Genomic DNA, 55,659 nt, shown 5'->3' on the forward strand with positions numbered 1-55,659 from the left:
TGATCCGTGAGGGTGAGGGTGTGGCGGCCCAGGTGCTGGTGAAGCTGGGTGCCGATCTGAACCGTGTGCGGCAGCAGGTCATCCAGTTGCTGCACGGTTACCAGGGCAAGGAGTCCGCTGCGCCGGGTGTTCCGTCGGAGGCGGCGCCGTCGACGTCCCTTGTGCTCGACCAGTTCGGGCGGAATCTGACGCAGGCCGCTCGTGAGGGCAAGCTGGATCCGGTGATCGGTCGGGACAAGGAGATCGAGCGGGTCATGCAGGTGCTGTCCCGCCGTACCAAGAACAACCCGGTCCTGGTCGGCGAGCCCGGTGTGGGCAAGACCGCCGTGGTCGAGGGGCTGGCGCAGAAGATCGTCAAGGGTGACATCCCCGAGACGCTCAAGGACAAGCACCTGTACACCCTGGATCTGGGTGCGCTGGTGGCGGGTTCGCGCTACCGGGGTGATTTCGAGGAGCGCCTGAAGAAGGTGCTCAAGGAGATCCGCACCCGGGGTGACATCATCCTGTTCATCGACGAGCTGCACACCCTCGTGGGCGCGGGCGCCGCCGAGGGCGCGATCGACGCGGCGTCGATCCTGAAGCCCCCTCTCGCGCGGGGCGAGCTGCAGACGATCGGTGCGACGACGCTGGACGAGTACCGCAAGTACCTGGAGAAGGACGCGGCGCTGGAGCGGCGGTTCCAGCCGATCCAGGTGGCCGAGCCGACGTTGTCGCACACCATCGAGATCCTCAAGGGTCTGCGCGACCGGTACGAGGCCCACCACCGGGTCTCCATCACCGATGGGGCGCTGGTCGCGGCGGCGCAGCTGGCCGACCGCTACATCTCCGACCGGTTCCTGCCGGACAAGGCGATCGACCTGATCGACGAGGCCGGGTCGCGGATGCGGATCCGGCGCATGACCGCGCCGCCGGACCTGCGCGAGTACGACGAGCGGATAGCGGGCGTCCGGCTGGAGAAGGAGTCCGCGATCGATGCCCAGGACTTCGAGACGGCGGCCTCGCTCCGGGACGGCGAGAAGCAGCTCCTGGCGCAGAAGGCGCAGCGGGAGAAGGAGTGGAAGGCCGGCGACATGGACGTCGTGGCCGAGGTGACCGAGGAGCTGATCGCCGAGGTCCTGGCCACCGCGACCGGCATCCCGGTCTTCAAGCTCACCGAGGAGGAGTCGTCGCGGCTCCTGCGCATGGAGGACGAGCTGCACAAGCGCGTCATCGGCCAGGAAGAGGCGATCAAGGCCCTGTCGCAGTCGATCCGGCGGACGCGGGCGGGGTTGAAGGATCCCAAGCGTCCGGGCGGTTCGTTCATCTTCGCGGGCCCGTCGGGTGTGGGTAAGACCGAGCTGTCCAAGACCCTTGCGGAGTTCCTGTTCGGGGACGAGGACGCGCTGATCCAGCTGGACATGTCGGAGTTCATGGAGAAGCACACCGTCTCGCGGCTGTTCGGCTCCCCGCCCGGCTACGTCGGGTACGAGGAGGGCGGTCAGCTGACCGAGAAGGTGCGGCGCAAGCCGTTCTCGGTGGTGCTGTTCGACGAGATCGAGAAGGCGCACTCCGACATCTTCAACTCGCTGCTGCAGATCCTGGAGGACGGTCGGCTGACCGACGCCCAGGGCCGGGTGGTGGACTTCAAGAACACCGTGATCATCATGACGACGAACCTGGGGACGCGGGACATCTCCAAGGGGCAGTCGCTGGGCTTCGCCCGCGCCAACGACGAGCAGGGCTCGTACGAGCGGATGAAGGCCAAGGTCAACGAGGAGCTCAAGCAGCACTTCAGGCCGGAGTTCCTGAACCGGGTGGACGACACGGTGGTGTTCCACCAGCTGACGCCGAAGGAGATCATCCAGATCGTGGATCTGATGATCGCCAAGGTGGACGAGCGGCTCAAGGACCGGGACATGGGGATCGAGCTGCGGCAGGAGGCCAAGGACCTGCTGGCCGAGCGCGGGTACGACCCGGTGCTGGGCGCGCGGCCGCTGCGCCGCACGATCCAGCGCGAGATCGAGGACCAGCTCTCGGAGAAGATCCTCTACAACGAGGTCAAGGCCGGCCAGATCGTCATCGTCGGCACCCGGGGCGAGGGCGAAGAGGCCGAGTTCACCTTCAAGGGCGTGCCCAGGCCGTCCACCGTCCCGGACGTCCCGCCCGCCGCCGGGATCACCTCGCTCTGACCCGCGGAGGACGGTCCGACATGGCCGGGCGACAGGCGTTCTGGATCGACGAGCGCTACGACCGGGAGCGCGCCCGCGGCGACGCGGGCCGCTACGTGGAGCGGCTCTGGGAGAGCATCGGGGAGTTCGACGGCGCCTGGGGCGACATCGCCCCGGTCGCGTTCTGCTGCGCCGCCTGGCGGGTGGCCACCCCGCCGATCATGGAGCCGGGGTTCGTGCGCTGGCACCGGCGGATCCTGTCGGCGACGTGCGTCCGCAACACCTGGGACGGCTCGCTGACCGCCAGGGTGACGCTGGTGTCGCCGCCGCCCGCGCCGCTCACCGCCGCGCGCGACTGGTGGCGCGACCGCGGCTGGCAGGGCTGGCCCGAGATCTTCGGCCAGTTCGTCGAGCCTGCCGAGCAGGACCTGGCCAAGGCGCCGCACCTGCGCGCGACCCTCCGGGTGGACGCCCCGCTGCCGCTCGACCGCCTCCCGGCCGCTCCAGAAGGGCCGGATCGGAAGGTGCCCGAGGCGGCGCACCGTGCCCTGGTGGTGATGGTCGGCGATCTGAACGAGCTGCTCATGCCGATCATCGCCCGACTGGAGGACGGTTCGTCCTGAGGGCCCGTCAGGGCGGGAGGGCTTCAGCGCGGAAAGCCGAGGAGCCCGGGGCGGGGAGATCGCGTCCGCCAGCGCGTTCAGGCCGCGGGCCACCTGGCGCAGCGCCGCGGCGGTCTGCTCGGGAGCCACCGGAAGAGCAGAGCAATCGATGGCGATCGCTTACCGATGGGCGCATCCGCGCCGCCGCTGGACGGTCCGGCCGCCCGTTGGACGACGCACCGGGCTCGCTGGCCGCAGGACGCCGCGGCAAGGGGTGACGCGGCGCCCCTTCCTGCGCGTAGATGGCAGGAGACAACGGCAGCGGCGGGAACCGTGCCACCCCCCAAGGAAGGGATCCCGACATGGCCGACCTGATGACCTTTCATCTTCCGGCGACCGTGCGCGGGACGCCGTCCGACCTGGATCTGGGCCGCGCCATGATCGCGGCCTGGCGGGCGGACGGGATCTTCCAGGTCGCCGCGGACGCCGTCCAGGCGCAGCGGATCGTGACCGCGATGGCGGCGGGGCGGCGGTTCTTCTCGCTGCCGCTGGAGTACAAGGCCCGGCACGTCAGCGACCTGTCCTACAGCGGGTACCTGGTGCGCGGCGGGGAGGGCGCCGCGGTCGAGGCCGACCGCTCCGAGAGCTTCACCGTGTGCAAGGACGTTCCGGCCGGGGACGCCCGGGTCCGCGAGGGGTGGCCCTGCCACGGGCCCGTGCCCTGGCCCGACCTCGAATACCGGCTGGCCATGCGGGCGTTCATGGACGTGGCCGGAGGCATCGGCGAGCGGCTGCTGCGGCTGGTCGCGCTCGGGCTCGGGCTGCCCGCGATGGACGGGCTGTCCCGGCTGACCCGCGACGGCTGGCACCACATGCGGGTGCTGCGCGTCCCCGCCCGGTCGGCGCACGCCCGGCGCGGCGTCGGCGCGCACACCGGCTACGGCCTGGTGGCCATCGCGGCCCAGGACGAGGCGGGCGGCCTCTACGTCCGTCCCCCCGTGCCAGGGGAGGCGCGGCCGCGCGACCTGCCGGAGGCCGAGGGCGGCGCGGTGATGGACGAGCACGAGCCCTGGGGCCTCGTGCGGCCCGCGCCGGGCGTCCTCACCGTGTTCCCCGGGGACATCATGCAGTTCCTGACCGGCGGGCGCCTGCGGTCGGCACCGCACAAGATCGCCCTGGCCGATCGCGAGCGGTACGCGCTGATCTACGTCCACGAGCCCGGGTTCGAGACGGTGCTGCGTCCCTTGGACGACCCCGCGGGCGACGCCGTCCACTACGGGACGTACTTCACCGACATGTTCACGCGCTGCTATCCGGACCGCGCCGCCACCCTGCGCATCCAGAAGGAGGGCGGGCAGGAGAGGCTGGAACGGCTCCGGCACGGAGCACTGCCGCGCTGACCTCCGGGCGGCGTAGCTTGACGGGATGGACGTGCTGCTCGCCGTGATCGGGACGCTGGTGCTCACCTGGGTGCCGGCCGTCCTGTGGTGGCGGTTCCGCGGGCGCGGCGGCGATCTGGGCGGGCCCGTGCGGCGCGCGACGTTCGAGACGCTGCACACCGCCTCGCGGGCCGCGCCCGCGCTGCGCGCCGGGCTGACCGAGCAGGGCGCGCAGAAGGCCGCCCGGCACCTGCGCGCGCTGCTCGGCTCCGCCGCGCTGGCGATCACCGACGGCGAGCGGCTGCTGGCCTGGGACGGCGCGCACGAGCACCATGCCGGCGAGGTGCTCGGGCACACCGAGTCCACCCTGGGAAACGGCCGCACGCACGTGCAGGACGTCGGGTGCGACCTGCTCGACTGCCCGATCCGCCGGGTCGTGGTGGTGCCGCTGACCACCGACGAGCGGGTCGTCGGCACCCTGGCGGCCTACGGCGACGAGGTCCCGGCCGGGCTGCTCCGCGCCGCCGAGGAGGTCGCCCAGTGGGTGGACGCGCAGCTCGAGCTGGCCGACCTCGACCGGTCCCGGACGCTGCTGATGGAGGCGGAGATGCGGGCGCTGCGGGCGCAGATCTCGCCGCACTTCATCTACAACTCGCTGACCACGATCGCCTCGTTCGTCCGCAGCGACCCGGAGCGGGCGCGCGAGCTGCTGCTGGAGTTCGCCGGGTTCACCCGCTACTCGTTCCGGCGGCACGGCGACTTCACGACGCTGGCCGAGGAACTGCGGTCCATCGACCGGTACCTGCTGCTGCAGCGGGCCCGGTTCGGCGAGCGGCTGCGGGTGACGCTGCGGATCGCGCCGGAGGTGCTGCCGGTCGCGGTGCCGTTCCTGTGCCTGCAACCGCTGGTGGAGAACGCCGTCCGGCACGGGCTCCAGGACCGCGCCGCGCCCGGCGTGATCACGATCGTGGCCGAGGACGCCGGGTCCGACTGCGTGATCAGCGTGGAGGACGACGGGATCGGCATGGACCCCGATGGCGTGCGGCGCCTGCTGGCGGGGGCGGACCGCGCGTCCGGCGAGGCCCCGCACAGTGGCGGGCACGGCGACGGGGAGGCGGCCGGAATCGGCCTGGCCAACGTCGACGACCGGCTCCGCCAGGTGTACGGCGACGAGTACGGGCTGGCCGTGGAGACCGGCCCCGGCGCGGGCACCAAGGTCACCCTCCGGGTGCCGAAGTACCGTCCGGGCGTCACAGCCTCATGAGGCCGCGGAGGCGGCTCGAAGGGCCGGGCGCTTGACTCGTGGGCGGCCATTGAATGGAATGTGGCGTGCGGCACAGGGAGGACGGTGTGGTGGGCCTGCGTGTCCTGGCGGTGGATGACGAGGCGCCCGCCCTGGACGACCTCGTCCATCTGCTGCGCGCCGACCCGCGGATCGGCGAGGTCGACACGGCCCGGGACGGCGCCGCGGCGCTGCGCCGGCTCGACCGCGCCCTGGCGGAGGGACGCCCGATCGCCGCGGTCTTCCTCGACATCCGGATGCCCGGCCTGGACGGCACCGTCCTCGGACGGGTGCTGGCGCAGTTCGCCAGGGCGCCGCACATCGTCTACGTCACCGCGTACGAGGGCCACGCCGTCGACGCGTTCGAGATCAAGGCGACCGACTACATCCTCAAGCCGGTCCGGCCCGAACGGCTGGCCGAGGCGATCCGGCGGGTCTCCGAAAGCGCCGACCTGGCCGGCCTTGGTGCCGGCATCGCGCCGGCCGGTGCCGGGAGCCGTCCCGCCGAGCCGGAGCCGATGCCGGTCGAGCTGGGCGGGGTCACCCGGTTCGTCGCCCCCGCCGAGGTCCTGTACGTCGAGGCGCAGGGCGACTACGCCCGCCTGCACACCCCCGGCGGCGGCAGCCACCTGGTCCGCATCCCGCTGGCCGCGCTGGAGGAGCGGTGGCGCGCGGCCGGCTTCGTCCGGGTGCACCGCAGCCACCTGGTCGCGCTGTCGGCGATCGAGGAGCTGCGGCTGGACTCGGGCCGCTGCACGATCCTGGTCGGCGGCGCCGAGCTGCCGGTCAGCCGGCGGCACGTGCGCGAACTGCGCGACCTGCTGGTGCGCACCGCGAGGCGGTCCCGATGAGCGGCGAGCCGCGGGACCCGCGCGCCGAAGCCCCGTCCGGCGGTCCGGCCGGCCCGGACGGTCCCGCGCCGGGCCGGGTCCTGGTGACCGGCCCGCGCACCCGCGCCGCCCGCCGCCCCCGCTACCCGGTCACCCGCGAGATCGACGAGCAGACCGGCCTCGGCGAGGCGTACATGCGCTCCCTCGTCCGCGCTCAGCTGCGCCTGGCGGTACGGCTCTGCCTGGTGCTGGCCGCCGTCGTGTTCGGACTGCCCGCGCTGTTCGCGCTGTTCCCCGACCTGCGCGTCCAGCGGCCGCTCGGGCTGCCGCTGGCCTGGGTGGTGCTGGCCGGGCTCGTCTACCCCTGGTTCGTCGTCTGCGGCTGGTGGTACGTCCGCCAGGCCGAGCGCAACGAACGGGACTTCGCCGAACTGGTCGACCGTGCGCCCGGCGAAGACCGCTGACCGCCGATGACCGCCGCGTACGGGCTCGCCGGGGTGGTACTGGTCGTCGCGGCCACCGTCCTCGTCGGCACCCTCGGGCTGCGCATCTCCCGCACCACCTCCGACTTCTACGTCGCCTCCCGCACCGTCACCCCGCTGCGCAACGCCTCGGCGATCGGCGGCGAGTACCTCTCGGCCGCCTCGTTCCTCGGCATCGCCGGGCTGATCCTGGCCTACGGCGCCGACATGCTGTGGCTCCCGGTCGGCTGGACCGGCGGCTACCTGGTCCTGCTGGTGCTGGTGTCGGCGCCGCTGCGCCGCTCCGGCGCCTACACGCTGCCCGACTTCGCCGAGGCGCGGCTGGAGTCGATGACCGTCCGCCGCGTCACCAGCGTGCTGGTCGTGCTGATCGGATGGCTGTACCTGCTGCCGCAGTTCCAGAGCGCCGGGCTGGTGCTGCGCACGGTCGTGGGCGCGCCGCTGTGGACGGGCGGCGTGCTGATCGCCGTGGTCGTCGCGGTCAACGTGCTGGTCGGCGGGATGCGCAGCATCACCATGGTCCAGGCGTTCCAGTACTGGCTGAAGCTCACCGCCCTGGCCGTCCCGCTGATCTTCCTGCTGCTGGCCTGGCGGTACGACGGGGCGCCCGGACTGTCGTCCCGCGACGCCCCGCCCCGCTTCGCCGACCGCACCGCCGTGTCCGTCGGCGCCGCCGTCACGGTCGAGGTCGTCATGCCCGTCCGGGTGACCGCGGACGGCCGGGTGGACGGCCGCGCCCACGACCGCGCCGCGCTCACCCTGACGCCCGGCCGGCACCGGGTGGAGAAGGACACGACGCTCACCTTCCCGGCCGGCGCCGACGTGCCGCACGTGACCGGGACGCCCAGCCGCACCGACCGGGAGTGGGCGATGCCGCTGGCCGGCCGCGACCACTCCCTCTACGCCACCTACTCGCTGATCCTCGCCACGTTCCTGGGCACGATGGGCCTCCCGCACGTCCTGGTGCGCTTCTACACCAACCCCGACGGCAGGGCCGCGCGCCGCACCACCGTCCTGGTGCTGTCGCTGCTCGGCGCGTTCTACCTGCTGCCCGCCTTGTACGGCTCGCTCGGCCGCCTCTACACGCCCGAGCTGCTGATGACCGGGCGCACCGACGCCGTCGTCCTCACCCTCCCCGGGCGGCTCGTCGGCGGGCTCGGCGGCGACCTGCTCGGCGCGCTGGTGACCGGCGGCGCGGTCGCGGCGTTCCTGTCCACCTCCTCGGGGATCACCGTCTCGGTCGCCGGGGTGCTCGCCCAGGACATCCTGCGCGGCGGGATCCGCTCGTTCCGGGCCGCGACGCTGCTGGCCCTGGCCGTGCCGCTGGGCTGGGCGATCGCGGCCCGCTCGCTGGCCGTCGCCGACGTGGTCGGGCTGGCGTTCGCGGTCGCGGCCTCCACCTTCTGCCCGCTGCTGGTGCTGGGGGTGTGGTGGCGGCGGCTGACCGTGCCGGGCGCGCTGGCCGGGCTGGTCACCGGCGGCGCGCTGGCGGGCGCGGCGGTGGCCGTCACCATCGCCGCCGGGCCGCCGGACGGGCTGCCGGGGGCGCTGCTGGCCCAGCCCGCCGCGTGGACCGTCCCGGTCGCGTTCGCCGTCATGATCGTCGTCTCCTGGTGCACGCCCGGCCGGGTGCCGCCGGGCGTGGGACGGATGATGGTGCGGCTGCACACCCCCGAGTCGCTGGACGTCGACCGGGGGACATGGCGCCCCAAACGGGTCTGAATCCCAGCAAACCGGTCGCCGTTCACCGCGCCAGGAGGACCGTTCGTCGACGCGACGAGCGGCCAGGCGCCGGTGAACGGCGCCTGGCCGCAGCCCGGCGCCGCGCCCCTCGCCCGTCCCGACCACGGCTCTTACGGTGGCGCGTGACCGGCGTCACAACCAAGGAGGGGTCGTGTCCGTCGAACACCGCACCCCCGGCACCGTCTACGAACGGTTCCAGGGCAGTACCGAGTTCCAGGAGCTGCGGCGCAGGTTCCGCCGCTTCGCGTTCCCGATGACCGCCGCGTTCCTCGCCTGGTACCTGCTGTACGTCGTCATGTCGGGCTGGGCGCGCGACTTCATGGGCACCCAGGTCGTCGGCTTCATCAACGTGGCGCTGGTCTTCGGGTTGCTGCAGTTCGTGTCGACCTTCCTCATCGCCTGGCTGTACGCGCGGCACGCCGAGCGCAGCCTGGACCCGCTCGCCGATGAGGTGCGCACCGCGATCGAGGCGGAGGACGCCCGATGAGCCACGAGACCCTGGCGATCGTCCTGTTCCTGGCGTTCGTTGCCGGCACCCTGGTCATCACCGTCTGGGCCAGCCGGAACACCAAGGACGCCACCGACTTCTACGCCGGCGGCCGCTCGTTCTCCGGCGTGCAGAACGGCCTGGCCATCGGCGGCGACTACATGTCCGCCGCCTCGTTCCTGGGCATCGCCGGGCTGATCGCGCTGTACGGCTACGACGGCTTCCTGTACTCGATCGGCTTCCTGGTCGCCTGGCTGGTGGCCCTGCTCCTGGTCGCCGAGCTGCTGCGGAACTCCGGCCGGTTCACGATGGCCGACGTGCTGGCGTTCCGGATGAGCCCGCGGCCCGTCCGCACCGCGGCCGGCGTCTCCACCATCGCCGTGTCGATCTTCTACCTGCTGGCCCAGATGGTCGGCGCCGGCGCCCTGGTCGCGCTGCTGTTCGGCTTCACCGGCGACTTCGCCAAGGCCGCCACCATCGTCCTGGTCGGCACCCTCATGATCATCTATGTGGTGGTCGGCGGGATGAAGGGCACCACCTGGGTGCAGATCGTCAAGGCCGTGCTGCTCATGGGCGGCGCGACCCTGGTGACCGTCCTGGTCCTGGGCGAGTTCGGGTTCAACCTCTCCACCCTGCTGCGCGACGCCGCCCAGCAGAGCGGCAAGTCCGGCGCGTTCCTGGAGCCCGGCCTCCGGTACGCCACCGAGGCGCAGGGCCTGACCGGCAAGCTCGACCTGATCAGCCTGGGCCTGGCGCTGGTGCTGGGCACGGCCGGGCTGCCGCACATCCTGATCCGCTTCTACACCGTCCCGACCGCCCGCGACGCCCGCAAGTCGGTGCTGTGGGGGATCGGCATCATCGGCGCGTTCTACCTGCTCACCCTGGTGCTGGGCTTCGGCGCCGCCGCGCTGGTCGGCACCAAGGACATCGCCGCCGCCAACCCGGCGGGCAACACCGCGGCACCGCAGCTCGCCCAGCGCATCGGGGAACTGGTCTTCGGCGAGGCGGGCGGCACCATCCTGCTGGCCGTCATCGCCGCCGTCGCCTTCGCCACCATCCTCGCGGTCGTGGCCGGGCTGACCCTGGCCTCCTCGTCGTCGTTCGCGCACGACCTGTACGCGCACGTGATCAAGAAGGGCAAGGCCACCGAGCGCGACGAGGTCCGCGTCGCCCGCATCTCCGCCCTGGTCATCGGCGCCGTCGCGATCGTCCTGGGCATCTACGCCCAGCGCCTGAACGTGGCCTTCCTGGTCGCCCTCGCCTTCGCGGTCGCCGCATCCGGGAACCTGCCCGCCATCCTCTACAGCCTGTTCTGGAGGCGGTTCAACACCGCCGGCGCGGTCGCCGCCATCTACGGCGGCCTCGGCTCGGCGATCCTCCTGGTGATCTTCTCTCCGGTCGTGTCCGGTTCGGAGAAGGCCCTGTTCACCGGCGCCGACTTCAGCTGGTTCCCGCTGGAGAACCCGGGCATCGTCTCCATCCCGTTCGGCTTCCTGTGCGGCTGGCTCGGCACCGTGCTGAGCAAGGAGTCCAACGCCGCCAAGTACGCCGAGATAGAGGTCCGCTCCCTCACCGGCGCGGGCGCGGAGGGAGCCGCCAAGCACTGAGCGAGACCCCGCGCGGGCAACCCCCCAGCGCCCGGTTCCCGCGCGGCCCGGCCCCGTCCCACCGCCCCGGGACGGGGCCGCCCCCGTCCTGTCGCGTCTGTCCGACGCGGCGAAGGAGACCCTGGAGCAGGGAGCGGTCGAGGGAGAGGTCCGGGGAGAGATCAAAGGCGAGATCAAACTCCTGCTCATGTGCCTGTCTCAGCGCGGGCTGGAGCTCTCGGAAGAGCAGCGGGAGCGGATCACCTCGTGTGAGGAGCCTGACCGAATAGAACGGTGGTTCCAGCGGGCGCTGGAGGCCGACAGCGTCGAGCAGGTCTTCGACTGACCCCAAGGCGGTGAGCTTGGCGACGTGACGTCGCCTCTGTTCGACGTGGCGAAGTAGATACTGGAGCAGATTATGGAGCCGGGCACCTGGTGGTCCGAGAGCGACTATGCGCGCCAGTACTACAAAGGCATGGTCAAGGGCGGAATCTCCTGCCTGCTCATTTACTTTTCGGAGTTCGGGCTGGAGCTCTCGGAGGAGCAGCGGGAGCGGATCACTTCGTGTGAGGATTATGACCAGCTGAAGCGGTGGTTTCAGCGGGCGCTGAAGGGCGATAGCGTCGAGCAGATCTTCGGCTGATCCCGGGGCGTCCGACCGTTTCGCGTGATCGGGGCGGGTTCAGTACGGTTTCGCCTTGTGACCCCCCAGCGTAAGCTTCGCAAAGGCCAGACGTTCACCAAGGCGCGCAACTTCGCCGGTTGCACGGCGGGGTTGCTGCGTTTCGCCACGCCCGGTGAGGTGGACGTGCTGCTCGGTCGTCTCCCCGAACAGTACGTTCGCCACGCCTTGTACAGCCACGGGATGCCCAACCGGGTGGTCATGGAGGCGGTGCTGCGGGGGCGCAAGTCCGGGCAGATCGACTGGCTGGTGAAGCAGGCGCTGTTGCGTGACGAACCGTCCGAACTGCTGGGACGGCTGCTCGACCTGGACGATCCGAAGGTCAACGAGGCGCTGCTGACCGCCGAGAGCAGGCGGACCCGCATCCCGCGCAACCTGCGGCGCCAGCTGGCCCACCAGACCTCGCGGCGGGACGGTGTCACGCCCCTGCCGTTGCCCGCGGAGCTGCGGGAGCTGCTGCTGGCCGGGCATCGGAGGCAGGAGCCGCTCGACCACGCGATGCTGCACGCGGCCGATCCCGATCTGGCGGGAAACGCGCTGCGGTTCCTCGGCGCGGGCGCCGACCCGCACGGGGCCGTGCGGGCCTGTCGGACGCTGCTGGACGCCGGGCGGGACGAGGAGGTCGCCGAGCTGGTGGAGCTGGGCCGGCTGCCCGCGCTCCGGTGGGGGCCGGGCGAGGCGGAGCCCAGCGTGCTCGCCTACGCGCAGGCCGCGATCACCAGCCCGGAGGGCGCACGGCGGCTGCGTGAACTGTCGGAACGGGTGCGGAGGCCGGAGTTCCTGCGCTCGGTCGACGAGATCGCCGACAGCGACGGCTGCGAGCCGTGGCGGAGTGAGCCGCTGGTCCCCACCGTCGTGAACCGCCGTCACGCCTCCGTTCCGCGGGTGGACTGGAACGCTGTGCTGGAGGAGCCGCGGCGGCCCTTCCCGTACCGGGTCGCGAGGTTCATGGCCCTTCGGACCGACGTCCCCCTGGAACTGCACCGGATGATGGTCGAGGACCATCCGGAGCTGGCGGCCCTCATCGCCGATCCCGCCCCCGAGTTGCTGGCCGACCTGTGCGCGCGGGGCGCGCGGCCGGGCGCGGAGGTCATGCTCAAGGTCGCCGGGAACGGGCTGGTCGCGGGCACGATCAGCGCCGGGTTCGTGGTCCAGACGGTGCCGGAGGAGGCGCTGGAGGTGATCGCCGAATCGCTGTGGCTGCCCGGGCTGCGGGGGACCGCGGAGATCAGGGCGCTGCTCGGACGGTCCGGGGACGTGCCCCTGTCCCCGGTGTTCGTGGAGGAGACCGGCCAGGGGCGGGTCCGGCGGCTGCGGAGGCCCGGGGTGCGGTCGCACTGGGACCCGGGCCTGGCATACGGTCCAGCGGTCGTCGAGCTGATGCGGCAGGGGCCGCTCACCGCAGACGACGTCCTGTCCAAGGTGGACGCCGACGCGGTCCTCGCACCCACGGACGGCGGGCTGCCCGATCCGCGGGTGCTGCGGCGGTTGGCCGAGCACGTCCACGAGAACCTGGGCGGCCGCCCGGAGGCGTGGACGGTGGCGCTGAAGCTGCTCGCGGACGGCTTCGTCGGCTCGCTGCGCAAGCTGATCGTGACCGCGGGTTCGGTCACCAGGGAGCGGCCCGGTAGTCCTTGAGCAGGCAGCCGTGCGGCGGGTCGCCGTCGCGTTCGCCGCGCACGATCGGGTCGTAGATCCGGGCCGCCGCGTCGACGACGTCCAGCGGCGGCCGGAACCCGGAGGCGGCCCGGCGCTCCCGGTCGGGCCCGGGCTGCTGGTCGGTGAACCAGCCCGGGTCGACGCTGGTGACGTGGACGCCGCGGGCGGCCAGCTCGGACGCGCTGGTGCGGGTCAGCATGTTGAGCGCGGCCTTGGCCATGTTGGTGTGCGGATGCTCGGGGCCCTTCCAGTGCCGGTCGAACTGGCCCTCGACGGCGGACACGTTCACCACGTACCGGCGGGGGTGCGGGGAGCGCTCCAGTAGCGGTCGCAGCCGTCCCAGCAGCAGGAACGGCGCGGTGACGTTGATGAGCTGCACTTCCAGGAGCTCGACCGGGTCGATCTCGTGCACCAGCCGGGTCCAGGAGTTGTCCGGGGACGGGTCGGGGAGGAGGCCGGCCACGTCCAGCGTTCCCGACCGGGTGGCGACCGGCGGCGGGCCGGCGGCCAGCGCGGGCGCGGCGGCGCCCTCGCCCGCCAGCAGCGCGGCGTACGACTCGGGCGGGTGCCGCAGGGTCTGCGCGGCGAGGTTGACCAGGATGTCGAGGGGCTCCCCGGCGGCGTTCAGCTCGTCGCACCAGCGGACGAGGCCGGGGATGTCGCGCAGGTCCATGCCGGTGAGGGTGAGCCGGTCCCACCACGCGTCGCGGTCGGGCACCTCGGCGAACCGGCGGCGCGCGTCCGCGGGGAAGCGGGTGACGGCGGTGACGGCGGCGCCGTCCCGCAGCATCTTCAGGACCAGCTCGAACCCGGCCTTCACCCGCCCGCCGGTGACGATCGCGCGGCGTCCGGCGAGGTCGGCGCGGGCGTTGCGGTGCTCGTGGTGCTCCTCGGCGCACGGCGGGCACAGCCGGTGGTAGAAGGCGTCGGCCTCGGCGAAGTGGGCCTTGCAGACGTAGCAGCTCCGCAGGCCGCCGAGCGGCGTGCGCGCTCGTTCGACCACGGCCGGGGGAGCGGCAGGGACGCCCTCTTCGCGGTCGGCGGCGCCGGTGGCGGTGGCGGCAAGGACGGCGGCGTCGGCGGCGGCGCGGCGGCGCCGTTCCAGGGCCCGGCTCCGCTCGCGGGTGCGCTTGGTGAACGCGGCGACCGCCTTCCGCACCCGTTCCAGGTCAGGGTCGCCGTCGGGCGCGGCGGCCAGCTCCTCCAGGACGCGCAGGCAGGTCCGCACATCGTCGTCGCGCATGGACGCCATTAAATCGGGTGGTCACCGGTGCGACAGCAGGAGCCGGTGGAGGGCGCCGGCGCACGCCTCGATGTTGGCGACCGAGCAGGTCTCGTCGGTGACGTGCGCCTGGTCGGGGTCGCCCGGGCCGTACACGACCACGGCCGGGCCGCCCAGCTTGGCCGTCAGGACGGAGGCGTCGGTGAAGTAGGTCGCGTACGCGGGCGGTTCCGCCGACGAGCCCGGCACCAGGGTCTCCAGCACCGCGCCGAGACCGGGAGCGGCGGGGTCGGTGGCGACGCCCGGCAGGTCCAGGACCCGCTCGATCTCGACGCCGGGCCCGCACAGCCGGGAGATCTCGGCGACCGCCTCGTCCGAGCCGAAGCCCGGGATCGTGCGGACGTCCAGGAGCATCTCGGCGCGGTCGGGCACCAGGTTGGGCTGGACGCCCGAGTGGAAGGTGCCCACGTTCACCGTGGCCCGGCCGTGCGCGGGGCTCTCCGGCCAGGCGTCGTGCCCGTGGACGCGCAGCGCGGCGGCCGCGAGCCCGGCGATCGCGTTGCGGCCAAGCTCGGGCCGCGAGCCGTGCGCCGACACGCCGCGCGCGGTCGCCCGCAGCCACAGCGCGCCCTTGTGGCCCAGCACGATCCGGTTGCCGGTCGGCTCCGCCACCAGCAGCAGCCCGGCCGGATCGAGCAGCGCCGGGTCGATCCGCGCGGCACCGTCGCAGCCGGTCTCCTCGCCGAAGGTGAAGACCAGCTGGAGGCCGTCGGGGCGTTCGCGTACGGCCGCCGCGACCTGGGCGGCCACCCCGGCCTTCATGTCGCTGCCGCCGCGTCCCAGCAGCCGCCCGTCGCGGATCTCGCCGCTCATCGGGTCGAACGACCACTCCGCTTCGTCTGCCGGGACGGTGTCCAGATGCCCGGTGAAGGTGATTCCGGGACGGCCGCGGCGCGCGACGAGGTTGGCGCGGCCCTCGACCGGCTCGTCCACCCGCACCTCGAACCCGGCGCCGTCCAGGATGTCGGCGAGCAGGTCGGCCGCGCGCCGTTCCCCGCCCCCGCGGGTGTCCAGCCGGACGAGCCGCTGCGCGAGCCCGACGGGGTCGACGTCGTTCATTCCGGACCTCCCGCCCGAGTGCTGTCCCTGACCACCAGCCGGGGCACCAGCGCGATGTGCGCGCGGGGGCCCGGTGCGGCATCGCCGGCCGCGGCGGCCAGCAGCCGGACCGCCTCGGCGGCGATCCGGTCGCGCGGCTGGTCGACCGTGGTCAGCGCGGGTTCGCCGAGCCGCGCGAACTCGATGTTGTCGAACCCGGTGACCTGGACCCGGCCCGGCACGTCGATGCGGTGGGCCCGGCAGGCCCGGGTGACGCCGAGCGCGATCAGGTCGTCGGCGCACACGATCGCGTCCGGCGGGCCGCCGGGTGCGGCGGCGAGCGCGGCCACGGCGGCCTCGCCCCATTCGACCGAGTAGTCGCCGAGCAGGATCCACTCGTCCCGGACGGCCATGCCGAGGTCGGCGGCGCGGCGGCGGAAGCCCTCCAGCCGCTGCTCGCTGGAGGAGTTGGTGAGCCGCGACCCGGCGAAGGCGGCCGAGCGGGCGCCGCCCGCGTGCAGATGGTCGATGACCTGGCGCATCGCGGCGATGTCGTCCACGCCCACCCAGTCGGTGTCGGTGCCGCCGACGAACCGGTCCAGCTGCACCAGCGGCAGCCGGTCGGCGGTCTCCTGGACGGCCGGCCCGCTCTCGGTGCCGTGGCTGGGGCTGACGATGATGCCGTCGACGTTGCGCGCCGCGAGCGAGGCCAGCCGCCGCGCCTCGACCCGGGGGTCGGACTGCGCGTCGCACAGGAACAGTTCTTTGCCGTCGCGGCCGAGCGCGTGCTCGACGCTCTCCACGAGGGAGGTGAAGAACGGGTTGGTGATGCTCGGGACGACCATGCCGACGGTGTCGGTGCGGCTGTTGCGCAGCGCTCGGGCGATGGAGTTCACCTGGTAGCCGAGGGCGTCGGCGGCGTGCTGGACGCGGCGCCGCATCTCCGCCGAGACCTGGCCCCGGCCGGACAGGACGCGCGACACCGTCGCGGTCGACACCCCGGCGCGCTCGGCGACCTCGGAGATCGTGACCCGTCCGCCGTTGCCCCCGCGACGCTGCTGCAATCGTTTACCTCTCTGAACCGGCGCGCACCGGGGACGCCGCCGCCCGACCTCGATTGGTGCCGAGTATAGACCTTGACGGCCTTGGGATATGTACCTACGGTTCATTCAAACTTCGACTGCAAACGATTACAGCAACAGGAGCAGCGAATGACCGAGACCCCGGGGAGCGGGCGCACGCTGGGCGTCTTCCCGCCCAAGCCGAACGCGATCAAGGAGCTGTTCGGCACGGGCAAGGCGGTCATCGGCGCCGTCCACCTGCCCCCGCTGCCGGGCAGCCCGCACTACGAGGGCGTCCCGCTGGACGAGATCTCCGCGTTCGCGGTCGAGGAGGCCCGCGGCTACCTCGGCAACGGCTGCCACGGCGTGATCGTGGAGAACCACTGGGACATCCCCTTCCTCAAGCCCGGCGAGCACGGCTACGAGACCGCCGCCGCGATGGCCGTGGTCACCGCCCGGGTCCGCGAGTCCGCGGCGTCCGGCCGCCCGGGCGGGGGAGTGGGCGTCAGCGTGCTGTCCAACGCCGCCGAGTGCTCGATCGCCTCCGCGTGGGCGGCCGGCGCCGGATTCGTCCGGGTCAACCAGTGGGCCAACGCCTACGTCGCCAACGAGGGCATCATCGAGGGCCAGGCGGCCAGGGCCACCCGCTATCGCAGCCGGATCGGCGCCAAGCCGGTCAAGGTGTTCGCCGACGTGCACGTCAAGCACGGCGCGCACGCCATCGTCGCCGACCGCTCGCTGGCCGAGCAGACCGAGGACGCCGAGTTCTTCGACGCCGACGTGCTGATCGCCACCGGCTCCCGCACCGGCGACGCCGCGGCCCTGGACGAGGTGGCGGGCATCGCGGCGGCCACCGTGCTGCCGGTGGTCATCGGCTCCGGGATCAGCGCCGCCAACATCGGCGGGCTGCTGCCCGCCTGCGCCGGGGTGATCGTGGCGTCCTCGGTCAAGGACAACGGCCGCTGGTGGGGACGGGTCGACCCGGCCAAGGTCCGCGAGCTGACCGCGGCCGCCCGCCGGGCCGGTGCGGAACTGCCGTGATCGTGTTCTGCGGTTACGCCAACAGCGACCTGACGGTCAGCGTCCCCGTGCTGCCCGGCGCCGGCGCCCGCGTCCAGGCCACCCGGCTGCACCGCGGCGACGGCGGCATGGGCGCCAACGCCGCCGCGGCCGCCGCCCGGGCCGGCGCCGAGGTCCGGTTCGCCGGGGTCGTGGGCGGCGACGCGCTGAGCGGGGCGTTCCTGGACGCCCTCGCCCGCGACGGCGTCGACGTCTCCTGGACGGCACGCACCGGCACCCTCACCACCTCGGTCATCCTGCTCACCCCCGACGGGGAACGTTCCATCATCAGCCAGGACGACGACCTCGGCACCGCGCACGTCGCCGGGACCGTCCGCGCCGCGGCCCGCGCGGGGGCCGGGCTGCTCTACCTGGACGGCTACCGCTTCCCCGACGCCGCCGCCGCGTTCACCGGCGGGGTCCCGTTCCCGGTGCTGGTAGACCTGGACGGAGCCGACACCGCCGCGGCGGCGCTGGCGGCGCTGCAGGTCGCCGACCACGTGATCGTCGGCCGCGCCCAGGCCGCCGGGCTGCTGGGCGACGACGCCGAGCTGGCCGCGGCGGCCGCCGCGAACGGCGTCCACCTGGTCGTCACCGACGGGCCGCGCGGCTGGACGCTGCTCACCCCGTCCGGCGGGCGGCACGACGGCCGGGCGCTCGCCGTCACCACCGTCGACGCCACCGGGGCCGGCGACTGCTTCGCCGGAAGCTACGCCGCCGAGCTCGACCGCGGCGCGCCCCCGGCGGAGGCGGCCCGGTTCGCCGCCGTCGCCGCCGGGCTGTCCTGCACCCGGCCCGGGGCACGGGACGGGCTGCCGTCCCGTACCGCCGTACTGAACACCCTCTCGAAGGAGGCCGGCCGATGAAACGAACGGTGGCGGTCCTGGTGGCGCTCGGCCTGGCGGCCTCGGCGACCGTGGGCTGCGACGTCCAGGCCCGCAAGGAGATCGCGGCGGAGAAGAAGGCGCGGCAGGCCGGGCCGCCCGGGCCGAAGCGGGTCGCCCAGGGCTGCAAGGTGCGGGGCCGGGCGCCCCGGATCGGGATCGTCCCGATCAACCTGCAGGCGCTGTTCTTCAACCAGATCAACTCCGGGGCCAAGACGGTGGCGGCCAAGGCCGGCGCGCAGGTCCAGATCGTCAACGGCAACGACGACTCCACCACCCAGGCCAACGCGATCGACGACCTGGTCGCCAACCGGTACGACGCGATCATCGTGGACGCGGTCGACACCGAGGGCATCAAGCCCGCCGTCCGGCGCGCGCACGCCGCCGGGATCCCGGTCGTCGCGGTGGACGCCACCGTGGCCGATCCCGCCGTCTCCACCCAGGTCGGCACCGCCAACGCCAAGGGCGGGCAGCAGCTCGGCGAGCACCTGGCGAAGCTGACCGGAGGCAAGGGCGGCATCGGCATCGTCGGCGCGCTCAACAGCACCATCCAGCTGGAGCGGCAGAAGGGCTTCACCGACACCGCCACCGCCCGCGGAATGAAGATCAAGACGGTGGTGGACGGCCGCAACATCCAGGAGAACGCCCAGACCGCGGCCGAGAACCTGCTCACCGGCAACCCCGACCTGCCCTACGCGTACGCGACCGGGGAGCCCGCGCTGGTCGGCCTGGCCGCCGCGGTCAGCTCCCAGCAGCGCACCGGGAACGTCAAGGTCGTGGGCTGGGACCTGTCCACGCAGGCGGTGGACGGGCTGCGGGCCGGCTGGATCGTGGGGGTCGTCCAGCAGAACACTTTCGAGTTCGGCTACGCGGCCATGAACTCGGCGATCGACCTGGCCTGCGGCCGCACCCCGCCCAAGGACGTGCCGGTGCCGACCCAGATCGTCACGCCGGACAACGTGCGGGACTACCTGTACTACCTGGAGAAGTGAGCCATGAGTGACACGCCGCTGGTGAGCCTGCGCGGCATCACCAAGTCGTTCGGCGCGGTGCAGTCCCTGCGCGGCGTCGACCTGACGCTGCACGAGGGCGAGGTGCTCGGCCTGGTCGGCGACAACGGGGCCGGGAAGTCGACCCTGATGAAGGTGCTGGCGGGCGCGCTGCGGCACGACGCCGGCACGATCGCCGTGGCCGGCCGCGAGGTCCGCTTCGGCAGCCCCGCCGACGCCCGGGCCGAGCGGATCGGGATCGTCTACCAGGACCTGGCGCTGTGCGACACCCTCGATGTCGGCAGCAACCTGTTCCTGGGCCGCGAGCCGCGGCGCGGGCCGTTCGTCGACCGCCGCGAGATGCACCGCAGGGCCGCCGAGATGCTGTCCGACCTGCACGTGCGGGTGCGCTCCACGCACCAGGAGATCGGGACCCTGTCGGGCGGGCAGCGGCAGGCGGTGGCGATCGCGCGGGCGGTGTCGTTCCAGCCCCGGGTGCTGATCCTGGACGAGCCCACCGCCGCGCTGGCGGTCGCCGAGGTCCGCCAGGTGCTGAGCATGATCCGCCGCGTGGCCGCGCAGGGCGTCGGAGTCATCCTGATCACCCACCGGCTGCAGGACCTGTTCGAGGTCTGCGACCGGATCACCGTGATGTACGAGGGCCGCAGCGTGGAGGACGAGGCGGTCGCCGACCTGGACATCGAGCGGCTGGTCGCCATGATCACCCGCGCGGGCACGGAAGCGGGCGAGGCCGCGTGAGCGCTGTGCGGACCGCTTCGGCCACGGGCGCGGTGACGGCGTCGAACCCGGGTCTGTGGGAACGCGCCAACAAGGCGACGGTGGCGATGGCCGCGGTCACGGTGGCGGTGTTCCTGGGCTTCGGCGCGGCCTCCGACAACTTCCTGACCTTCACCAACCTGTCCAACCTGGCCACCCAGGTCGCGATCACGCTGATCGTGGCGGTGGCGATGACGTTCGTGATCAGCACCGGGCAGATCGATCTGTCGGTCGGCTCCACCGTCGCGTTCGTGGCCGTGTCGACCGCCGAGCTGCTCCGCGCCGGCTGGGACTCCTCGCTGGTCATCGCGGCCGGTTTGGCGGCCGGGCTGTTCTGGGGCGCGGTGAACGGCTGGCTGTCGGCGTACCAGCGGATCCCGCCGTTCATCGTCACGCTGGCCACGATGTCGGTCATCCGGGGCATCGCGCAGCTGTGGACGCAGGGCTTCTCGGTGCCCATCGACAAGCGGCTGTACGTCGCGAAGATCGGCGAGGCCGCGTTCCTCGGCTTCTCCGTGCTGGCGTGGATCGCGCTGGCGGTGGTGCTGATCGGGGCGGTGCTGCTGGCGAAGACGCGGTTCGGCACCTACGTCAACGGCATCGGCTCCCAGGAGGAGTCGGTGCGCCGCGCGGGCGTGAACACCGACCGGATCAAGATGGTCACGCTGATGCTGACCGGGCTGGCGGCGGGCGCGGCGGGCCTCCTCACCGCGGCCCGGCTGGGCTCCGGCTCGGCCAACTCCGGCGAGGGCTTCGAGCTGACCGTGATCGCAGCGGTCGTGCTGGGCGGGACCAACCTGTTCGGCGGGCGCGGCACGGTGGTCGGCACCATCATCGGCGCGCTGATCACCGGGGTGATCGCCAACGGGCTGACGCTGCTGGGGGTGAGCCCGTTCCTCACCCCGATCGTCACCGGGCTGGTGCTGATCGCCGCGATCTGGATCAACCTGCGCGGCCGCACCTTCGCCGACCTGTTCCAGCATCTGTCGGCGAGACAGGGATCCGCACGCCGATGACGGTGGCGACCGTGACCGGCCCCGTCCCCCCTGCGGGGCTCGGTCTCACCCTGACCCACGAGCACCTCTGGAACGACGTGCGCGGCGCGGTCGTCCCGCCCGCCGACTCCGGGCTGGGGTTCCTGCGCGAGGCGAGGACCTCGCCGGGGCTGGCGTGGCTGCTGCGCGAGAACCCGTACGCGTGCCTGGACCACTGCGTCCTGGACGACACGGGCGCGATGCTGGAGGACCTGGTGGCGTTCGCGGCGTCCGGCGGGGGCACGATCGTGGACGTCACCCCGGCCGGTCTGGGCCGCAGCCCCCAGGTGCTCCGCTCCCTGGCGGAGGACAGCGGACTGCGCATCGTCATGGGCTCGGGCTGGTATCTGGAGCGCTTCCACCCGCCGCACCTGGCCGCGACGCCGGAGCACGACCTGGCCGCCGAACTGGTGGCAGAGTTCGAGCACGGCGTGGACGGCACGGGAATCGCCCCAGGGGTGATCGGGGAGATCGGCGTCTCTCCGGATTTCACGCCCGCCGAGCACCATTCCCTCCGGGCGGCGGCGCGCGCGCAGCGGGAGACCGGGGTTCCCCTCTACATCCACCTGCCGGGATGGCGGCGACGTGCGCATGAGGTCCTCGACATCGTCCTAGGGGAGTACGGGGTGTCCCCAGGCGCGGTCGTCCTCTGCCACATGGACCCCTCCGGTGACGACCCCGACTACCAGAACGCGGTGGCCGACCGCGGGGTCTGGCTGGAGTTCGACATGGTCGGCATGCCGTTCCTGTATCCCGGCGAGGGCCAGTCCCCGGCTCCCCACGAGACGGCCCGCGCCGTGTGCGGGCTCGTCGAACGGGGGCACGCGGGCCGGCTCCTGCTGAGCCACGACGTGTTCCTCAAGGGGATGCTCACCCGGTACGGCGGCAACGGCTTCCGCTATGTACCGACCCTGTTCCTGCAGCGGCTCGCTGCCCTGGGCATGGCCCGAGAGGTCGCCGAGGACCTGCTGCGGGGCAATCCCGCCCGGCTGTTCGAGTCCGCGGCCGCACACTGACAGCGACAAACCAGCACAAGAGCCAGAAGGAGTGCAGAACATATGAGCCGCGTCCTCATCGCAGGCGAGAGCTGGGTCACCCAGTCCACTCACATCAAGGGCGTGGACCACTTCACCACCAGCTCGTACGTCGTCGGCGTCGAACCGCTGCGCAAGGCGTTGCGGAGCCGCGGCCATGAGGTGACGCACCTGCCGGCGCACCTGGTCCCCGCCGAGTTCCCGGCCGACCCGTCCGAATACGACGTCGTGGTCCTGTCCGACATCGGCGCGAACTCCATCCAGCTCGCCCCGGAGGTGTTCGAGCAGGCACGCCCAGGGGCCGACCGTCTCGCCAACCTCCGGGACTGGGTCTCCAACGGGGGAGGGCTGCTCATGGTCGGCGGCTACCTCTCCTTCACCGGTTTCGAAGGCAAGGCGGCGTTCCGCAACACCGTCCTGCACGAGGCGCTTCCGGTGGAGCTGCTACCAGAGGACGACCGCGTGGAGCTTCCCGCCGGGGCGAACGCCACCGTGACCGAAGCGTCCCACCCCGCACTGGGCGGGGTATCAGGGGAGTGGCCGCCACTGCTCGGCTACAACCGTGTGCGGCCCCGTCCGGAGACGACGGTCCTCGCCACCCTCAACGACGACCCGCTCGTCGCCGTCGCGGGCTACGGGCAGGGCCGTTCCGCGGTCTTCACCTCCGACTGCTCCCCGCACTGGGCGCCCGCCTCCTTCTGCGAGGACTGGGACGGCTACGCGCGGGTCTTCGGCGGCCTCGTCGAATGGCTCGCCGGATGACGCGCGCCCAGCGGCTCCTGGAATCCTGCGCCGACCCTCTGGACCGGGCCCTGGACCTTCGCTTCATCAAGGAGGTCCATACGGGCGCCGTCGGCGACCGGACCTATGCCGGCTACCTCCAGATCGAGGAGGGTTTCGTCGAGACGGCGACGCGCCTGCACGGCCTGGCGGTCTGGGACGCCCCCGATCGGGACGCCCTCGAACGCAACGCGCGCGCCGTCCATGCCCTGACCACAGAGCAGACCGACTACTTCCGCGCCGCCCGCGCGGCCTGGCCCGTCCAGGCGGACCTGAGTGCCGCCGCGCTCGCGCAAGCCGGGCGCCTGTCGGAGTACGCGCTGGACGCCGCGCGCTCCGGCGGGTACGCGGCGGTGACGACGATCCTGTTCGCCGCCGAGACGCTCTACCTCACCTGGTGCACGCGGGCGCACGAGGCCGGGACGGTACCGCCCGGCCCGATCGCGGACTGGGTCGCGCTGCACGCCCGCGACCCGTTCCGGGAAGGGGTGGCGGCCCTGGCCGCGCAGGTGGACCGGCTCACCGAGCCCGACGCGGTGCTGGCCCGGTGGTTCACCGGGATGCTGGATGCCGAGATCGCCTTCCACGACGCGCTCTACCCCGTTACGGCCATCCCATAAAGGGGGGATGACCTGCGATTTAACGGATATCACGGACAGCTTCCCGTGTCGGTCGTCCTCTGATCACCATCCGGTCCGGCTCCCGACATGTGCGGCGGCGACGCTCCTGCCACGACACCGATCGCGGGAGCGTCCATGCTGCGCCACGGCCCCATCGTCCTCGCCGGAACCGTCCTGACCGCCTCCGTCCTGGCGGCCCCCGCCCAGGCCGCCGAGCCGCCGCCCTCGCCCTCTCCCTCGCCCACGCCGCCCGGGTTCGTGCCGCGTACCGACCCGCTCCCGAACGAGCTGCGCTCGGCCCTGGCCAAGCCGTCCGCCAAGGCCGGCGGTACGTCCAAGGGCCTGGTCATCGGAGGGGACCAGGGCGGTCACAGGGTGCTGGTCCTGGACGCCGCCAAGCTGTCCTGGACGACCGCCTCCGCCAAGTGGAAGTGGAAGCCCAGCGCCTCCAACGGCTTCTCCGATGTCGCGAACGCGTGGAGCCTGCCCTCGGACGTGCGGGTGCGCAAGCTCAAGGGCAAGACCTACGTGATCGCCGCCGATTCCAAGGGCTTCCTCGGCGCGGTCGAGTACCCCTCGGGCAAGCGCCTGTGGGCCACCGACGCCGGTGCTCCCAGCAACCCGCACGCCACGGAACTGCTCCCCAACGGCAACGTCGCCGCCGCCGCGAGCACGGGCGGGTGGATCCGCGTGTACGCGGCGTCGAAGGGACGTTCGGCCTCCTCCTACACGCAGTTCAACCTCAAGGGCGGGCACGGCGTCCTGTGGGACCCCGCGCGCAAGGTGCTGTGGGCCATCGGGGACGACCACCTAGTCAGCCTCAAGGTGGGCGGCACGGCGAGCAAGCCCACGCTCAAGCAGGCCAGCAAGGTGGCGCTTCCCAGCGACGGCGGCCACGACCTCGCTCCTGTCCACGGCGACCGCGACCGTCTTTGGATCACCACCAACTACGGCGTCTACCAGTACGTGAAGTCCAAGAAGAACTACACGACCACCTACAAGTACGCCGCGGACGTCAACAGGCCGATCGTGAAGGCCGTGGGGAACAACCCCTCGACCAAGCAGGTCGTGCTGACCCGTCCCAAGCAGGGCTGCGCCACGACCTGGTGCACCGACACCGCCGAGTTCTTCGGCAGCTCCAACGCCACCAGGAAGCTCTCGGGCGCCCAGTTCTACAAGGTCCGCTGGTTCGAGGCCGCCTACCAGTAGCGGCCTGCCGGCGGGTCACTCCTCGGTGTGGGGAGTCCCGCCGGCCAGGACCTCGGCGAGCAGGTCCTCCTCGGCGGCGCCGCGGCGCCAGTAGCCGGTGAAGCAGATCGCCCTGCGGTCGAGGCCGCGGTCGTTCACCAAGTGGCGGCGCAGCGTCCGGGTGGTCTTGGCCTCGCCCGCGAGCCAGGCGTACGGGGTCCCGGGCGGGAAGCTCGCGGCCGGCAGCGCCGTGGCCAGGCCGCCGCCCGCGTCCCGTACCAGCCAGGTCACCTCGGCGCCGGCGGGCAGGTCGTACCCGTCGGCGTCGGCCCGGCAGGGCACCTCGACCCAGGCCCGCGCGGGCAGGCCCGACGGCAGCGCCTCCAGGATGCCGCCGATCGCGGGCAGCGCGGTCTCGTCGCCCGCGATGAGCACCCAGTCGGCCGACGGCGGCGGCCGGAAGTCCACCCCGGCGTTGTCGGCCGCGGTCGGCCCGAGGACGGCGACCCGGTCGCCGGGACGGGCCGCGGCCGCCCAGCGCGTGGCCGGCCCGCCGTCACCGTGCAGCGCGAAGTCGACCTCAAGGAGCCCCGGCCGCTGCCGCCGCACCGTGTACGAGCGCATGATCCCGCGCTCGGCCGGGTCCATCTCCCGCCACGCGGCGAACCAGGAGTCGCCGGCCGCCGCCGGGACGCGCGGCGCGTCCTGGTGCGGGTGCGGCAGGAACAGCTTGACGCGCTGGTCGCGGCCGCCGGAGGCGAACCCCCGCATGCCCCCGCCGCCCAGGGTGACGCGCAGCATCGTGGGGGTGAGGCGTTCGGTCCCGATGACCTGGAGGTCGAAGAAGATGAAGGGGGCGGCGGCGCTCTCGGTGGTGCCCGTGCTCACGAGTCGTCTCTCCCTGGGGGCGGGTCAGCCGGCCTTCTTGGCGGACCGGATCGTCTTGGCGAGGTCCTCGAGGATCGGAGCGCATCCCGCGTAGGAGAACCGCGGCTCGGCCTGCCAGGGCACGACCTGGCCCGCCTTCACCGCGGGCAGGTCGCGCCAGGCCGGTTTGCCAGCCAGGTCCTTGGGCTGCAGGGCCTGGGTCCGGCTGTCCAGGATGATCACGTCGGCCGGGTACTTTCCGGCGTTCTCCCAGCTCAGCTCCTCGAAATAACCGTCCTTGCTGATCTTGTTCGGGACGATCAGCGGGACGCCCAGCTCCTTGAAGTAGATCAGGTCGGTGTTCTTGGCCGGATTGGAGGCGTAGAAGAGGTCGGGGCTGCCGGAGGCGGCCAGCACCTTGATCCCGCGTCCGGCGGCCTCCGTGGCGGCGGCGCGCAGCGTCTCAGCGGCCTTCTCGAACCGGGCCTTGGCCTGGACGGCCTTGGGCGCGTTCAGGTCGGCGCCGAGCGAGGCCGCAAGCGCGGCGTACCGCTCGACCGGCTTGGGCAGCGCGACCGCGCCGGTCGAGACGCCCAGCCCGGGCGCCAGCGCGAAGATCTTGTCCTTGCTCTCGGCCGGGACGTAGAACAGCTGCCCTGCCATGAACATGTTGTCGATCAGCAGCTCGGGCCGCAGCCCGGCGTACTTCTCGAGGTTGAACTCGCCGTAGGCGTTGCCGATGACCGTCCGGCCGGCCACCGGGAGGTCTCCGGCCTGCGGGTCGGGGCGGCCGTCCTTGAGTCTTGTGGGCCCGTAGACGCCGACGATCTGCCGGTCGACGCCGTAGTCGTACAGCGCGGCGGCGGCCCCGACGTAGGCGACGATCCGCCGCGGCCGCGCCTTGAGGGAGATCTTCTGGCCGCGGTCGTCGGTCCACGTCCAGCCGCCGGCGCCGCCGGACGGCTCCGATCCGCCGTCGCCGCCGCAGGCGCCGAGGAAGGTGCCGAGTGCGGCGGCACCGCCCGTGGCGAGCACGGCGCGGCGGGAGGGCCGGGGGATCTGGGGGTGCTGCATGGAGCGTTCCGTCCTGCTTGCGATGATGATCGGAATTTAGGTTAACCTAACCTAAGTCATTGTCCAGAGAGCAAGGTCACCCCCCATGGACGGATGGACGGGATGAGAACGACGCGAGCCGCCGGGCTGCTCGCCGCGCTCGCACTCCTGACGCTCGTGCTGCTGCTCAGCCTGGCCGCCGGCGCCCGGCCGCTGGCACCGGGGCAGGTCTGGAACGGCCTGTTCGACGCCGGTTCCGAGAGCCGCACCGTCGTCCACGGGATGCGGCTGCCGCGCACGCTGCTCGGCCTGCTGGCCGGCGCCGCGCTCGGCCTGGCCGGCACCGTGATGCAGGCGCTCACCCGCAACCCGCTCGCCGACCCCGGCATCCTCGGCATCAACGCGGGCGCGGCCGCGGCCGTGGTGTCGGCGATCTCCTTCCTCGGGATCGGATCCGTCACCGGGTACGTGTGGTTCGCGTTCGCCGGGGCCGGCGCGGTGGCGGTGCTGCTGTACGCGGTCGGCGGCGGCCGCACCGCGACCCCCGCCCGGCTCGCGCTGGCCGGCGCCGCCCTCAACGCCGCGCTCTACTCCTACGTCAACGCTGTGCAGCTGCTCGACACCGCGTCCCTGGACCGGATGCGGTTCTGGACGGTCGGCTCGCTGGCCGCCGCGCAGCCGGGCACCGTCGCCCGGGTCGCGCCGTTCATCGCCGCCGGGACGGTCCTCGCGCTCGCCCTGGCCCGGCCGCTGAACGCCCTGGCCATGGGCGAGGACACCGCCCGCGCGCTGGGCGCCGGGCCGGCCCGCGCCAGGGCCGCCGCGATCGTCGCGGTGACGCTGCTGTGCGGGGCCGCGACCGCCGCGTGCGGCCCGGTCGTGTTCGTCGGGCTGATGGTCCCGCACCTGGTCCGCGCCCTCACCGGGCCGGATCTGCGCTGGGTGCTGCCGTACTCGGCGGTGCTGGCGCCCGCCCTGATGCTCGCCGCCGACGTGCTCGGCCGGGTCGCCGCCCGCCCCGCGGAGATCCAGGTGGGCGTGGTCACGGTGGTCCTGGGCGGGCCGCTGTTCCTGTCGCTGGTCCGGAGGCGCCGGGTGGCCGCAGCATGAGCAGATACGGCATGAGCATGCCGACGGTCCGCGGCCCCGGCGGGCTCTCACTGCGGTTCGCGCCGCGCGCCGTGGCGGTCACCGCCGGCTGCGCGCTGGCGGCGCTCGCGGTGAGCGTGCTGCTCATCGGCTCCGGCGACTACCCGATGGGCCCCGGCGCGGTGCTGGCCGCGCTGCTGGGCGACGGCGACCCGGCGCAGCGGTTCATCGTGCACGAACTGCGGCTGCCCAGGGTGGCGACCGCGCTGGCCACCGGCGCCGCGCTGGGCCTGGCCGGAGCGATCTTCCAGTCGCTGGCGCGCAACCCGCTGGGCAGCCCCGACATCCTCGGTTTCACCCAGGGCGCCTCCACCGGCGTGCTCACCGCGATCGTGCTGTTCGGCGGGGGCGGCGCGGCGGTCGCCTCCGGCGCGGTCGCCGGCGGCGCGGCCACCGGGCTGGCGATCTACGCGCTGGCCGGACGGCACGGCGCGCACGGCGCCCGGCTGGTGCTGATCGGCATCGGCGTCGCCGCCATCCTCACCGGCGTGAACGGCTACCTGATCACGCAGGCGCGGATCACCGACGCGGCCCGCGCCGTGCTGTGGCTCACCGGCAGCCTGGACGGCCGCGACTGGGACGAGGCGGCCCCGCTGCTGGCGGTGCTGGCCGTGCTGGTCCCGGTGGTGCTGGCCGGGTGCGCCCGGCAGCTGCGGTTGCTGGAGATGGGCGACGACGCCGCGCACGCGCTGGGCGTCCCGATCACCCGGATCCGGCTGACGCTGCTGGCCGCCGCCGTGCTGCTGGCCGCGTTCGCCGCGGCGGCGGCCGGGCCGGTGGCGTTCGTCGCGCTGACCGCGCCGCGGCTGGCCCGGATCCTGACCCGCGCCCCGGGGCCCAACCTGGTGCCGTCGCTGTGCATGGGCGCGACGCTCATGGTCGCCGCCGACTTCACCGGGCAGCGGCTCTTCCCGGGCCACCAGCTCCCGGTCGGTGTGGTGACCGGCCTGCTCGGCGGCGCCTACCTGGTCTGGCTGCTGTCCGTAGAGCGCCGCACCGGCCGAATCTGACCCGGAGCGTCAGAACGGGCGGTGGCGGCGGCGCTGGGCGTCCATCCGGGCCCAGGCGGCGTCCCACATCTCGTCCCGGCGGCGGTCGCACTGGTAGCGGACCAGCAGGTAGGCGCCCAGGAACGGCAGCCCGGCGGCGATCGCCGCCGCGCCGCCGGCGTACACCGCGTCGGTCACCGTGCGGCTGTGCGGGCGGGGCCGCACCACCGGATCGCCGGTCCGGTCGACCCAGATCCGCTTCTTGGCCCCGACCTTGGCGTTCTTCCAGCTCGGCAGCGTCCCGGTCCGGGTGGCCTCGCGCCCGGTCGCCCCCGGACGCGGCCACGTCGCCCGCACGGTCTCGTGGACGTACCGGTCACCGGACGTGGTGAGCCCGCCGGTGCTCACCACCGTGGCGACCACCTGCCGCCGTTCGGCGCGCTCGGCCTGCTCGGCGCGGACCCCGGACGCGTTGGCCCAGCCCGCGCACCAGATCCCGACCGGCGGTGCGACCGCCAGCAGGAGGAGCAGCAGCCCGAGCGCGATCCAGCGCTGCCTGCGGTCGACCGGCCGGCGGAGCTCGTTGCGCTCCAGGCCCAGCAGGCTGCGCAGCCGGCGCCGGGAGCGGGGCATGCCGTGATCCCGCGGGCGGCCGGGCCCGCGCGGCGTGCCTCCGTCTCCGATACCAGGGTCGCCCATCGCGGTCACCTCCCCGGGGAGCGCGGTCCCGGTAAGAGGCCATAGCCATCTCTTTCCAGGATATTCCCCAGTCCGATGATCGGCACAGCCCGGACCGGGTTTCGGCGCCCATCGGTCCCAATTCGGACCCCCTATTCGGACATGGAACCGGCCCGCGCCGGCGACCGCAGTTCGTCGATCCCGCCCCGCACCCCCTTGGCGAGGATCTCCAGATCCGGCATCGCCTCGAAGTCGCCGGTGATCCCGAAGTGCAGCCGGCCGCAGTACGACACGATCGCGGTCGCCACCCGGATCCCGCCCGTCAGCGGCACGTACGGATGCACCGCCAGCACCCGGCGCCCCATCACGTACAGCGGGAACCCCGGCCCCGGCACGTTGGTCGTCACCGTCTGCACCAGGTCCTGGCGCAGCCGCACCGGGGCGCGGGCCACCAGCGACAGCAGCGCGGGCGCCGCCGCCGCGTCTGTCAGCCGGGTCAGCGTCCGCGTGCCCGCCGCCTGGTTGCTGCGCTTGACGTCGTCGGTCTGCTCGCGGATCAGCCGCAGCCGCTCCAGCGGATCGGCCACGCCCGCGGGCAGGTTCACGAACACCGCCGCGACCCGGTTGTTCAGCTCGCCGCGCTCGCCGTCCGCGCGCACCGACACCGGCACCGCCGACCGCACGACGGTGCCCTCGGTCAGCACGCCGCGGGCGTTCAGCAGATCGCGGTAGCCCGCGGTCACGGCGGCCAGCACCACGTCGTTCACCGTGCCGCCCGCGGACGCCCGGATCTCCTTGACCTCCTCCAGCGCCACTCGCTGCCAGCACCAGCGCCGGTGCGGCCCGATCGGGCCGTTCAACGACCCCGCGGACGGGCGGGTGAAGCGGGCGGTGGCCCGGGCCAGGCCGAGCGCGAACGTGCTGAGCTGCCGGGCGTTGCGCACCAGCCCCGCGCCGCGCGCGAGGCCGCCGAGCCGCTGGACGGGCCTGAACGTGCCCTGGCGCGCCGCGTCCAGCAGCAGGTCGGCGGACGACGGCGCCGGCTCGGGCTCCCAGTCGCGCCGCCGGCCGTCCCCGGGCCCGGCGGGCGCCTCGTACTCGGGGCCCAGGTCGAACATCACCGTCATCAGGTCCATGCCGGCGACCCCGTCCACCATGCAGTGGTGGACCTTGGCGATCAGCGCCCACCGGCCTCCGGCCAGCCCCTCGACCAGCCACACCTCCCACAGCGGCTTGCCCGGGTCCAGGCGCCGCGCCAGCACCCGCCCGGCCAGGTCGCGCAACTGCCGGTCGGTGCCGGGGGAGGGGAGCGCCGCGTGCCGCACATGGTGCCGGACGTCGAAGTGCGGATCGTCCACCCAGACGGGACGGCCCAGGTGCAGCGGCACGGAGCGGACCCGCTGGCGGTAGCGCGGCACGAGATCGAGCCTGCCGTCGAACTGCCGGATCACCTCCCCGTACGAAGGGGGCGGCCCCTCGAACACGATGAGCGAGGCCACGTGCAGGGGGGTGCTCTCGTTCTCCAAAAGGTAGAAGCTGGCGTCCAGTCCGCTCATCCGATGCACGGCCTCACCGTCTTTCTCCGCGGGGTCGGAGTGTTCAGCGAAACACCGCCGCGCCTACTCTGACAACACCCTTGACCAGCAGTTGACAAATGGATGAATTCGGTCAGAGTGGGAGCAATCAGCCGCCGACGGCCTCCCGTGCGGGCGCGGGAGGCGCGTCGTCCTCGTCACGGTCCCGCACGACCGCGGCCAGAGCCAGCACCGCGCCCACCGCGCACAGCCCCGCCGTGATCCAGAAGATCTCCCGGTACTCGGTCCGCAGCGCGTCCTCCACGGCCGCGCGGTAGACGGCCAGCCGCCGCGCGAACTCGTCCGCCGCCATCAGGAACGGCAGCGGCGGCCGCAGATCCGCCGTCAGCGCGTGGAAACGGTAGAAACCCCACGCGGACAGCGCCGAGATGCCCAGCAGCATCCCCAGCATCCGCGCCACCACCACCGCCGCGGACGCCACCCCGTGCCGCGCCGCCGGAACGGCGCCCAGCACCGCCGACGACACCGGCGCGATCACCAGCCCCAGACCCAGCCCGGCCACCGCCAGATCGACGTCCATCCGGGGCAGCGGACCGTACCCGGCCGCCTCCGGATCCGCCGGCCAGCCCGCGATCATCAGGTAGCCCGCCGCCGCGACCGCCATCCCCGCCGCCATCGGCCACCGCTCGCCCACCCGCCGCGCCAGCAGCCCGCCCAGCACCGCCGCGACCGGCAGCGCCACCAGGAACCGGGTCAGCAGCAGCGCGCCCTCAAGCGGATCCTTGCCCAGCAGCGTCTCCGCCACCAGCACCACGTCCACCAGCGTGACCATCAGCGCCGCACCCGACAGGAAGCTCACGCCCAGCGTCGCCAGCAGCGGGCCCCGCCGCACACCGGACAGATCGAACAGCCTCGTGCGCGCCCTGACCTCCCACAGCACGAACGCCACCAGCACAGCGCACCCGGCCGCCACCACCGGCGACCCCCACGGCGGCAGCGCCGACTCATCGGGCTCAGGGTTGTACAGACCGCCCACCAGCAGGCCGAGGCCGACCGCCAGCAGCAGCCCCCCGGCCACGTCCACCTTCGTACTGCCGCCCGCCGCAGGACGACCGGCCGGGACGGACACCTGCACCGCGACCATCGCCAGCGCCGTCAACGGCAGGTTCACCCAGAAGATCACCCGCCAGTCGTCCGTCAACGCCACCACACCGGCCCCGTACAGCGGCCCCAGCACCGCGCCCAACTCCTGCGCCCCGCCCACCGCGCCCAGCACCACCGCACGCCGCCGCTCGTCCCACAGATCCCCGGCCAGCGCCATCGTCACCGGCAGCAGCGCACCGCCCGCCACCCCCTGCACGACCCTGCCCGCCGCCAGCAACGGCACCCCGTCCGCCAGCGCCGTCACCACCGACCCCACCGCGAAGAACACCAGGCACCACTGCAGGAGCACCCGCCGGCCGAACCGGTCCGACAACTGCCCCAGCAACGGCATCGCCGCCACGTACCCCAGCAGGAACCCGGTCAGCACCGGAGTCACCCGCTCCAGCCGGTTGATCGGAATCCGCAGATCCTCGACCACCGACACCAGGACCGTGGACACGACATAGGCGTCCAGCGCGGCCAGCAGCACCACCGCGCCGCCCGCGCCGATCGCGACGCGGCGCCGGCTCACGCCGGAGCTTTGATCTTGTACGACGCGTTGAACTCGGTGAAGGTGATGACCACCGAGCCCTTGTCACCGCCCTCGGCCGCCGGCGGGATCTCCCCGCGCACCTTCAGCAGCCGGTGATCGGCCGCGCTCACCCACACCTGGCCGCGCACATCCGTCCCGATCCCCGGGATCAGCCCGCCGATCGCCGCGCTCGGCAGCACCACGCCCACCCGGTAGGCGTCCTTGCCCCCGACCTTCTCCGTGGCCTCCGCCGTCGGCCGCGTCACCGACGTCAGCATCTTCGCGATCCCCCGCTGCGGATCCAGCACCGCCGACGGATCGTACAAGGCCGCCGCCATCGTCTTCGGCACCTGCCGCCACCCGCCGGTGACCGCCTTGATGTAGAAGCTGTCGCCCACCGCGACCACCTGCATCTCCACCGACTGGCCCGACTGCTCGACCGTGATCGTCCCGTCGGCGTCACCGCTGCGCAGCAGCTTCAGATCACCGCCCCGCACCATGATCGGCGGCTTGCCCTCCGTCGTCAGCGTGAACGCGACGCTCTTCAGATCCGCCATCGCCGCCGACGACCGCTGGAGCGTCCCCGCCGCATCGAACCGCGGCTTCGCCGCGGCCCCACCGCCACCGTCGCCCTCGCAAGCGGCCAGGACGGTGCTCAACGCGAAGAGGCACAGCACCGGAAACAGCAGCACAAGTCGACCGCGCACACTGGACATAGGCGGGACCCTACAGACCCCCACAGGCCCCGTCACTCAGTACCGAGTATGATTCAGCGCCCGCCCGCTCCCACCTGCGGCCGACCCCATCCGGAACCGGCCACCCGCCGCATTTTCCAGTGGCCCCCGGGCGAACGGCGCCGCTAGGATGATGCCCGGCGCGCCACGGATCCTCCCATTGCGATCAACGGCCCGCACGCACGGGGCGGTAGCTCAGCTGGTTAGAGCAGGAGACTCATAATCTCTTGGCCGCGGGTTCGAGTCCCGCCCGCCCTACTCTTGATCATTGTGGAGGGGCTGTGTCTACCTGGGGGGCCACCCCCCAGACCCCCAGGCGGGGCGAACGGCCCCTTCCACCCGCTAGCGCTCCCTCCAGGGTCCGCCCACCCCGGCAGGGGACCAGCCCCCTGCAACCCCCGGCAGGGGCTCCGCCCCCACACCCCCTTGGGGCTCCGCCCCCACACCCCCTTGGGGCTCCGCCCCTTGCCCCGGATGGGGTGAACCCAGTGCCTCAGGCGGGCCAGTCGGGGGTTCGCTTCTCCAGGAAGGCGGCCATTCCCTCCTGGGCCTCCGGGGTCTGGCTGGAGGCGGCCATCACCTCGACGGCGTAGGTGTAGGCGTCCTGCTCGGGACGGTCGAGCTGGGCGTACAGGGCCTGCTTTCCCAGGGCCTTGCTGCGGGCGCTGCCGCGGGTCGCGCGTTCCAGCAAGCCGATCGTGGCCTTGTCCAGTTCCTCGTCCGGCACCGCGTAGTTGATCAGGCCCCATTCGGCGGCCGTGCGGGCGTCGACGACGTCACCGGTCAGCGCCATCTCCACGGCGCGCTTGCGGCCCACGTTGCGGGCGACCGGCACCATCGGGGTGTGGCAGAACCAGCCGCCCTTCCCGCCAGGGGCGGCGAAGCCCGCGCTCTCCGCGGCGACGGCCAGATCGCAGCTCGCCACCAGCTGGCATCCCGCCGCCGTGGCCAGCGCGTGCACCCGTGCCACCACCACCTGCGGGACCGTCTGGATCGTCCGCATGAGATCGGTGCAGGTCCGCAGCAGGGACCGGGCGTCGGCGTGCGAGGCCCCGGCCATGTCGGCGAAGTCGTGGCCGGCGGAGAACACCGGGCCGTTGGCCGCCAGGACGATCCCGCGGGCGTCGGACGCGCCCGCCTCGCGGAAGGCCTCGGCCAGCGCGAGGAGGAACTCCCGGGAGAGCGCGTTGCGGCGCCGCGGGCGGTTCATCGTGATCGTTGTGAAGGCGCCGTCGCGCTCGACGAGAACATCACTCATAATGTGACGCTACGTCAACATGGCTTCTCCCGCACTAGTGGTCCCGGGGTGCCTAGGCTGGGGGAACCGGGCATAGTCCGAGCATGACGGAAGGGCGTGTGACCGCACGTGGTGGAGTCCATGGCCGGCGGGAAGCTGCGCGGGGGCCGGCACGGCCTGCCGCGCTCCGTCGTACGGGGCAATCAGCGGCGCCGGATTCTCGGCGGGGTCGTGAGCGCCGCGGGGGAACTCGGCTACACACGGATGACGGTGGAGTCGGTCATCGCGCGCGCCCAGGTGTCCAGACGCACCTTCTACGAGCATTTCCGCAACAAGGAGGAGGCCTTCCTCGCCGCCTACGACCGCGTCATGGACGGGGTGCTGAAGCGGATGAGCGTCGCCTGCGAGGCGGCCTCGGCCGGGCGCTTCGAGGCGGGGCTGCGGGCCTTCCTGGAGTCCCTCGCGGCCGACCCGCGCGCCGCCCGGATGTGCGTGGTGGAGGTCCCGGCCGCCGGGCCGGAGGCCATGCGGCGGCAGGACGCGGTGCTGCGCGCGCTCACCGGGCTCCTCGCCGCGGAGATGCGCCGGTCCGCCGGGGCCAGGTCGCCCGACCTCGCCGCCGAGCTGACCGTCAACGCGCTCTACGGCGTGGTGCTCGCCCGGGTCGAGACGGGGCGGGCGGCCGAACTGCCGGACCTGGTGCCCGCGCTGGTTCCGGATCCGGCCGCCTCGCGGTGATGTCGGACCCGCGTCGTACGGTGCTCGTGGTCGATGGATGCGCAAGGGGGGAACGGCTTTGAAGCTGCTCACCGCCACCAACGCCACCCAGGGCTACCGCGGCAACGACTTCGCCTGGTGCGTCGAGGGCGAACTCGTGCACATCGGCGTGGTCTGCCCGCGGGACGAGGGCGACCCCGACGGCGGGTGCGGCTGCGGACGCTCCTTCGCGGGGCTCAACTCGCACCGGGCCACCACCACCGCGATGGTCCGCGAGATCCCCGGGTTCACCGACGACGACTACGTGCTGGCGATCCGCTCCAGCCTGGAGCAGCAGGGCTGCGACGCCTCGTTCGCCGAGCACGAGGCCGCGCTGCTGCGCATCCTGGTCCGCGACTGGCCGGTGGGGGCGATCGTCGAGCGGCGGCTGGATGAGATCGTGGTGCGGCAGGTCGTCCAGCCCTGAAAGAGGTGTGCGCTGTGCTCGTCGCGTTCTCGGTGACCCCGCTCGGCACGGGGGAAGAGGTCGGAGCGGCCGTCGCGGCGGCGGTGCGGGTGGTGCGGGCCAGCGGCCTGCCCAACCGCACCGACGCCATGTTCACCACGATCGAGGGGGAGTGGGACGAGGTGATGGCCGTGGTGAAGGCGGCCACCGAGGCGGTGTCGGCGGTCGCACCGCGGGTCAGCCTGGTGCTGAAGGCCGACCTGCGCCCCGGCGTCACCGACGCCCTGAACGGCAAGGTCGAGAGCGTCGAGCGGCACCTGGCCGGCGGGTAGGACCGGGTCAGGCACCGCCGCCGCGCGCGGCGGCGAAGCACGACTTCACGCCCCCGGTGCGGCCCTTGCTGAAGTTCTCGATGCGCTCGAACGCGTCCCCGTGGTCGCCGGGGTTCGTCCACGGGGTGTCGTCGCCCACGACCTTGAACCCGTCGATGAGCTCCTCGCGGTCGCCCGGCTCGATCCGCAGCGTCCGGTCCTTCTCCGCGGCGCCGTAGAGCGCGGCGCCCGCCAGGCAGTCGGCCTGCAGTTCCTTCTGCCGCGCGACCAGGGAGTTCTTCAGCCGGTTCTGGACGGCGTGCCCCCACTCGTGGGCGATGATCAGGTAGACCCAGGAGTCGCCCTTGGCGTAGCCGGCGCGCATCAGGTTCAGGTCCCAGGCGATGTAGTCCTGCGGGTTGCAGTAGAACGCGTTGTTCTTGGCGGCCGGGCGGCCCGCACAGGTCGGCCCGGAGTTTGGAACGTTCCCGTCGTACCCGCCGCGCACCAGCGGCGCGCGGTAGACGCCGGTGAAGTACTCCGACCAGTGCCGCCGCCAGAAGCCGTCCACGACCTGGCGGGCGATCTGGATGTCGCGCCGCATCGCGGCCTCGTCGACGGCGGGCGTCCGGGGCGCCGCGGGAGACGCGGGCGAGGCGGTCCGCCGGGCGGGGGCGGGGTCGTCGCCGGCGGCGCCGTCGAGCTTGATGGTGCAGGCGCCGCTCGTCAGCAGGGTCGCGCCGATGAGCATGGCGGCAAGGGGGGTGCGCATTGCTGTCGCCTCCGTCGAAGTGCGTTGGAACGGCACTCTGACGTGACAGGCGGCGATACGGTTGCGCGTCCGGCCGTGCACACGATGTGATCACCGCCATTCAGCGGCGCAGCCAGTCCGAGATCTCCTCGTCGGTGGGCGGCAGCAGGCACCACAGCGCCTCCTGCGCCGACGCGCACAGCGGCACCTCCTCGTCCATCCGCAGGATGCGGAACATCTTCTCCGCGAACGGGCGCATCCCCACCAGCGCGATGCCGGTGCCGCACTCCAGGCCGCGCCGGGCGGTCGCCGCCACGATCCGCAGCCCCTCGGCGTCGAAGAAGGAGACTCCGGAGACGTCGATCACGAGGGGCCGGACGGAGACCAGGTCTCGCAGGCGGTCCCGGACCGAGGGCGCCGACAGCAGGTCCATCTCGCCGGAGAGCAGCACGGCGGTGTGCCGTTCGCCCTCCACGACGACCATGTCGACGGCGGTGTCCTTCATCGAAATCCTCCCTGGAGACCCCCGCCTTCAGGCGGGGAGGAAACGGACTCCTGCGGAGCGGATCGTCGTCCGGCATGCATCTGCTCCAAAGGCCGAACCGGTGTGCTGAGCAGAACGATCAACCTGTGAGGATCCCCTGTTTCAACTGGGGGAGAAGTCAAGGTGTCCTCACTCGGGCTCAAGGTGACACAAGGGCATCGCACGAACGCGCCCGCGCGTTCTGGCGCGCGTCCCCTCCGCGTTCGCCCCTCAAGTGAAGCAGGACTTCCCGCCGCCGTCACCGCCGCGCGCGAACGACGCCGGCCCTTTCCCCATCGGGCTTCGCGCGTGATACGCGCGAACGCGGGCCAGCGGATCATCGCGGGCCCGTTCCCGATGCTGTAGGTGACGAATCGCTCACATAGCGCGCACGGTTCCGTTATGGTGACCGGGGAGAGCCGGACGCACCGCCGTCCCCTGCAAGGAGATCGCATGACCGAGCTCCCGCTCGCCGCCCGGGCGTACGTCTGCGGCGTGGTCGCCCTGGCGGCCGGACTGATCGCGACGGCGTCCTACGAGAGCCTGAACTGGACGACCCTCGTCGTGCTGGCCGTGCTGTTCCTGATCTGCGACTCGGCGCCCGCGCGGCTCACCGTCCCGCGGGCGCGGGTCTCGCTGAGCTTCGCGGCGAGCCTGGCGTCGGTGGTGCTGCTCGGCCCGGCGGGCGCGGCGCTGCTGGGGGTGTCCGCGATCGTCACCGGCCAGCGGCTTTCCGCCCCGGTGAAGCGGGTGTTCAACGGCGCCCAGTTCGCGCTGTGCGGTTACTTCGCCGGGGTCGTGTTCGCGCTGCTGGGCGGCGCGGGGGTCGGGCTCGGCCACACCGACTGGGTGGAGCACGTGATCGGGCCGTTCCTCGGCGCGCTGGTCACCTTCGTCTTCGTCAACCTCGCGCTCACCGCCGGCGTGCTGCTGCTGAGCAGGCAGGCCGCGCCGCGCGAACTGGTGCGCGAGAGCGGTCAGCTGGCGTTCGGGTGCCTGGGCTACGGCATGTTCGGCCTGTTGATCGCGGGGTTGTGGTCGCGGGTGGGGATCGGGCCGTTCGCGGCGGTGCTGGTGCTGATGCCGCTGTTCGTGGCGCGCTGGGCCTTCGAGCAGACACGGGCGCAGCAGGAGGCGCACGCGGCGACGCTGGCGGCGCTGTGCCAGGCGGTGGAGACCAAGGACTACTACACCCGCGGTCATTCGGAGCGGGTGTCGCGGGGTTCGGTGATGATCGCCCGGGAGATCGGGATGCGGCCCGACCGGGTGGAGGCGATCCGCTACGCCGGCATGCTGCACGACGTCGGCAAACTCGGCGTGCCCACCAAGGTGCTGCGGAAGTCGGGGTCGCTGACCGAGGAGGAGTTCGCGGCGATCCAGCTGCATCCGATGCGCGGGCTGGAGATCGTCCGGGACATCGGGTTCCTGGACGAGGCGCTGGCCGGGATCATGCACCACCACGAGAAGATCAACGGCCGCGGCTATCCGATGGGACTGGCCGGTGACGAGATCCCCGAGTTCGCCCGGGTGATCTCGGTGGCCGACGCGTTCGACTCGATGACCTCGGCGCGCTCCTACCGCGCCGCCCGCAGCGTGGAGGAGGCGGTCGAAGAGCTGCGCCGCTGTTCGGGCTCCGACTTCGACCCCCAGATGGTCGCGGCGTTCCTGCGCGCCCTCGACGCGCACGGCTGGGAACTGCCCGGCCCCGTCTCCGTTCCCGGCAACGGGGTCGCGGAGGTGGCGCAGCGGGATCATGACGACCCCACCGCACCCATCGAGGTCCGATGACCCTGGTCGACCGCATCGTCGCGGAGATCCCCTACCGGTGGGCGGCATGCCGGACGCTTGTCGTCCGCTGTGGGGCCGTATGAGCGCAAGACCACGGGTGCGTCGAGGGCGTCCTCGATCGCCGTCACCTGGTCGTCCGGTAGAGGCGCGTAGACGGGGCGGACGGTGAGGAGCCGCTCGGTGAGCGCCGCCTGGTGTTCCAAGTCGCCCGCCTGGCCGACGGGGATGCGCTCCATGCCGTCGTAGGCGACGCATAGGCGAAGGTCCCCGCGTGCTTGAGCGACGTCCAGGTGCGTTACCGCCAGCCCGTCGACTCCACCCGCGACCTCGAGCGCGTACCCCAGAGCCACCGCGTCCAGGTGCCCGACCCGAAAGGCGCCTTGCCATCGGCCCGCGCCGTTGTGACGATCCGGCAGATCCGCTGTCAGCACCGGGTCCTCTGTGACGAACGGGCCCGGACCATGGCGCGTGGCATACGACCGTGTCACGCCCAGGCGGAACGCCGACCCCACGCCCGCCTCTTCCAGAAGCGTTTCCGCATTCGCGAACGTGGTCGTGGACCAGGTCGTGTACGGGTGGAAGCCGTGCCACTCGTCCAGGAGCACCCCCTGTGCCCCTTCGAAGACCACGTTGCCCGTACGGAGAAGGTGGTGCAGGTGGTCTCCGTCCACGATGCGGACGTGTTCGGCGAACGCGGTGAAGGCGTCCACGCAGTCGTCAACGGGCGGAACCGCCTCACCGTTGGGAAACTCTTCGCGGTACCAATCGGACAACGCGGTGAGGGCGCGGCGCAGGCGTTCCGGGGAGAGGCAGTCGCCCGCGCGCGGAGCGTCCACATGTGAGAGCGAGTACGCCACGGTCTCGCCTATCCCCATGCCGCACGACCCGTGGCGGGCCGTGCCCCGGGCGGCCTCGCGCGCCCGGTTGGCGGCCCGGTGGTAGGGGGTCGTGAGAAGCGCGCCGCCGTCGACGGTGAGCCGGTCCAGCGCGTCGTCCACTCCGAGGGCCCGGAGGTGGCCGGCCTCGGCGGCCAGGGCCAGCGGGTCGACCAGCATGAACCGCGACAGGTGGGTCCGCACGCCCGGCGTGAACGTCCCGGACCCGAACTGCGCGAACGTGTGGTGCCTCCCGTCCGGCGCCACCACGTTGTGCGCCGCCTGCGCGCCGCCGTTGAAACGGACGACGGCGTGGACCGGCTCCGGCCCCCGAGCGCAGAGCCAGTCCACCACCGTGCCCTTGCCGGCGTCCCCGAACCCGAGGTCGACGACGATCAGGTGTCGCACGCCGCTCCCGCCCTCACAGCCGGGTCGTCGTGGCCGGCGCGGATCCGCCGAGCCCGGGCGGGCCGGGCGAGACCGCCACCGCCGAGCGGGCGGCGTCCAGCCGGGCCAGCGCCCGCGACACCGACGGCCCGGCGTCCGAACCGACCTCGTCCAGGTGGTCCAGCCCCTCATCGAGGTCGATGGCGTCCTCGGCCAGCCCGATCGTGAGCGCGATCGTCTCGCAGACCGCGTTGAGATCGTCCAGGTAGAGCACGTTCTGGCCGAGCAGGTCCTGCCAGAAGTCCCGCAGCCTGCTGCTGCCCGCGTGGTAGGCGCCCTCCGGGATGATGAAGTACACGTCGTAGCGGTGCCGGAGCTCGCGCATCAGCTCCCGCATGGGGATGTCGTCGGGGACCTCGTCGCCGATCACCTTGGCGATCTCGCGGCGCTTGGCGGCCGGGTAGGCCAGCTCATCCCCGATCATGAACAGGTAGCCGCGCTTGCCGCGCCGGTCGAAGCAGTCGATCGCGGTGTGCCGGGACATGAAGTACATCGCCAGCTCGTACGACTCGGTCATCTGGCCGCCGCCCCCGCCCTCCAGCAGGATCTTGCCGAGGTCGTCGTCCATCCGGTTGTCGGCCTCGAACTGGCCGATCTGCAGCGGCGCCCGGTCGCAGGTCGCGTCGCCGACCGCGCCGAACATGATGTGCGGGTGCTCCACGTACCCCTTGCGCAGCAGCAGCCCGAGCAGGTCGGGCAGCTTGCTCTGCAGCCCGCGCGGCACGTTGCGCATGGAGCCGGTGACATCGAACAGCACCGCGATGGCCAGCGACTCGGGGTGGTCGTCGGAGTCGCGGCTCTCCCGCACGGTCACCCCCATCGGGTCCAGGTCGGGGTGGGCTGTGGTGGCGCCGCCGTCGCTGTGGGCGAAGGCGCTGGCGCCGGTACTGGCGCGGTACGAACGCGCCGCGTCGTAGACGTCGGTGGACCAGTGTCCGCTTCCCATTGGGACGCTCCTATCTAGGGAGGGTGGGCATAGAGAACGGGCGGAAACGGCGGGGGCCGTACAGGCGTTGCAGGAGTTCGTCGAACTCGGCCAGCAGCCGCCAGGCGTCGTCAGGACGGCGTCGCTGCGAGCTGAGCAGGCAGCCTTGGGCGAACGACCGCATGGGCTTGGGCGCCTTGTCGCCCATCAGATGGGTCATGCATCGGGTGGCCATGTAGATGTCGGTGGCCGCGCTCGCCCGCTCCCTGGCCGGAACCTCCGGCGGGTACCAGTCGGCGTAGCGGTTCACCAGTGCGGGCACGCGCCCGCTGGGGTCGGTCGCGGCGTAGCAGCCGGGGACGGAGTAGCACCAGTCGACCAGCACCAGACCGTGGTCTCCGGGGTGGATGAGGACGTGTTCGGGCAGCACCGCCCCGTGCAGCACCCCGGCGCGGTGGGCGAAACCCAGGGCGACCAGAACGCGCCGCCACATCCACGCCGCGTCGCGCGGGTCCAGGCCGTCCGGGTAGGCGGCGCGGACCTCGGCGAGACTGTGGAAGCCGTCCAGGAGGGTGATCGCGTTGGCCCGCCGCTCCGTCCCGGTGTCGGCGTCCCGGTGCCGGAACGATTCGACGAGGTGCGGCACGTACGGCAGGAACCGCCGCTGCCCGTCCTTGGGGAGCTGGCGCAGCGCCACCGCCTCGCGTTCGAGCAGATCGCCGTCGCCGGGATTGCGCGGCAGCTTGATCAGCGCGCGGTGCGTCCGGGACGCGTCGCGCCGTGCCTCCATTCGATCGGAGTAGCCGGCGTCGTAGAGGTCGGCCAGGTCGCCGCCGGTCCGCTTGCCGGCCAGCCGGTAGGTCCGGTGCCGGGTGGTGATCGTGATCGGGCCGGTGTCCGGCCGGTTGTAGCCGCGCCACAGCGCGTTCAGCCGGACGAAGTCGTCGCCGGTCCGGCCGCCGGTGGCGTCTGGGTGGACGAGCCGGGCGAGGTGTCGGTAGGTCCGGGCGGCCTCCCCGGTGTCGGGACCGAACAGGTCGGCGGGAGTACGGGCGCGCCGCAACCGGGCCAGCGCCTCGTCCAGCGGGACGGTCATCTGATCTCCTCCTCCCGGCTCGGCCGGAGCAGCGCGGGGTGCAGCAGGCGCGCGTCCCCGGCGCGGTAGAGCTTGGGCCGGGGGCCGCCCTTGCGGCCGCCCCTGTCGGAGGTGGTGCCGGTGCTCTCCACGAACCCCGGGACCGACAGCACCTTCCGGTGGAAGTTGCCGGCGTGCAGCTCCTCGCCCCAGACGGCCTCGTACACGGCCCGCAGTTCGGGCACGGTGAACTCGGGAGCGCAGAAGGCCGTGGCCAGAGGCGTGTACTCGAGCTTTCCGCGAGCGCGCTCCAGGCCGTCGACGAGGATCTGCGCGTGGTCGAACGCGAGCCTGCGCGTGGTGCCCGGGGCCTGGTCGCCCCCGTCGGTGAGGCCGAGCCGGCCGACCGGCACCCAGGCCGCGTCGGCGGCGTCCCCGCCCGCCTTCGGGTCGGGCAGCTCGGGAGCGAAGGCCAGGTAGGCGACGGAGATGACGCGCATGCGCGGGTCGCGGCCGGGTGTGCCGTACGTGCCGAGCTGTTCGAGATGGATGCGTTCGAGCTGGCCCTGCTCGGCGTTGAGCCCGGTCTCCTCCGCCAGTTCCCGGACGGCCGCGTCGGGCAGGTCCTCGGCATCGCGCACGCCCCGGACGAAGCCGCCGGGCAGCGCCCACATCCCGGCGTAGGGCGGGTTGCCGCGCCGGACCAGCAGCACGTGCAGCGCGCCGTCCCGGATCGTGAGCGCGACGACGTCGACTGTGACCGAGACCGGGTCGTAGTCGCGGGGATCGTAGCCGGCCGGGCGCTCGCTCTCGCTCATCGTCGCTCTCCATCTGAGTAAGTCTCAGTATGAGTTCATCTCGTTATGAGAAGAACATAGGCGATGCCGGACGTGCCGTCCAGAGCTTTTCTCAGAAGGTGATGTTCGCCCGGTTCAGCGGCGGTGCCGACCGCCACCCGGGTAGGGCGGGTCCTGGCGCGGTGGTGGTTCGGGGCGCCCGTACCGCGGGGCTTGTGGACGCGGCCGGCCCTGCGGGCTCGGTTGCCGCGTCTGTACCGGCGGTTGAGCGGGCCATGGGGCCAGCCCCGCCAGGTCGGGCGGCGGCGCGGCCATCGGGGCGGCCACCGGGCGCCGCGGCGGCGGCCTGTCCAGCAGCCGCCGCATCTCGCTGCTGCGCCGCCCGTACAGCAGGTACAGCACCAGCCCGGCCACCATCCAGACCGTGAAGTAGCCCCAGGTCTGCACCTTGAGGTTGAGCATCAGCCACCCGGTCGCCAGGATCGCCAGCACCGCCGTCAGCGGCGCCGCCGGCATCCGGAACGGGCGGTGCAGGTCGGGCTGGTCGCGGCGCAGCGCCAGCACCGCCGCGCAGACGAACAGGAACGCGAACAGCGTCCCGATCACGACCATCTGCTCCAGCGTCAGCACGTCGATGGTCTGCGACATCGCCACCGCCGCACCGCCGGTCGCCAGCGTCGCCCGGGACGGCACCCGGTAGCGGCTCATCCCCGCCAGCCCGCGCGGCAGCAGCCCGTCCCGGGACATCGAGAACACCACCCGGGTCAGGCTGATCAGCACCACCAGGATCACCGTGGTCAGCGCGATCACCGCGCCGATGTCGATGATCGTGCCCATGGAGCCGGCGCCGACCATGGTGAACGGAGTGGTCAGCACCACCTTGTCCGGATCGAGCCGGCGGTACGACACCATCCCGACCATGGTCACCGCCACGCCCACGTACAGCACCACCGCCACGAGCAGGCTGGTCAGCATGCCGCGCGGCACCTTGCGGGGGGCGTCGTCGGTCTCCTCCGCGGCGGTGGCGATCAGGTCGAACCCGATGTAGGCGAACGCGATCGCGGGCGCGGCCGCGAGGATCCCCCAGACCCCGAACACCTGCGGGGAGCCGCCGGTGACCGCACCGGTCAGTGCGTCCAGCACGCTCTGGCCGCCGCCGTCCCCGGCGGGCCGGGCGGGCGGCACGAACGGTTCGAGGTTGCCCGGGTCGAAGTAGGCCAGCCCCACCCCGATGACCAGGCCGATCACGATCAGCTTGGCCATCACCATGAACCAGAGCGTGCGCAGCCCGAGCCGGCTCCCGGTCGCCAGCAGCACGACGAGGAGCAGCAGGATGCCCAGGGCGAACACGTCGAAGCCCTTGGGCTGCCCGATGACGCCGGCGAGCCAGTCCGGCACCGGGACGTGGAGGTCGGACAGGGCCTGCGCCGCGTACAGCGACCAGGCGCGAGCCACCACCGAGGCGGCCAGCAGCAGTTCCAGGATCAGCGACCAGCCGACCACCCACGCCCAGACCTCGCCGAAGGCCACGTAGCTGAAGGAGTAGGCGCTGCCCGCGACCGGGACGATCGACGACAGCTCGGCGTAGGCGAGCGCCGCCAGCAGGCAGACCCCGCCGGCGATGAGGAAGGACAGGATCACGGCGGGGCCGGCGTTGGTGGCGGCCTGCACCCCGGAGATCTTGAAGATCCCTGCGCCGATCATGACGCCGAGGCCGAGCACCACCAGGTCGCGGGTGCGGTAGACCACGCGCAGCCGGTGACGCCCCCCGTAGAGCTGCCCGGTCGCCTGCTCGACGGGCATTCTGCGGAACATGGTGTTGCGCATGCGGCCATCCCAGGTCATAGGTGCTCCCCAATGCCTGAACCCGCGCCGCTGTTCGCGAGACAGTGGATATGTCTAAGCCCCTAACACTTCACCATGTTTCGGTAAAACCGCAATCATTTGGTCTTGATCATTTCCCAGGTCGGGCTATGGATCATGGGGCGCGGAAGGAGGGAAGGGGGATCCGCGCGGGCGTCCAGGGGCGGCCGGGACGCTGGCGCCCCGGAGAGATCGATGAAACCTTGGTGCCGCTGAGCTCCTTGGGAGGTCCCGTGCCGTTGACCGCGCTCGCCACCGCCGCGTCCGTTCCCTCGCCCCGCCGCAGGCGCTCCGCCCTCCTGCTCGTGCCGGCGCTCGCGGCGACCCTGGCCGTTCCCGGCCACGCGTCCGCCGCCCCGGCGGGGCCGCCGGCGCCCGTGCCCGCGCCCGCACCGGCACCGGCGCCGGGCAAGCAGGCGGTGGCCACCGGGTACGGCGGCGCCGTCGCCACGGTCGACCGCGACGCCAGCCGCACCGCCATCGAGGTGCTCAAGAAGGGCGGCAACGCGATGGACGCGGCCGTCGCCGCCGGCGCCACCCTCGGCGTGACCGAGCCGTACGTCGCCGCCCTCGGCGGTGGCGGCTACATGACCTACTACGACGCCGAGCGCCGCAAGGTGCACACCGTCGACGGCCGCGAGACCGCGCCCAAGACCATGCGGGAGGACTCCTTCGTCGACCCGGCCACCGGCCGGGCCATCCCGTTCGACCAGGCGGTCACCAGCGGGCTGAGCGTCGGCGTCCCCGGCACCGTGGCCCAGTGGGACACCGCGCTGCGCCGCTTCGGCACCCGCGACCTCGGCACGCTGCTCAAACCCGCGATCCGGGTGGCCGAGCGCGGCTTCGTCGTCGACCAGGAGTTCCACGACCAGACCGCGACCAACGAGGCCCGCTTCCGCGACATCGTCCCGACCGGGCAGCTGTTCCTGCCCGGCGGCGAGCCGCCCGCCGTCGGATCCACGTTCCGCAACCCCGACCTGGCGCGCACCTACCGCGAGCTGGCCCGGCGCGGCCCCGGCTGGATGTACCACGGCGCGCTCGGCCGCGAGATCGTCCGCACCGTGCGGAAGCCGCCCGTCGACCCCGGGGCCACCCGCAACGTGCGTCCGGGCCTCATGCAGGACGGCGACCTCGGCGCGTTCCGGTCCCGGACGCCCGAGCCGACCCGCGCCTCGTACCGTGGCCTGGACGTCTACGGGATGCCGCCGTCCTCCTCGGGCGGCTCCACCGTCGGCGAGGCCCTCAACATCCTCAACAACTTCCGGCTGGACTCCAAGGACCCGGTCAAGGCCCTCCACTACTACCTGGAGGCGTCCAAGCTCGCCTACGCCGACCGCGGCCGGTACATCGGCGACCCCGACAAGGTGGACGTGCCCCTGAAGGAGTTGCTCTCCAAGGACTTCGCGCGCGAGCGGGCCTGCCTGATCAAGCCCGGCCAGGCCGCGACCGCCCCGGTCGCGCCCGGCTCGCCGGACGGCGACTACGCGCCGTGCGTCCCGCCGGGCGGCACCGCCCGCGCCCTCACCTACGAGGGGCCGCAGACCACGCACCTCGTCGTCGCCGACCGGTGGGGCAACGTCGTGGCCTACAACGTCACCATCGAGCAGTTCGGCGGCAGCGGGATCACCGTTCCGGGGCGCGGATTCCTCCTCAACAACGAACTGACCGACTTCACGCTCCAGCCGCCCGCGCCCGGGAGCCCGGCCGACCCGAACCTGCCCGGCCCCGGTAAGCGGCCCCGCAGCAGCATGGCTCCGACGATCGTCCTGGAGGACGGCCGGCCGCGGCTCGCCCTCGGCACCCCGGGCGGCTCCACGATCATCACCACCGTGCTGCAGATCCTGCTCAACCGGATCGACCTCGGCATGGACCTGCCCGCCGCCCTGGCCGCGCCGCGCGCCACCCAGCGCAACACCCCGCAGGTGTTCGCCGAGCAGGCGTTCATCGACCGGTACGGCGCGGCGCTGGCCGACCGGGGGCACCTGCTCGCGCCGTTCCCCGGCCCGCCGGCCGGCGTGATCGGCGCCGCGACCGGGCTGGAGTTCCTGCGCCCGGGGGTGGTGCAGGCGGTGGCCGAGCCGGTGCGGCGCGGCGGCGGCAGTGCCCTGGTCGTCCGTCCGGCGGAGTAGCCGCGGCGGCACGACTACGATCCGTTTCATGGGGGAAGGAGTCGTGCCATGGCCCCGGCGTACGTACAGGTGACGACGACGACCGATTCGCGCCCGGAGGCCGCCGAGCTGGCCCGGTCGGCCGTCGCCGAACGGCTCGCTGCCTGCGCCCAGCTGGTCGGGCCCATCGCCAGCACCTACTGGTGGGAGGGCGAGATCGAGTCCGCCGAGGAGTGGATGGTGGTGTTCAAGACCACCGGGGCCCGGTTCGACGAGCTGGCCAGCCTGATCATCGAGGGCCACTCCTACGACAGCCCTGAGATCATCGCGACCCCGGTGGTCGCGGGCAGCATGGACTACCTGGCCTGGGTCAGCGAGCAGACCGAGCCCGCCGAGGACGACGAGGACGACGAGGACGACGAGGACGAGGACGACGAGGCCGATCTCGGCGGCGACCTGGACGACGACTCCGTCCCGGTGGACTGAGCTGTGTTTATTGCAATCCCGGCCCAGGCTGCTCGCCTGGCGGCTCGCACCCTGATCGTGCTTGGTGCGAGCGCGACATCGCTTCGCGATCTGGCCGGTGAGGCTCGCCTCCGGCATCGCCCCACCGGCCAGCCAACGCGCTCGCGCGGTACCTGGGGTTGATTTTCGATTCAGGCCCTAGGTGTGCTGTGGTGCCTCCTCCTTCCGGCGTGCGGTGTGACCTGCCTCATATCCGGGCAAATAAGTCTTTGGTTACCTTTGGGTGGCGGGTCCCTGTCGAGGAGGTCGGACGAGGGTGCATGACGACGAGCGCGGTGACCACGGCCTGTTCGGGCCGGAATCGGTGACCTGGCGGGTCATGGGCGAGCCCGTCCTGATGATCGGCGGTATCCGCGCCCTGCTGCTGCAGGCGCTGCACCCGAAGTCGATGTGGGGCACCGCGCAGAACTCCGAGCTGATGGACCCCAACGCGGCCTGGGCCCGGCTCGGCCGCACGGTCGAGTTCGTCCGGGTCCGCACGTGGGGGAGCCTCGACGAGGTCGAGCGGGTGGGCCGCCGGGTCCGCAAGCTGCACTCCAAGCTGACCGGGCTCGACCTCCGCACCGGCGAGACGTTCCGGATCGACGAGCCGGAGAACCTGCTCTGGGTGCACATGGGCGAGGTCGACTCCTACCTCGACGTGGCGCGCCGGGCCGGGGTGCCGCTGAGCGACGCCGACGCCGACCGGTTCGTGGACGAGCAGCGCCGCGCCGCGGCCGTGGTCGGTCTCGACCCCGCCGACGTGCCCGCCTCCGTCGCCGAGATGAAGGCGTACTACAAGGAGATGCGCAATCACGTCTGGGCGTGCCGGGAGGCGCGCGAGGGCCTGCTGCGGATGTTCAACCCGAACGTGCCGCGGCAGCTGCTCCCGCTCAAGCTGGCCGCGCCCGGCATCGGCGTGCTGGTCGTCTCCACGCTGCCGCGCTGGGCGCGGCGGATGTACGGGCTACCCGGCCTGCCTACCTCCGACCTGGCGGCGACGCTCACGCTGAAGGGCCTCTACCGCACCACGCGGGTCATCCCGGAGCGGCTGCGCTACCAGCCGGACGCGCTGCGCGCCCGGGAGCTGATCCGGGAGCGGGAGGAGACCCCCAGGCCGCTGGTCGTCGCGTCCTGACGGCCGGAACACCCCGAACGGCCCGACGGCCCGACGGCCCGACCGCACCGGTCAGCCGCGGCGCATGAGCCGGCCGACGGCGGCCATCAGCTCGGTGGACATGACGTCGGACTTGCCCTCCTCGGCGCCCTCGGCCACGCAGTGCCGCACGTGCCCGTCGAGCAGGCCGAGCGCCACCTTGTCCAGGGCGGCCTGGATGGCGCTGATCTGGGTCAGCACGTCGATGCAGTAGCGGTCGTCGTCGACCATCCGCTCGATGCCCCGCACCTGGCCCTCGATCCGCCGCAGCCGGGTCTGGAGCTGGTCCTTGGTCGCGGTGTAGCCGCGCGTGGGCGTGTCGGTGCGTGCCGGGGCCTCTTCGCGTGCGGCTTCGCGCGTGGGGGTCTCGCTGGTGGTCATGGTCGTCCTCGCAATCGCTCCGGAGGGTGCCGTCCCTGGTGGTCCCGCCGGGGGATCAACCCCCTACGGGTAACGGTATACGCCCGCGGGGACGTTCCGCCCCTCGCGGTGAGCGGGGCGGTCACCGCGAGGGGCGGGCGCCGGGCGGCGGTCAGCCGGGGCCCGCGGCGTCCGGCGGCGGGACGTTCCAGGAGCTGATCACCGGCCGGTCGTGCTCGGTGCCGAGCGCCGAGAGCGTACCGGTCTCGAGCGCGAACAGCCGTCCGGCGGAGGGCTCCAGGCCGAGCCAGCGCGCGGTCAGCACGCGCAGCACGTGCCCGTGCGCGACCAGTGCCACATCGCCGCCCGCCAGCAGCGGCCGGATCCGCGCCAGCACGGCGTCGGCCCGCTCGCCGACCCGTCCGACCGTCTCGCCGGGATGGTCGGCGTCCCCGGGGATCACGCCGTCGTCCCACAGGAACCAGCCGGGCCGCTCCGCGCGGATCCGCGCGCTGGTGATCCCCTCGTACCCGCCGTAGTCCCACTCCCAGAGGTCGGGGTCGGTCTCGTCGACCGCCAGTCCGGCCAGTTCGGCGGTGCGGCGGGCGCGCGCGGCGGGGCTGGACAGCACCCGGGCGAAGGTCCGGGTGCCCGCCACCGGCTCCAGCGCCCGCGCCTGCTCCGTACCGCGCTCGGTCAGCGGAATGTCGGTGCGCCCGGTGTGCCGCCCGGCCCGGCTCCATTCGGTCTCGCCGTGCCGCAGAATGACCACTTCCCCCATGGGCCCACTGTACGGCCCGCCGCAGGTCGGGCCGCTCAGCGCAGGACGGACTCGGCGGGGACGTGGGGGAGGCCGTGCGCCTCGGCGACGTGGTCGTAGGTGAGCACGCCGTCGTGCGCGTTGAGGCCGTGGATCAGCGCCGGGTCGGCGCGCAGCGCGCCCCGCCAGCCCTTGTCGGCGATCTCCAGCGCGTACGGCAGTGTGACGTTGGTCAGCGCGTGCGTGGAGGTGTTGGGCACCGAGCCGGGCATGTTCGCCACGCAGTAGAAGATCGACCCGTGCACCTTGTAAGTGGGCGCGTCGTGCGTGGTGGGACGGGAGTCCTCGAAGCAGCCGCCCTGGTCGATCGCGATGTCGACCAGGACCGAGCCCGGCTTCATCGCGGCCACCAGCGCGTTCGGGACCAGGGTGGGGGCCTTGGCGCCGGGGATCAGCACCGCGCCGATCACCAGGTCGGCGGCGCGGACCTCCTGCTCGACGGTGTAGGCGTTGGACACCAGCGTCCGCAGCCGGCCCTGGTAGAGCTCGTCGATGTGGCGGAGCCGGTCGACGTTGACGTCCAGGACGGTGACCTCCGCGCCCATTCCGACCGCGATCTGCGCCGCGTTCAGGCCGGACACCCCGCCGCCGATCACCGTGACGCGGGCCGGTGCGGTGCCGGGCACGCCGCCGGGCAGCACTCCGCGGCCGCCGTTGGAGCGCATCAGCGCGTACGCGCCGACCTGCGGGGCGAGGCGCCCGGCCACTTCGGACATGGGGGCCAGCAGCGGGAGCGCGCCGCCGGGCAGCTGGACGGTCTCGTAGGCGATCGCGGTCACGCCGGACGACAGCAGCGCGTCGGTGCACTCCCGGGACGCGGCCAGGTGCAGGTAGGTGAACAGGGTCTGGCCGCGGCGGATCCGGTGGTACTCGGCGGCGACCGGCTCCTTGACCTTGAGGATCAGGTCGCCCTCGGCCCAGACCTCGTCGGCGCCCTCCAGGATCTTGGCGCCGGCGGCGGTGTAGTCGTCGTCGGGGATGGCCGAGCCCAGGCCCGCCCCGCGTTCGACGAACACCTCGTGCCCGCGGCGGGTGAACTCGTGCACCCCGGCAGGGGTGATCGCCACCCGGTATTCGTGGTTCTTGATCTCGCGCGGTACGCCGACCTTCATCGCTGCAGCCTCTCTGCACCTCGCCGCCGCGGACCGGCCGCGGACCGGCCTAGGCTTTCAGCGTGCGGGGTGCGGCACCCGACACGCCATTGGCAGCGTGTAAAGGAAGGTCGGGTTCTGCTGACAGCGTGTCAAGGCCGGGCGGGGCGGTGGCCTGGGGCTACGGCTTGCGGGCGATCCCGCCGTACATGAGCCGGTGCCCGACCGTCAGCTCCGCGGGGACCTCCTCCTCGGGGCGCCACAGCGGCAGCGGCACCACGCCCGGTTCCAGCAGCTCCAGCCCGTCGAAGTAGGCGGTGATCTCCTCGGGGGTGCGGAAGCGGCCGGTGCCCAGCAGCGCCAGGTACTGCTCCTCGGCGGCGCGGGCCTCCTCGCTGGAGGCGCAGAAGTGGGTGAGGAAGAGGTGGCTGCCCGAGGGCACCGCGTCCATCAGCGTCTCCACGATCCGCTGCGGGCCCTCCGAGTCGTGCAGGTGGTGCAGGATCCCGACCACCATCACCGCCACCGGCTCGGCGAAGTCGATCAGCCGCCGCACCGCGGGGTCGGCCAGGATGGCCTCCGGCTCCCGCACGTCGGCCGTGACGACCGTGGTCCGGTCGTTCTCGGCCAGCAGCGCCCGGCCGTGCGCCAGCACGATCGGATCGTTGTCGACGTAGACCACCCGTGCGTCGGCGGCCACCGACTGGGCGACCTGGTGGGTGTTCTGCACGGTCGGCAGGCCCGACCCCAGGTCGAGGAACTGGCGCAGGCCCACCGTCCCGGTCAGGAAGCGCACGCCGCGGCCGAGGATCTGCCGGTTGTAGGCGGCGACGTCGTACAGCTCCGGGACGATCTTGATGATCTCGTCGACGAAGGCGCGATCGACCTCGAAGTTGTCCTTGCCGTTCAGGACGACGTCGTAGGCCCGCGCGATGCTGGGCTTGGTGACGTCGATCCCGAGCGAGGCCCAGTCGTAATCCTGCTCCGCCATCAGCGTGCCTTCCGCCCCTGCCGACCCCATGCGCGCGACCACTGCCGCGGGTTCGCGCTCCGTCGCAAACGATCGTAAACGGGTGCGTATCGCGGCGCCCTCCAGTTGAGGATCTTTATCGCGACGAAAAGGAGCCGGTCACATCCGCGCGGGGCCCGCCGGACGGCCGCGGGGCAGCCACTCGTCGGCGATCGCGACGGTGAGCTGCTCCAGTAACGGGCCCGCCTGGCGCATGCAGCGCGCGGCGTCCGGCTCGATGTCGGTCAGCGCGTACACCGCCTGCAGGCGCGCCTTGCGGGCCTGCTCGCCGGTCAGCCCGCGGCGTCCCACGGCGGCGATCGCCGGCACTCCCGCGCGGGCCGCCGCCCGCGCCACCCCGATCGGCGCCCGGCCGCGCAGCGACTGGACGTCCAGGCAGCCCTCGCCGGTCACCACCAGGCGGGCGCCCTTGGCCTTGCCGACGAAACCGAGCAGGTCGAGCATGAGGCCGATGCCGGGCTCCACGGTCGCGCCCAGGAACGCCAGCGCGGCGAACCCGACCCCGCCCGCGGCCCCGGCGCCCGGACGGTCGCGCGCGGCGGTGCGGGACGCCGCCTCCGCCAGGTCGGCCCAGCGGCGCAGCCCGGCGTCCAGGACCCGGATCTCCTCGCGGCCCGCGCCGCGGCGGCGGGCCTGCCCGGCCGCCGAGCCGTTGCGGCCCAGCAGCGTTCCCTCCGGGTCGCCGGCGATGATGACCCGGACCCCCGAAAGGTCGGGCATTCCGCGCAGATCCAGCCGGTGCAGCGACCGCAGCGCCGCCCCGCCCGGCGGGAGGTCCTTGCCGAGCGCGTCCAGCAGCCGCCCGCCCAGGCCCTGCACCAGGCCGGCGCCGCCGTCGGTGCAGGCGGCGCCGCCCACGCCGAGCACGATCCTCCGCGCGCCCAGCCGCAGCGCGTGCGCGAGCATCTGGCCGGTGCCGAGGCTGGTCGCGTTGAGCGGGCTGGGCCGTCCGCCGGGCAGCCGGCGCAGCCCCGACGCCTCGGCCAGCTCCACCACCGCGCGCCGGCCGTCGACGGCCAGCGACGCGGTGACCGGACGGCCGGTGGGGCCGCGCACCTCCACCTCGACCCGGCGCCAGCCCGCCGCGATGACCGCCTCGGCGGTGCCGTCGCCGCCGTCGGCGACCGGCAGCTCGACGATCGGCGCGTGCGGCCGGGCGCGGCGCAGCCCGGCGGCGAGATGGCGGGCGACCTCCGGCGCGGTGAGCGAGCCCTTGAACTTGTCCGGCGCGAGCAGGACGTGACCGCCCGGGGGGTGGTCTGGGGGAGAGTCCGCGGACGACACAGCCACGCCTTTCGCGCCGGGGGTAGGCCCTACCTTCTGCTTACGCCATGAAGGCACTATTTGACACCCAGAAGGCCCGCCGCGCCGTCCAAACGTGGGGAGTGGCCCAGGGCCTCTCAGCTCCCGCGATACGTGGAGTAGCCGAACGGGCTCAGCAGCAGCGGAACGTGATGCCGCTCCCCGCTGTCGGCGATCGTGAAGATGATGCTCACCTCGGGGTAGAAGGTCGGGACGCCGAGCGCCGCGAAGTAGACGCCGGTTCCGAACCGCAGCCGGTAGGTCCCGTTGCCCGGCCGGGGGCCGTCCGCCGCGTCGCCCTCCGCCGGGGCCGTCCAGCGGCCGTCGGCGTCGGTCGCACCCTCCGCGAGGGGCCGCCAGGTGGTGCCGTCGTAGGCGTCGAGCCGTACCGGCACCTCGGCCGCGGGCCGCCCGCGCTGGGTGTCGAGGACATGGGTGGACACGTGGAGGGACGGGTGCCCGGCACCGTGATCGGTCGGGTCGGTCGAAGGGGTGGACGCGGTCATGCCGTAAGTACAGCAGCCCGTGAACTCTCCGCCGACTTCGGGGGAGCGCTGCGTGACCGACCAAGTCCGCTATAGCCTGCCTTGGTGCGAATGCGACAGTCTGTGGGTGCTCTCGGCGACCAAGCGGATGCGAAGGGTCGTCCGCGCGACCGGACGCCGGACCGTTCCAGACCGCCGGCCGACATAGGGGACGTCGACTCCTACGCGCTGCTGCTGGCCTCGGTCCCCGAGCAGACCCGCTGGTCGTTCCGCACCCGGCTGCTCGGGCCGCTGGAGGAGTACGACAGCGTCCGGCAGGCCGAGCTGCTGCACACCCTGGAGGTCTTCCTGTCCTGCTCGGGCTCGTGGAACCGCACGGCCACCCGGCTGCACGTCCACGTGAACACGCTTCGGTACCGGATCCGCCGAATCGAGGAGCTGACGGGTCGCGATCTGGGCACACTGGAAGATCGGGTCGACTTCTTCCTCGCGCTGCGGGCGATGCGGCGGTGAGGGGCCGGAGCGCGCGACCCGGTGCGGAACCTTGGAGCACAACCTCGTAGGCGGTGGTCACACGATGGATCGGGAGACACTGGGGCAGCGCATCAGAGCGCTGCGCATCCGGCAGGGTGTCAGCCAGGCGCAGCTCGCCTTCCCAGAGCTGTCCGACAGCTATATCTCGCTGATCGAGAGCGACAAGCGGGTGCCCGCGCCGAGCGTGATCGACCTGCTCGCGGCCAAGCTGAACTGCTCGCCCACCTACCTGGTGAGCGGGGTCAGCGAGGACGTGGTCGACCAGCTGCGGGTGACGCTCGACTATGCCGAGATCGCGCTGCAGAACGGCGCCGCCGAGGAGGCCCGGGCCCGGTTCGCCGAGGTGCTGGCCAACGCCGACGCGGTCGCGCTGCCGGACATGCTGCACCAGGCGCGCTGGGGGCACGCGATGGCGCTGGAGGCGGCCGGCGAGCTGGAGGAGGCGATCTCCGGGCTGCGCGCGCTCACCGCGGAGGCGTCCGCCGAGGCCGATCTGGACCACTGGGCCAAGGTGCACGTCGCGCTGAGCCGCTGCCTGCGCGAGCGCGGCGACATCAGCGCGGGGGTGGAGGTCGCCGAGGACGCGATGCGGCACCTGATCGCCACCGGCGCCGACTCCACCGACGCCGCGGTGCACCTGGGCGCGGCGCTGCTGGCCGCCTTCATCGAGCGCGGCGACCTGGTCCGGGCCCGGCAGCTGGCCGGCCAGCTGGTCGAGCGGGCCGAGCGGATCGGCAGCGCCAAGGCGCGGATGGCCGCGTACTGGGAGGCCGCCTACGTCGCCGAGATCCGCGGCGACTACGAGGAGGGCGTCGCGCTGGCCGAGCGCGCGCTGCTGCTGGCCGGCAAGGACGTCCCGGGCGGTGTCGCGCCCAGCGACGACCCGCGCGACCTGGCCCGGCTCCGGATCGTGTACGCCGGGCTGCTGCTGCGCGCCCGTCCGGGCGAGGCGGCCCGCGCCCGCGACCTGCTCAGCCAGGTCCGCGGCGAGATCAACGCCAGTTCGGCCGGGGAGATCGACGTGGCCTGGTGCCTGACCGAGCTGGCCCGGGCGGAGACCGCGCTGGGCCGTCCCGGCGAGGCGGTGACGCTGGCCGAGGAGGCGCTGGAGCTGCTGGGCGACGCGCCGCGCCGGGCCACCGCGTGGGCGCTGACCGTGCTCGGCGAGGCGTGCGCGCGGGTGGGCCGCCGGGAGCGGGCGATCGAGGTG

At 72.9% G+C, this 55,659-nt stretch carries 54 protein-coding genes, 1 tRNA gene and 1 pseudogene (1 of these 56 only partly in view); 33 read left to right on the plus strand and 23 right to left on the minus strand.

The features are described from left to right. The 12 genes from ABD340_RS20705 to ABD340_RS20760 form a co-directional block, all read left to right on the plus strand. On the plus strand, positions 1–2,168 hold a 2,168-nt coding region (locus tag ABD340_RS20705; protein ID WP_344590843.1), incomplete at its 5' end, for an ATP-dependent Clp protease ATP-binding subunit. A 20-nt stretch (positions 2,169–2,188) separates the two neighbouring features. Continuing rightward, on the plus strand, positions 2,189–2,770 hold the full coding sequence (locus tag ABD340_RS20710) for a hypothetical protein (RefSeq protein ID WP_344590845.1): 582 nt from the start codon (positions 2,189–2,191) through the stop codon (positions 2,768–2,770). Between the two features lie 341 nt (positions 2,771–3,111). Then, positions 3,112–4,149, plus strand: a complete 1,038-nt coding sequence (locus tag ABD340_RS20715) for a 2-oxoglutarate and iron-dependent oxygenase domain-containing protein (RefSeq protein ID WP_344590846.1) — start codon at positions 3,112–3,114, stop codon at positions 4,147–4,149. A gap of 25 nt (positions 4,150–4,174) precedes the next feature. Next, entirely contained in the window at positions 4,175–5,392 is a 1,218-nt protein-coding gene (locus ABD340_RS20720; RefSeq protein WP_344590848.1) for a sensor histidine kinase, read from the plus strand. 86 nt (positions 5,393–5,478) lie between these two features. Beyond that, positions 5,479–6,261 carry a LytR/AlgR family response regulator transcription factor gene (locus tag ABD340_RS20725; RefSeq protein WP_344590984.1) on the plus strand — a complete coding sequence of 261 codons (783 nt, stop codon included), beginning with the start codon at positions 5,479–5,481 and terminating at the stop codon, positions 6,259–6,261. Next, positions 6,258–6,704, plus strand: coding sequence for a DUF485 domain-containing protein (locus tag ABD340_RS20730; protein WP_344590849.1), 447 nt, complete (start codon positions 6,258–6,260; stop codon positions 6,702–6,704). The genes ABD340_RS20725 and ABD340_RS20730 overlap by 4 nt, the downstream gene beginning before the upstream one ends. A 6-nt stretch (positions 6,705–6,710) precedes the next feature. Continuing rightward, positions 6,711–8,444, plus strand: coding sequence for a sodium/solute symporter (locus tag ABD340_RS20735; RefSeq protein ID WP_344590851.1), 1,734 nt, complete (start codon positions 6,711–6,713; stop codon positions 8,442–8,444). A gap of 172 nt (positions 8,445–8,616) precedes the next feature. Beyond that, positions 8,617–8,952, plus strand: a complete 336-nt coding sequence (locus ABD340_RS20740; RefSeq protein ID WP_344590853.1) for a DUF485 domain-containing protein — start codon at positions 8,617–8,619, stop codon at positions 8,950–8,952. Further along, complete coding sequence (locus ABD340_RS20745) at positions 8,949–10,559, plus strand: solute symporter family protein (RefSeq protein ID WP_344590854.1); 1,611 nt, start codon at positions 8,949–8,951, stop codon at positions 10,557–10,559. Before ABD340_RS20740 ends, ABD340_RS20745 begins: the two co-directional genes overlap by 4 nt. Before the next feature lie 187 nt (positions 10,560–10,746). After that, positions 10,747–10,884, plus strand: coding sequence for a hypothetical protein (locus ABD340_RS20750; RefSeq protein ID WP_344590856.1), 138 nt, complete (start codon positions 10,747–10,749; stop codon positions 10,882–10,884). A 72-nt stretch (positions 10,885–10,956) separates the two neighbouring features. Next, entirely contained in the window at positions 10,957–11,181 is a 225-nt protein-coding gene (locus ABD340_RS20755) for a hypothetical protein (protein ID WP_344590858.1), read from the plus strand. Between the two features lie 57 nt (positions 11,182–11,238). After that, positions 11,239–12,858 carry a hypothetical protein gene (locus ABD340_RS20760; protein WP_344590860.1) on the plus strand — a complete coding sequence of 540 codons (1,620 nt, stop codon included), beginning with the start codon at positions 11,239–11,241 and terminating at the stop codon, positions 12,856–12,858. Here the strand turns inward: ABD340_RS20760 and ABD340_RS20765 are convergent. The 3 genes from ABD340_RS20765 to ABD340_RS20775 are packed head-to-tail and all read right to left on the minus strand — an operon-like array spanning position 12,830 to position 16,263. Next, positions 12,830–14,122 carry an SDR family NAD(P)-dependent oxidoreductase gene (locus tag ABD340_RS20765; RefSeq protein WP_344590861.1) on the minus strand — a complete coding sequence of 431 codons (1,293 nt, stop codon included), beginning with the start codon at positions 14,120–14,122 and terminating at the stop codon, positions 12,830–12,832. The genes ABD340_RS20760 and ABD340_RS20765 overlap by 29 nt on opposite strands. A gap of 21 nt (positions 14,123–14,143) precedes the next feature. Beyond that, the gene (locus ABD340_RS20770; protein ID WP_344590862.1) at positions 14,144–15,220 is read right to left on the minus strand and encodes a M20 family metallopeptidase; all 1,077 of its coding nucleotides are present in this window, start codon (positions 15,218–15,220) and stop codon (positions 14,144–14,146) included. Then, positions 15,217–16,263, minus strand: coding sequence for a LacI family DNA-binding transcriptional regulator (locus tag ABD340_RS20775; protein ID WP_344590863.1), 1,047 nt, complete (start codon positions 16,261–16,263; stop codon positions 15,217–15,219). Before ABD340_RS20775 ends, ABD340_RS20770 begins: the two co-directional genes overlap by 4 nt. Before the next feature lie 147 nt (positions 16,264–16,410). On the opposite strand from ABD340_RS20775, the gene ABD340_RS20780 reads away from it, so the two are divergent. The 9 genes from ABD340_RS20780 (at position 16,411) to ABD340_RS20820 (ending at position 24,646) form a co-directional block, all read left to right on the plus strand. Next, entirely contained in the window at positions 16,411–17,301 is an 891-nt protein-coding gene (locus ABD340_RS20780; RefSeq protein WP_344590865.1) for a BtpA/SgcQ family protein, read from the plus strand. Next, positions 17,298–18,185 carry a carbohydrate kinase family protein gene (locus ABD340_RS20785; RefSeq protein WP_344590867.1) on the plus strand — a complete coding sequence of 296 codons (888 nt, stop codon included), beginning with the start codon at positions 17,298–17,300 and terminating at the stop codon, positions 18,183–18,185. Before ABD340_RS20780 ends, ABD340_RS20785 begins: the two co-directional genes overlap by 4 nt. Further along, positions 18,182–19,195, plus strand: coding sequence for a substrate-binding domain-containing protein (locus ABD340_RS20790; protein WP_344590869.1), 1,014 nt, complete (start codon positions 18,182–18,184; stop codon positions 19,193–19,195). The genes ABD340_RS20785 and ABD340_RS20790 overlap by 4 nt, the downstream gene beginning before the upstream one ends. Before the next feature lie 3 nt (positions 19,196–19,198). Next, positions 19,199–19,951, plus strand: coding sequence for an ATP-binding cassette domain-containing protein (locus ABD340_RS20795; protein WP_344590870.1), 753 nt, complete (start codon positions 19,199–19,201; stop codon positions 19,949–19,951). After that, positions 19,948–20,985, plus strand: a complete 1,038-nt coding sequence (locus ABD340_RS20800) for an ABC transporter permease (protein WP_344590872.1) — start codon at positions 19,948–19,950, stop codon at positions 20,983–20,985. Before ABD340_RS20795 ends, ABD340_RS20800 begins: the two co-directional genes overlap by 4 nt. After that, a complete protein-coding gene (locus ABD340_RS20805; protein ID WP_344590873.1) occupies positions 20,982–22,019 on the plus strand; it encodes a phosphotriesterase family protein in 1,038 nt (345 codons plus the stop codon). The genes ABD340_RS20800 and ABD340_RS20805 overlap by 4 nt, the downstream gene beginning before the upstream one ends. A gap of 42 nt (positions 22,020–22,061) precedes the next feature. Continuing rightward, positions 22,062–22,799: a glutamine amidotransferase gene (locus ABD340_RS20810; RefSeq protein ID WP_344590875.1), complete on the plus strand. Its 738-nt coding sequence runs from the start codon at positions 22,062–22,064 to the stop codon at positions 22,797–22,799. Next, positions 22,796–23,437, plus strand: a complete 642-nt coding sequence (locus tag ABD340_RS20815) for a TenA family protein (RefSeq protein ID WP_344590877.1) — start codon at positions 22,796–22,798, stop codon at positions 23,435–23,437. Before ABD340_RS20810 ends, ABD340_RS20815 begins: the two co-directional genes overlap by 4 nt. A gap of 135 nt (positions 23,438–23,572) precedes the next feature. After that, positions 23,573–24,646, plus strand: coding sequence for a DUF6528 family protein (locus ABD340_RS20820; RefSeq protein ID WP_344590878.1), 1,074 nt, complete (start codon positions 23,573–23,575; stop codon positions 24,644–24,646). A gap of 15 nt (positions 24,647–24,661) precedes the next feature. Here ABD340_RS20820 and ABD340_RS20825 read toward each other — a convergent pair whose 3' ends face one another. Together ABD340_RS20825 and ABD340_RS20830 are read right to left on the minus strand one after the other, a co-directional pair. Beyond that, positions 24,662–25,513 (minus strand): siderophore-interacting protein, encoded by an 852-nt coding sequence (locus tag ABD340_RS20825; protein ID WP_344590879.1) that lies wholly within the window; start codon positions 25,511–25,513, stop codon positions 24,662–24,664. A 24-nt stretch (positions 25,514–25,537) separates the two neighbouring features. Next, positions 25,538–26,566 carry an ABC transporter substrate-binding protein gene (locus ABD340_RS20830; RefSeq protein WP_344590880.1) on the minus strand — a complete coding sequence of 343 codons (1,029 nt, stop codon included), beginning with the start codon at positions 26,564–26,566 and terminating at the stop codon, positions 25,538–25,540. A gap of 102 nt (positions 26,567–26,668) precedes the next feature. On the opposite strand from ABD340_RS20830, the gene ABD340_RS20835 reads away from it, so the two are divergent. Both ABD340_RS20835 and ABD340_RS20840 read left to right on the plus strand, forming a co-directional pair. Next, on the plus strand, positions 26,669–27,655 hold the full coding sequence (locus tag ABD340_RS20835) for a FecCD family ABC transporter permease (RefSeq protein WP_344590881.1): 987 nt from the start codon (positions 26,669–26,671) through the stop codon (positions 27,653–27,655). 11 nt (positions 27,656–27,666) lie between these two features. Next, entirely contained in the window at positions 27,667–28,704 is a 1,038-nt protein-coding gene (locus ABD340_RS20840; protein WP_344590883.1) for a FecCD family ABC transporter permease, read from the plus strand. Positions 28,705–28,713: 9 nt separating this feature from the next. On the opposite strand, the gene ABD340_RS20845 is transcribed toward ABD340_RS20840, so the two are convergent. From ABD340_RS20845 to ABD340_RS20860, 4 genes are all read right to left on the minus strand, one after another. Further along, positions 28,714–29,316 carry an Rv1733c family protein gene (locus ABD340_RS20845; RefSeq protein ID WP_344590885.1) on the minus strand — a complete coding sequence of 201 codons (603 nt, stop codon included), beginning with the start codon at positions 29,314–29,316 and terminating at the stop codon, positions 28,714–28,716. 197 nt (positions 29,317–29,513) lie between these two features. Continuing rightward, entirely contained in the window at positions 29,514–30,917 is a 1,404-nt protein-coding gene (locus tag ABD340_RS20850) for a WS/DGAT/MGAT family O-acyltransferase (RefSeq protein WP_344590887.1), read from the minus strand. Positions 30,918–31,044: 127 nt separating this feature from the next. Beyond that, on the minus strand, positions 31,045–32,571 hold the full coding sequence (locus ABD340_RS20855; protein WP_344590888.1) for an MFS transporter: 1,527 nt from the start codon (positions 32,569–32,571) through the stop codon (positions 31,045–31,047). Beyond that, positions 32,568–33,287, minus strand: coding sequence for an LppX_LprAFG lipoprotein (locus ABD340_RS20860; RefSeq protein ID WP_344590889.1), 720 nt, complete (start codon positions 33,285–33,287; stop codon positions 32,568–32,570). Before ABD340_RS20860 ends, ABD340_RS20855 begins: the two co-directional genes overlap by 4 nt. A gap of 202 nt (positions 33,288–33,489) precedes the next feature. On the opposite strand from ABD340_RS20860, the gene ABD340_RS20865 reads away from it, so the two are divergent. Then, positions 33,490–33,563: transfer RNA gene (locus ABD340_RS20865), tRNA-Ile, on the plus strand. Between the two features lie 235 nt (positions 33,564–33,798). Here ABD340_RS20865 and ABD340_RS20870 read toward each other — a convergent pair. Continuing rightward, the gene (locus ABD340_RS20870; protein ID WP_344590890.1) at positions 33,799–34,563 is read right to left on the minus strand and encodes an enoyl-CoA hydratase-related protein; all 765 of its coding nucleotides are present in this window, start codon (positions 34,561–34,563) and stop codon (positions 33,799–33,801) included. Between the two features lie 120 nt (positions 34,564–34,683). Between ABD340_RS20870 and ABD340_RS20875 the strand changes: the two genes are divergently transcribed. The 3 genes from ABD340_RS20875 to ABD340_RS20885 are packed head-to-tail and all read left to right on the plus strand — an operon-like array spanning position 34,684 to position 36,036. Continuing rightward, entirely contained in the window at positions 34,684–35,280 is a 597-nt protein-coding gene (locus ABD340_RS20875) for a TetR/AcrR family transcriptional regulator (protein WP_344590892.1), read from the plus strand. Between the two features lie 58 nt (positions 35,281–35,338). Continuing rightward, positions 35,339–35,725, plus strand: a complete 387-nt coding sequence (locus tag ABD340_RS20880; protein ID WP_344590893.1) for a DUF7715 family protein — start codon at positions 35,339–35,341, stop codon at positions 35,723–35,725. Between the two features lie 14 nt (positions 35,726–35,739). Further along, positions 35,740–36,036, plus strand: a complete 297-nt coding sequence (locus ABD340_RS20885) for an MTH1187 family thiamine-binding protein (protein ID WP_344590894.1) — start codon at positions 35,740–35,742, stop codon at positions 36,034–36,036. 7 nt (positions 36,037–36,043) lie between these two features. On the opposite strand, the gene ABD340_RS20890 is transcribed toward ABD340_RS20885, so the two are convergent. Beyond that, on the minus strand, positions 36,044–36,787 hold the full coding sequence (locus ABD340_RS20890) for a neutral zinc metallopeptidase (protein WP_344590895.1): 744 nt from the start codon (positions 36,785–36,787) through the stop codon (positions 36,044–36,046). Positions 36,788–36,887: 100 nt separating this feature from the next. Beyond that, on the minus strand, positions 36,888–37,271 hold the full coding sequence (locus ABD340_RS20895) for an STAS domain-containing protein (protein WP_344590896.1): 384 nt from the start codon (positions 37,269–37,271) through the stop codon (positions 36,888–36,890). A gap of 471 nt (positions 37,272–37,742) precedes the next feature. Here ABD340_RS20895 and ABD340_RS20900 point away from each other — a divergent pair, with 471 nt between their 5' ends. Further along, a complete protein-coding gene (locus tag ABD340_RS20900; RefSeq protein ID WP_344590897.1) occupies positions 37,743–39,077 on the plus strand; it encodes an HD-GYP domain-containing protein in 1,335 nt (444 codons plus the stop codon). Here ABD340_RS20900 and ABD340_RS20905 read toward each other — a convergent pair. The 5 genes from ABD340_RS20905 to ABD340_RS20925 form a co-directional block, all read right to left on the minus strand. Next, positions 39,041–40,360, minus strand: coding sequence for an adenylosuccinate synthetase (locus ABD340_RS20905; protein WP_344590899.1), 1,320 nt, complete (start codon positions 40,358–40,360; stop codon positions 39,041–39,043). The two genes, ABD340_RS20900 and ABD340_RS20905, sit on opposite strands and share 37 nt — an antisense overlap. A 13-nt stretch (positions 40,361–40,373) precedes the next feature. Next, a complete protein-coding gene (locus ABD340_RS20910; protein ID WP_344590900.1) occupies positions 40,374–41,345 on the minus strand; it encodes a hypothetical protein in 972 nt (323 codons plus the stop codon). A 10-nt stretch (positions 41,346–41,355) separates the two neighbouring features. Continuing rightward, positions 41,356–42,420 (minus strand): serine/threonine-protein kinase, encoded by a 1,065-nt coding sequence (locus ABD340_RS20915; RefSeq protein WP_344590902.1) that lies wholly within the window; start codon positions 42,418–42,420, stop codon positions 41,356–41,358. Next, positions 42,417–43,217 carry an NUDIX hydrolase gene (locus ABD340_RS20920; RefSeq protein WP_344590904.1) on the minus strand — a complete coding sequence of 267 codons (801 nt, stop codon included), beginning with the start codon at positions 43,215–43,217 and terminating at the stop codon, positions 42,417–42,419. Before ABD340_RS20920 ends, ABD340_RS20915 begins: the two co-directional genes overlap by 4 nt. A 114-nt stretch (positions 43,218–43,331) precedes the next feature. Then, positions 43,332–45,041 (minus strand): APC family permease, encoded by a 1,710-nt coding sequence (locus tag ABD340_RS20925; RefSeq protein WP_344590906.1) that lies wholly within the window; start codon positions 45,039–45,041, stop codon positions 43,332–43,334. Positions 45,042–45,292: 251 nt separating this feature from the next. Here ABD340_RS20925 and ggt point away from each other — a divergent pair, with 251 nt between their 5' ends. From ggt to ABD340_RS20940, 3 genes are all read left to right on the plus strand, one after another. Beyond that, positions 45,293–47,188: a gamma-glutamyltransferase gene (gene ggt / locus ABD340_RS20930; RefSeq protein ID WP_344590907.1), complete on the plus strand. Its 1,896-nt coding sequence runs from the start codon at positions 45,293–45,295 to the stop codon at positions 47,186–47,188. Between the two features lie 48 nt (positions 47,189–47,236). Continuing rightward, positions 47,237–47,653, plus strand: a complete 417-nt coding sequence (gene cutA, locus ABD340_RS20935) for a divalent-cation tolerance protein CutA (RefSeq protein ID WP_344590908.1) — start codon at positions 47,237–47,239, stop codon at positions 47,651–47,653. Between the two features lie 295 nt (positions 47,654–47,948). Next, entirely contained in the window at positions 47,949–48,809 is an 861-nt protein-coding gene (locus ABD340_RS20940) for an oxygenase MpaB family protein (protein ID WP_344590909.1), read from the plus strand. Between the two features lie 51 nt (positions 48,810–48,860). On the opposite strand, the gene ABD340_RS20945 is transcribed toward ABD340_RS20940, so the two are convergent. From ABD340_RS20945 to uraH, 6 genes are all read right to left on the minus strand, one after another. Continuing rightward, a complete protein-coding gene (locus tag ABD340_RS20945; protein WP_344590910.1) occupies positions 48,861–49,208 on the minus strand; it encodes a metal-sensitive transcriptional regulator in 348 nt (115 codons plus the stop codon). 151 nt (positions 49,209–49,359) lie between these two features. Continuing rightward, positions 49,360–49,968, minus strand: coding sequence for a histidine phosphatase family protein (locus tag ABD340_RS20950; RefSeq protein ID WP_344590911.1), 609 nt, complete (start codon positions 49,966–49,968; stop codon positions 49,360–49,362). Positions 49,969–50,003: 35 nt separating this feature from the next. Then, positions 50,004–51,119, minus strand: coding sequence for an alanine dehydrogenase (gene ald, locus ABD340_RS20955; protein ID WP_344590912.1), 1,116 nt, complete (start codon positions 51,117–51,119; stop codon positions 50,004–50,006). Between the two features lie 160 nt (positions 51,120–51,279). Further along, positions 51,280–52,089, minus strand: coding sequence for an SAM-dependent methyltransferase (locus ABD340_RS20960; RefSeq protein ID WP_344590914.1), 810 nt, complete (start codon positions 52,087–52,089; stop codon positions 51,280–51,282). A 138-nt stretch (positions 52,090–52,227) separates the two neighbouring features. After that, a complete protein-coding gene (locus ABD340_RS20965) occupies positions 52,228–53,412 on the minus strand; it encodes a glycerate kinase (RefSeq protein ID WP_344590915.1) in 1,185 nt (394 codons plus the stop codon). Between the two features lie 116 nt (positions 53,413–53,528). Next, positions 53,529–53,936, minus strand: coding sequence for a hydroxyisourate hydrolase (uraH, locus tag ABD340_RS20970; protein WP_344590916.1), 408 nt, complete (start codon positions 53,934–53,936; stop codon positions 53,529–53,531). Between the two features lie 189 nt (positions 53,937–54,125). Here uraH and ABD340_RS20975 point away from each other — a divergent pair. Both ABD340_RS20975 and ABD340_RS20980 read left to right on the plus strand, forming a co-directional pair. Continuing rightward, a pseudogene (locus tag ABD340_RS20975) lies at positions 54,126–54,428 on the plus strand (PucR family transcriptional regulator); the annotation flags it as partial. Positions 54,429–54,492: 64 nt separating this feature from the next. Continuing rightward, a protein-coding gene (locus ABD340_RS20980) for a tetratricopeptide repeat protein (RefSeq protein ID WP_344590917.1) crosses the window boundary here: on the plus strand, positions 54,493–55,659 show its 5' portion. Its footprint extends 156 nt past the window's final position; 1,167 of the gene's 1,323 nt are visible here — the first part of the coding sequence; its start codon is at positions 54,493–54,495; the stop codon falls past the right edge of the window.

The sequence above is a fragment of the Actinomadura vinacea genome (genome assembly GCF_039532545.1).
Classification (GTDB): domain Bacteria; phylum Actinomycetota; class Actinomycetes; order Streptosporangiales; family Streptosporangiaceae; genus Spirillospora; species Spirillospora vinacea.

Bases quoted from the DNA above. Each gene is read 5' to 3' on its own strand.
- ABD340_RS20745 (WP_344590854.1), top strand. From the start codon at position 8,949: ATGAGCCACGAGACCCTGGCGATCGTCCTGTTCCTGGCGTTCGTTGCC.
- ABD340_RS20780 (WP_344590865.1), top strand. From the start codon at position 16,411: ATGACCGAGACCCCGGGGAGCGGGCGCACGCTGGGCGTCTTCCCGCCC.
- uraH (WP_344590916.1), bottom strand. From the start codon at position 53,936: ATGACCGCGTCCACCCCTTCGACCGACCCGACCGATCACGGTGCCGGG.
- ABD340_RS20840 (WP_344590883.1), top strand. From the start codon at position 27,667: ATGAGCATGCCGACGGTCCGCGGCCCCGGCGGGCTCTCACTGCGGTTC.
- ABD340_RS20750 (WP_344590856.1), top strand. From the start codon at position 10,747: ATGTGCCTGTCTCAGCGCGGGCTGGAGCTCTCGGAAGAGCAGCGGGAG.
- ABD340_RS20875 (WP_344590892.1), top strand. From the start codon at position 34,684: ATGGCCGGCGGGAAGCTGCGCGGGGGCCGGCACGGCCTGCCGCGCTCC.
- ABD340_RS20920 (WP_344590904.1), bottom strand. From the start codon at position 43,217: ATGAGCGAGAGCGAGCGCCCGGCCGGCTACGATCCCCGCGACTACGAC.
- ABD340_RS20960 (WP_344590914.1), bottom strand. From the start codon at position 52,089: ATGGCGGAGCAGGATTACGACTGGGCCTCGCTCGGGATCGACGTCACC.
- ABD340_RS20790 (WP_344590869.1), top strand. From the start codon at position 18,182: ATGAAACGAACGGTGGCGGTCCTGGTGGCGCTCGGCCTGGCGGCCTCG.
- ABD340_RS20715 (WP_344590846.1), top strand. From the start codon at position 3,112: ATGGCCGACCTGATGACCTTTCATCTTCCGGCGACCGTGCGCGGGACG.
- ABD340_RS20950 (WP_344590911.1), bottom strand. From the start codon at position 49,968: ATGGGGGAAGTGGTCATTCTGCGGCACGGCGAGACCGAATGGAGCCGG.
- ABD340_RS20945 (WP_344590910.1), bottom strand. From the start codon at position 49,208: ATGACCACCAGCGAGACCCCCACGCGCGAAGCCGCACGCGAAGAGGCC.
- ABD340_RS20845 (WP_344590885.1), bottom strand. From the start codon at position 29,316: ATGCCCCGCTCCCGGCGCCGGCTGCGCAGCCTGCTGGGCCTGGAGCGC.
- ABD340_RS20915 (WP_344590902.1), bottom strand. From the start codon at position 42,420: ATGACCGTCCCGCTGGACGAGGCGCTGGCCCGGTTGCGGCGCGCCCGT.
- ABD340_RS20870 (WP_344590890.1), bottom strand. From the start codon at position 34,563: ATGAGTGATGTTCTCGTCGAGCGCGACGGCGCCTTCACAACGATCACG.
- ABD340_RS20810 (WP_344590875.1), top strand. From the start codon at position 22,062: ATGAGCCGCGTCCTCATCGCAGGCGAGAGCTGGGTCACCCAGTCCACT.
- ABD340_RS20820 (WP_344590878.1), top strand. From the start codon at position 23,573: ATGCTGCGCCACGGCCCCATCGTCCTCGCCGGAACCGTCCTGACCGCC.
- ABD340_RS20755 (WP_344590858.1), top strand. From the start codon at position 10,957: ATGGAGCCGGGCACCTGGTGGTCCGAGAGCGACTATGCGCGCCAGTAC.
- ABD340_RS20830 (WP_344590880.1), bottom strand. From the start codon at position 26,566: ATGCAGCACCCCCAGATCCCCCGGCCCTCCCGCCGCGCCGTGCTCGCC.
- ABD340_RS20815 (WP_344590877.1), top strand. From the start codon at position 22,796: ATGACGCGCGCCCAGCGGCTCCTGGAATCCTGCGCCGACCCTCTGGAC.
- ABD340_RS20895 (WP_344590896.1), bottom strand. From the start codon at position 37,271: ATGAAGGACACCGCCGTCGACATGGTCGTCGTGGAGGGCGAACGGCAC.
- ABD340_RS20795 (WP_344590870.1), top strand. From the start codon at position 19,199: ATGAGTGACACGCCGCTGGTGAGCCTGCGCGGCATCACCAAGTCGTTC.
- cutA (WP_344590908.1), top strand. From the start codon at position 47,237: ATGGCCCCGGCGTACGTACAGGTGACGACGACGACCGATTCGCGCCCG.
- ABD340_RS20730 (WP_344590849.1), top strand. From the start codon at position 6,258: ATGAGCGGCGAGCCGCGGGACCCGCGCGCCGAAGCCCCGTCCGGCGGT.
- ald (WP_344590912.1), bottom strand. From the start codon at position 51,119: ATGAAGGTCGGCGTACCGCGCGAGATCAAGAACCACGAATACCGGGTG.
- ABD340_RS20710 (WP_344590845.1), top strand. From the start codon at position 2,189: ATGGCCGGGCGACAGGCGTTCTGGATCGACGAGCGCTACGACCGGGAG.
- ABD340_RS20735 (WP_344590851.1), top strand. From the start codon at position 6,711: ATGACCGCCGCGTACGGGCTCGCCGGGGTGGTACTGGTCGTCGCGGCC.
- ABD340_RS20720 (WP_344590848.1), top strand. From the start codon at position 4,175: ATGGACGTGCTGCTCGCCGTGATCGGGACGCTGGTGCTCACCTGGGTG.
- ABD340_RS20910 (WP_344590900.1), bottom strand. From the start codon at position 41,345: ATGGGAAGCGGACACTGGTCCACCGACGTCTACGACGCGGCGCGTTCG.
- ABD340_RS20890 (WP_344590895.1), bottom strand. From the start codon at position 36,787: ATGCGCACCCCCCTTGCCGCCATGCTCATCGGCGCGACCCTGCTGACG.
- ABD340_RS20860 (WP_344590889.1), bottom strand. From the start codon at position 33,287: ATGTCCAGTGTGCGCGGTCGACTTGTGCTGCTGTTTCCGGTGCTGTGC.
- ABD340_RS20770 (WP_344590862.1), bottom strand. From the start codon at position 15,220: ATGAACGACGTCGACCCCGTCGGGCTCGCGCAGCGGCTCGTCCGGCTG.
- ABD340_RS20900 (WP_344590897.1), top strand. From the start codon at position 37,743: ATGACCGAGCTCCCGCTCGCCGCCCGGGCGTACGTCTGCGGCGTGGTC.
- ABD340_RS20765 (WP_344590861.1), bottom strand. From the start codon at position 14,122: ATGCGCGACGACGATGTGCGGACCTGCCTGCGCGTCCTGGAGGAGCTG.
- ABD340_RS20805 (WP_344590873.1), top strand. From the start codon at position 20,982: ATGACGGTGGCGACCGTGACCGGCCCCGTCCCCCCTGCGGGGCTCGGT.
- ABD340_RS20850 (WP_344590887.1), bottom strand. From the start codon at position 30,917: ATGAGCGGACTGGACGCCAGCTTCTACCTTTTGGAGAACGAGAGCACC.
- ABD340_RS20925 (WP_344590906.1), bottom strand. From the start codon at position 45,041: ATGACCTGGGATGGCCGCATGCGCAACACCATGTTCCGCAGAATGCCC.
- ABD340_RS20835 (WP_344590881.1), top strand. From the start codon at position 26,669: ATGAGAACGACGCGAGCCGCCGGGCTGCTCGCCGCGCTCGCACTCCTG.